Annotated in this window: 48 protein-coding genes, 1 tRNA gene and 1 pseudogene (2 of these 50 cut by a window edge); 28 read left to right on the forward strand and 22 right to left on the reverse strand. The window is 54.9% G+C overall.

Annotation, left to right across the window (positions count from 1 at the left end):
* The 3 genes from rpmA to proB all read left to right on the forward strand — a co-directional run.
* A protein-coding gene (rpmA, locus tag ACZ5DH_RS13545) for a 50S ribosomal protein L27 (RefSeq protein WP_179980209.1) crosses the window boundary here: on the forward strand, window positions 1–167 show its 3' portion. 103 nt of this gene lie to the left of the window's left edge; only the last 167 of its 270 coding nucleotides appear in the window; its start codon lies beyond the left edge, outside the window; it ends in the stop codon at window positions 165–167.
* 768 nt (window positions 168–935) lie between these two features.
* The gene (gene obgE / locus ACZ5DH_RS13550; protein ID WP_464254774.1) at window positions 936–2,039 is read left to right on the forward strand and encodes a GTPase ObgE; all 1,104 of its coding nucleotides are present in this window, start codon (window positions 936–938) and stop codon (window positions 2,037–2,039) included.
* 17 nt (window positions 2,040–2,056) lie between these two features.
* Complete coding sequence (gene proB, locus ACZ5DH_RS13555) at window positions 2,057–3,412, forward strand: glutamate 5-kinase (protein ID WP_464254775.1); 1,356 nt, start codon at window positions 2,057–2,059, stop codon at window positions 3,410–3,412.
* Window positions 3,413–3,866: 454 nt separating this feature from the next.
* On the opposite strand, the gene sfsA is transcribed toward proB, so the two are convergent.
* A complete protein-coding gene (sfsA, locus tag ACZ5DH_RS13560) occupies window positions 3,867–4,718 on the reverse strand; it encodes a DNA/RNA nuclease SfsA (protein ID WP_464256562.1) in 852 nt (283 codons plus the stop codon).
* 316 nt (window positions 4,719–5,034) lie between these two features.
* Between sfsA and ACZ5DH_RS13565 the strand changes: the two genes are divergently transcribed.
* Together ACZ5DH_RS13565 and ACZ5DH_RS13570 are read left to right on the forward strand one after the other, a co-directional pair.
* Complete coding sequence (locus ACZ5DH_RS13565; RefSeq protein WP_464254776.1) at window positions 5,035–6,228, forward strand: pyridoxal phosphate-dependent aminotransferase; 1,194 nt, start codon at window positions 5,035–5,037, stop codon at window positions 6,226–6,228.
* A 562-nt stretch (window positions 6,229–6,790) separates the two neighbouring features.
* Window positions 6,791–6,866, forward strand: a tRNA-Ala gene (locus ACZ5DH_RS13570).
* A 298-nt stretch (window positions 6,867–7,164) separates the two neighbouring features.
* Here the strand turns inward: ACZ5DH_RS13570 and ACZ5DH_RS13575 are convergent.
* The 6 genes from ACZ5DH_RS13575 to ACZ5DH_RS13600 all read right to left on the reverse strand — a co-directional run bounded on the left by ACZ5DH_RS13575 (window position 7,165) and on the right by ACZ5DH_RS13600 (window position 12,290).
* On the reverse strand, window positions 7,165–8,547 hold the full coding sequence (locus tag ACZ5DH_RS13575; protein ID WP_464254777.1) for a hypothetical protein: 1,383 nt from the start codon (window positions 8,545–8,547) through the stop codon (window positions 7,165–7,167).
* Window positions 8,544–9,311, reverse strand: coding sequence for a nuclease-related domain-containing protein (locus ACZ5DH_RS13580; RefSeq protein WP_464254778.1), 768 nt, complete (start codon window positions 9,309–9,311; stop codon window positions 8,544–8,546). The genes ACZ5DH_RS13575 and ACZ5DH_RS13580 overlap by 4 nt, the downstream gene beginning before the upstream one ends.
* Before the next feature lie 251 nt (window positions 9,312–9,562).
* A complete protein-coding gene (locus ACZ5DH_RS13585; protein WP_464254779.1) occupies window positions 9,563–10,213 on the reverse strand; it encodes an IS1595 family transposase in 651 nt (216 codons plus the stop codon).
* Between the two features lie 187 nt (window positions 10,214–10,400).
* Window positions 10,401–10,916, reverse strand: coding sequence for a hypothetical protein (locus ACZ5DH_RS13590; RefSeq protein ID WP_464254780.1), 516 nt, complete (start codon window positions 10,914–10,916; stop codon window positions 10,401–10,403).
* Window positions 10,916–11,701, reverse strand: a complete 786-nt coding sequence (locus ACZ5DH_RS13595; protein WP_464254781.1) for an ankyrin repeat domain-containing protein — start codon at window positions 11,699–11,701, stop codon at window positions 10,916–10,918. The genes ACZ5DH_RS13590 and ACZ5DH_RS13595 overlap by 1 nt, the downstream gene beginning before the upstream one ends.
* A 289-nt stretch (window positions 11,702–11,990) precedes the next feature.
* Entirely contained in the window at window positions 11,991–12,290 is a 300-nt protein-coding gene (locus ACZ5DH_RS13600) for a hypothetical protein (protein WP_464254782.1), read from the reverse strand.
* 385 nt (window positions 12,291–12,675) lie between these two features.
* On the opposite strand from ACZ5DH_RS13600, the gene ACZ5DH_RS13605 reads away from it, so the two are divergent.
* Together ACZ5DH_RS13605 and ACZ5DH_RS13610 are read left to right on the forward strand one after the other, a co-directional pair.
* Entirely contained in the window at window positions 12,676–13,194 is a 519-nt protein-coding gene (locus ACZ5DH_RS13605; RefSeq protein ID WP_464254783.1) for a hypothetical protein, read from the forward strand.
* Between the two features lie 41 nt (window positions 13,195–13,235).
* A complete protein-coding gene (locus ACZ5DH_RS13610; RefSeq protein WP_464254784.1) occupies window positions 13,236–13,724 on the forward strand; it encodes a hypothetical protein in 489 nt (162 codons plus the stop codon).
* A gap of 291 nt (window positions 13,725–14,015) precedes the next feature.
* Here the strand turns inward: ACZ5DH_RS13610 and ACZ5DH_RS13615 are convergent, their stop codons facing one another.
* The gene (locus tag ACZ5DH_RS13615) at window positions 14,016–14,483 is read right to left on the reverse strand and encodes a pyridoxamine 5'-phosphate oxidase family protein (RefSeq protein ID WP_464254785.1); all 468 of its coding nucleotides are present in this window, start codon (window positions 14,481–14,483) and stop codon (window positions 14,016–14,018) included.
* Between the two features lie 95 nt (window positions 14,484–14,578).
* On the opposite strand from ACZ5DH_RS13615, the pseudogene ACZ5DH_RS13620 reads away from it, so the two are divergent.
* A pseudogene (locus tag ACZ5DH_RS13620) lies at window positions 14,579–14,764 on the forward strand (site-specific integrase); the annotation flags it as partial.
* A 211-nt stretch (window positions 14,765–14,975) separates the two neighbouring features.
* Here ACZ5DH_RS13620 and ACZ5DH_RS13625 read toward each other — a convergent pair.
* Entirely contained in the window at window positions 14,976–17,075 is a 2,100-nt protein-coding gene (locus ACZ5DH_RS13625; protein WP_464254786.1) for a methyl-accepting chemotaxis protein, read from the reverse strand.
* A gap of 359 nt (window positions 17,076–17,434) precedes the next feature.
* On the opposite strand from ACZ5DH_RS13625, the gene ACZ5DH_RS13630 reads away from it, so the two are divergent.
* Window positions 17,435–17,644, forward strand: coding sequence for a hypothetical protein (locus ACZ5DH_RS13630; RefSeq protein ID WP_464254787.1), 210 nt, complete (start codon window positions 17,435–17,437; stop codon window positions 17,642–17,644).
* Between the two features lie 244 nt (window positions 17,645–17,888).
* On the opposite strand, the gene ACZ5DH_RS13635 is transcribed toward ACZ5DH_RS13630, so the two are convergent.
* Both ACZ5DH_RS13635 and ACZ5DH_RS13640 read right to left on the reverse strand, forming a co-directional pair.
* Window positions 17,889–18,404 carry a hypothetical protein gene (locus ACZ5DH_RS13635; RefSeq protein WP_464254788.1) on the reverse strand — a complete coding sequence of 172 codons (516 nt, stop codon included), beginning with the start codon at window positions 18,402–18,404 and terminating at the stop codon, window positions 17,889–17,891.
* Between the two features lie 896 nt (window positions 18,405–19,300).
* Complete coding sequence (locus ACZ5DH_RS13640) at window positions 19,301–19,465, reverse strand: hypothetical protein (protein WP_464254789.1); 165 nt, start codon at window positions 19,463–19,465, stop codon at window positions 19,301–19,303.
* On the opposite strand from ACZ5DH_RS13640, the gene ACZ5DH_RS13645 reads away from it, so the two are divergent.
* The 3 genes from ACZ5DH_RS13645 to ACZ5DH_RS13655 all read left to right on the forward strand — a co-directional run bounded on the left by ACZ5DH_RS13645 (window position 19,466) and on the right by ACZ5DH_RS13655 (window position 22,796).
* A complete protein-coding gene (locus ACZ5DH_RS13645) occupies window positions 19,466–20,962 on the forward strand; it encodes an amidohydrolase (protein WP_464254790.1) in 1,497 nt (498 codons plus the stop codon).
* Between the two features lie 158 nt (window positions 20,963–21,120).
* On the forward strand, window positions 21,121–21,357 hold the full coding sequence (locus tag ACZ5DH_RS13650) for a DUF3311 domain-containing protein (protein WP_464254791.1): 237 nt from the start codon (window positions 21,121–21,123) through the stop codon (window positions 21,355–21,357).
* Complete coding sequence (locus ACZ5DH_RS13655) at window positions 21,354–22,796, forward strand: sodium:solute symporter family protein (RefSeq protein WP_464254792.1); 1,443 nt, start codon at window positions 21,354–21,356, stop codon at window positions 22,794–22,796. The genes ACZ5DH_RS13650 and ACZ5DH_RS13655 overlap by 4 nt, the downstream gene beginning before the upstream one ends.
* Window positions 22,797–23,543: 747 nt before the next feature.
* Here the strand turns inward: ACZ5DH_RS13655 and ACZ5DH_RS13660 are convergent.
* Window positions 23,544–25,037, reverse strand: coding sequence for a sigma-54 interaction domain-containing protein (locus ACZ5DH_RS13660; RefSeq protein WP_464254793.1), 1,494 nt, complete (start codon window positions 25,035–25,037; stop codon window positions 23,544–23,546).
* Between the two features lie 460 nt (window positions 25,038–25,497).
* Window positions 25,498–27,234 (reverse strand): sulfoacetaldehyde acetyltransferase, encoded by a 1,737-nt coding sequence (gene xsc / locus ACZ5DH_RS13665; protein WP_464254794.1) that lies wholly within the window; start codon window positions 27,232–27,234, stop codon window positions 25,498–25,500.
* A 701-nt stretch (window positions 27,235–27,935) separates the two neighbouring features.
* Between xsc and ACZ5DH_RS13670 the strand changes: the two genes are divergently transcribed.
* The 4 genes from ACZ5DH_RS13670 to ACZ5DH_RS13685 all read left to right on the forward strand — a co-directional run bounded on the left by ACZ5DH_RS13670 (window position 27,936) and on the right by ACZ5DH_RS13685 (window position 33,703).
* A complete protein-coding gene (locus ACZ5DH_RS13670; RefSeq protein ID WP_464254795.1) occupies window positions 27,936–29,330 on the forward strand; it encodes an aldehyde dehydrogenase family protein in 1,395 nt (464 codons plus the stop codon).
* 90 nt (window positions 29,331–29,420) lie between these two features.
* Complete coding sequence (locus ACZ5DH_RS13675) at window positions 29,421–30,545, forward strand: ATP-grasp domain-containing protein (protein ID WP_464254796.1); 1,125 nt, start codon at window positions 29,421–29,423, stop codon at window positions 30,543–30,545.
* Complete coding sequence (locus ACZ5DH_RS13680; protein ID WP_464254797.1) at window positions 30,545–31,432, forward strand: succinate--CoA ligase subunit alpha; 888 nt, start codon at window positions 30,545–30,547, stop codon at window positions 31,430–31,432. The genes ACZ5DH_RS13675 and ACZ5DH_RS13680 overlap by 1 nt, the downstream gene beginning before the upstream one ends.
* A 972-nt stretch (window positions 31,433–32,404) precedes the next feature.
* Window positions 32,405–33,703, forward strand: coding sequence for an MFS transporter (locus tag ACZ5DH_RS13685; protein ID WP_464254798.1), 1,299 nt, complete (start codon window positions 32,405–32,407; stop codon window positions 33,701–33,703).
* A gap of 402 nt (window positions 33,704–34,105) precedes the next feature.
* Here ACZ5DH_RS13685 and grdA (ACZ5DH_RS13690) read toward each other — a convergent pair whose 3' ends face one another.
* The 9 genes from grdA (ACZ5DH_RS13690) to grdA (ACZ5DH_RS13730) all read right to left on the reverse strand — a co-directional run bounded on the left by grdA (ACZ5DH_RS13690) (window position 34,106) and on the right by grdA (ACZ5DH_RS13730) (window position 44,288).
* Window positions 34,106–34,582, reverse strand: coding sequence for a glycine/sarcosine/betaine reductase complex selenoprotein A (gene grdA, locus ACZ5DH_RS13690; protein ID WP_179980194.1), 477 nt, complete (start codon window positions 34,580–34,582; stop codon window positions 34,106–34,108).
* A 110-nt stretch (window positions 34,583–34,692) separates the two neighbouring features.
* On the reverse strand, window positions 34,693–35,010 hold the full coding sequence (locus tag ACZ5DH_RS13695) for a thioredoxin family protein (RefSeq protein WP_464254799.1): 318 nt from the start codon (window positions 35,008–35,010) through the stop codon (window positions 34,693–34,695).
* Window positions 35,011–35,112: 102 nt separating this feature from the next.
* A complete protein-coding gene (gene grdD, locus ACZ5DH_RS13700; RefSeq protein WP_464254800.1) occupies window positions 35,113–36,279 on the reverse strand; it encodes a glycine/sarcosine/betaine reductase complex component C subunit alpha in 1,167 nt (388 codons plus the stop codon).
* An 11-nt stretch (window positions 36,280–36,290) separates the two neighbouring features.
* Window positions 36,291–37,829: a glycine/sarcosine/betaine reductase complex component C subunit beta gene (gene grdC, locus ACZ5DH_RS13705; RefSeq protein WP_464254801.1), complete on the reverse strand. Its 1,539-nt coding sequence runs from the start codon at window positions 37,827–37,829 to the stop codon at window positions 36,291–36,293.
* 172 nt (window positions 37,830–38,001) lie between these two features.
* A complete protein-coding gene (trxB, locus tag ACZ5DH_RS13710; protein WP_464254802.1) occupies window positions 38,002–38,919 on the reverse strand; it encodes a thioredoxin-disulfide reductase in 918 nt (305 codons plus the stop codon).
* Window positions 38,920–39,217: 298 nt separating this feature from the next.
* Window positions 39,218–40,738: a BCCT family transporter gene (locus ACZ5DH_RS13715; RefSeq protein WP_464254803.1), complete on the reverse strand. Its 1,521-nt coding sequence runs from the start codon at window positions 40,736–40,738 to the stop codon at window positions 39,218–39,220.
* Window positions 40,739–40,839: 101 nt separating this feature from the next.
* Window positions 40,840–42,168 (reverse strand): glycine/betaine/sarcosine/D-proline family reductase selenoprotein B, encoded by a 1,329-nt coding sequence (locus ACZ5DH_RS13720; protein WP_464254804.1) that lies wholly within the window; start codon window positions 42,166–42,168, stop codon window positions 40,840–40,842.
* Window positions 42,169–42,226: 58 nt separating this feature from the next.
* Window positions 42,227–43,537: a glycine/sarcosine/betaine reductase component B subunit gene (locus tag ACZ5DH_RS13725; RefSeq protein ID WP_464254805.1), complete on the reverse strand. Its 1,311-nt coding sequence runs from the start codon at window positions 43,535–43,537 to the stop codon at window positions 42,227–42,229.
* Between the two features lie 274 nt (window positions 43,538–43,811).
* Window positions 43,812–44,288 carry a glycine/sarcosine/betaine reductase complex selenoprotein A gene (grdA, locus tag ACZ5DH_RS13730; protein WP_464254806.1) on the reverse strand — a complete coding sequence of 159 codons (477 nt, stop codon included), beginning with the start codon at window positions 44,286–44,288 and terminating at the stop codon, window positions 43,812–43,814.
* A 515-nt stretch (window positions 44,289–44,803) separates the two neighbouring features.
* On the opposite strand from grdA (ACZ5DH_RS13730), the gene ACZ5DH_RS13735 reads away from it, so the two are divergent.
* The 12 genes from ACZ5DH_RS13735 to ACZ5DH_RS13790 all read left to right on the forward strand — a co-directional run.
* On the forward strand, window positions 44,804–44,983 hold the full coding sequence (locus ACZ5DH_RS13735; RefSeq protein WP_464254807.1) for a hypothetical protein: 180 nt from the start codon (window positions 44,804–44,806) through the stop codon (window positions 44,981–44,983).
* Between the two features lie 9 nt (window positions 44,984–44,992).
* Window positions 44,993–46,351: a sigma-54 interaction domain-containing protein gene (locus ACZ5DH_RS13740; RefSeq protein WP_464254808.1), complete on the forward strand. Its 1,359-nt coding sequence runs from the start codon at window positions 44,993–44,995 to the stop codon at window positions 46,349–46,351.
* Window positions 46,352–47,027: 676 nt separating this feature from the next.
* Entirely contained in the window at window positions 47,028–47,870 is an 843-nt protein-coding gene (locus tag ACZ5DH_RS13745) for a sulfide/dihydroorotate dehydrogenase-like FAD/NAD-binding protein (protein ID WP_464254809.1), read from the forward strand.
* On the forward strand, window positions 47,860–49,278 hold the full coding sequence (gene gltA / locus ACZ5DH_RS13750; RefSeq protein ID WP_464254810.1) for an NADPH-dependent glutamate synthase: 1,419 nt from the start codon (window positions 47,860–47,862) through the stop codon (window positions 49,276–49,278). The genes ACZ5DH_RS13745 and gltA overlap by 11 nt, the downstream gene beginning before the upstream one ends.
* Before the next feature lie 750 nt (window positions 49,279–50,028).
* Window positions 50,029–50,412, forward strand: a complete 384-nt coding sequence (locus tag ACZ5DH_RS13755) for a hypothetical protein (protein WP_464254811.1) — start codon at window positions 50,029–50,031, stop codon at window positions 50,410–50,412.
* An 11-nt stretch (window positions 50,413–50,423) separates the two neighbouring features.
* Complete coding sequence (locus ACZ5DH_RS13760) at window positions 50,424–51,278, forward strand: substrate-binding domain-containing protein (protein ID WP_464254812.1); 855 nt, start codon at window positions 50,424–50,426, stop codon at window positions 51,276–51,278.
* Entirely contained in the window at window positions 51,268–52,044 is a 777-nt protein-coding gene (locus ACZ5DH_RS13765; RefSeq protein WP_464254813.1) for a 4Fe-4S binding protein, read from the forward strand. Before ACZ5DH_RS13760 ends, ACZ5DH_RS13765 begins: the two co-directional genes overlap by 11 nt.
* Window positions 52,041–52,931: a nitrogenase cofactor biosynthesis protein NifB gene (gene nifB / locus ACZ5DH_RS13770; RefSeq protein WP_464254814.1), complete on the forward strand. Its 891-nt coding sequence runs from the start codon at window positions 52,041–52,043 to the stop codon at window positions 52,929–52,931. The genes ACZ5DH_RS13765 and nifB overlap by 4 nt, the downstream gene beginning before the upstream one ends.
* A gap of 235 nt (window positions 52,932–53,166) precedes the next feature.
* Window positions 53,167–54,261: an ABC transporter substrate-binding protein gene (locus ACZ5DH_RS13775; RefSeq protein WP_464254815.1), complete on the forward strand. Its 1,095-nt coding sequence runs from the start codon at window positions 53,167–53,169 to the stop codon at window positions 54,259–54,261.
* A gap of 126 nt (window positions 54,262–54,387) precedes the next feature.
* Window positions 54,388–55,221 (forward strand): ABC transporter permease, encoded by an 834-nt coding sequence (locus ACZ5DH_RS13780; RefSeq protein WP_464254816.1) that lies wholly within the window; start codon window positions 54,388–54,390, stop codon window positions 55,219–55,221.
* Entirely contained in the window at window positions 55,200–56,003 is an 804-nt protein-coding gene (locus tag ACZ5DH_RS13785; protein WP_464254817.1) for an ABC transporter ATP-binding protein, read from the forward strand. The genes ACZ5DH_RS13780 and ACZ5DH_RS13785 overlap by 22 nt, the downstream gene beginning before the upstream one ends.
* Before the next feature lie 249 nt (window positions 56,004–56,252).
* On the forward strand, window positions 56,253–57,671 hold the start of the coding sequence (locus ACZ5DH_RS13790) for a hypothetical protein (RefSeq protein ID WP_464254818.1). The gene runs 1,524 nt beyond the window's last position; only the first 1,419 of its 2,943 coding nucleotides appear in the window; its start codon is at window positions 56,253–56,255; the stop codon falls past the right edge of the window.

Here is a 57,671-nt window from a genome sequence, read left to right on the forward strand (position 1 = left end):
ATATTCTGGTGCGCCAGTTGGGCACCACCGTGTTTCCCGGCGTCAACGTGGGCATGGGCAGGGACTTTACCCTGTTCGCCAAGATTGACGGCGTGGTGCGCTTTGAAAAGTATATCCGCAAACGCCGCGTGCTTACGCGTGTGCATGTGGAGGCGGCCGCCAGCTAACGCGGCCGCGTGGAATTTGCCGACAAGGGAAGGGGCCGCAAGGCTTCTTCCCTTTCGGTGTTTGTACTAATGAATATTTTGGCTGACGCGTAGTTTGCGGGTATAGTGCCTCAGGGCTGCTTGCCTCGCGGCGCTTCCCTGCCCTGTGGTCGTGCGTGCTCTGGCGTCGCGGGATCGCTGCGCAGGCTCGCTGGCCAGAGGGTTTGCACGCTGCGGTGAGCCGGCATGCGCATTCAGCATGATCCGAATTCCAGAGCAAGAGCTTTTGACGCGCTCTGGCGGTTCGTGAGCGGGTGCCCACTGTACAGGCCTGGCGGTCTATCAGCCCGGCGCGAAGCAGTGGCGCGCGGTAAGGGGACAACCTTTGCCCTTGCAGTGCCATTGCCTTTGGGCTGAAGCTGCCTTTGAAAATGAAAAATTGTAAAACCGTCTTTTCTGGGCGGTGTTACTGTTCATTGCTCAAGGCCGTGCGGGCGGTCGCCCGTCATGCGGGCCCGGACGCGCCCCATCGCTCGCGCGATCCGCACTTCGGTTGCCCGTTGCGGCCAAGGCCGAACCGCATCCCCGCGCTTGCGGGGTCTGTCGGAACCGCTGGCGGGATCGCACGGGCACAGGCGCGGGCCGCGGTACCGCGTTCGACGCGGCCCCGTACTGCGACACGTGCAGCGTCGCCGGATCACACAGAACAATGACCTTGCCGTCAGGCAGGCGTTTTACACGCACATATATAACGTTGGGCCTGAGCGTCATTGGGCCAGAGGATAGAGCATGCGATTCGTTGATGAAGCCAGGATTCAGGTACGTGCCGGCAAGGGCGGGCATGGGTGCCTGTCGTTCAGGCGCGAAAAATTCGTGCCGCGCGGCGGCCCGGACGGCGGCAACGGCGGCGATGGTGGTTCGGTATATCTCAAGGCCGACAGCCGGCTGCTTTCTTTGTACGACTTTCGGCTCAAGCGCCTGTATGAGGCGCAGAACGGCCGCCCCGGCGAAGGCAGCCAGTGCGATGGCCGCAAGGGTGAAAACCTGGTGCTGAACCTGCCTGTGGGAACGCTCGTCTACGGCGAGGGCCCCGAGGGTGAGGAAGTCCTGCTGGCCGACCTGAGCGACCCGGACGCCGAGGTGCTGGTGGCGCAGGGCGGGCGTGGCGGCAAAGGCAACGAGCATTTCAAGTCCGCCACAATGCGTGCGCCGCGCTTCTCGCAGCCCGGCGAGCCCGGCGAGGAACTGAACCTGCGGCTGGAACTGAAAATCCTTGCGGACGCGGGCCTTATCGGCCTGCCCAATGCGGGGAAATCCACATTCATCACGCGGGTTTCCGCGGCCCGGCCCAAGATCGCGGCCTATCCCTTCACTACCCTGACCCCCAACCTGGGCGTCATGATTGACGAAGTGGACCCGGACAGGCGTATGGTTGTGGCCGATATTCCCGGTCTGATCGAGGGCGCGCACGAAGGTCAGGGACTGGGCCTGCGTTTTCTCAAGCATGTGGAGCGCACGCGCTTTCTGGTGCACATTCTCAGCATCGAGGATGTGGGCGATGAAGACCCCTGGGCCGGATTTACGCTGGTTAACGAAGAACTGCGCAGTTTTGACGCCGAGCTTGGCGAGCGCAAACAGATCGAAGTCGTCAACAAGATCGACCTTGTGAGCCCGGAGCGCCTTGAAGCTCTCAAGGAGCGGGCAAAGGCCGACGGGCGTAAGGTGTTCTTCATATCGGCCCGCGACGACATCGGCATTGAGCCTCTGGTTGAAGAATTGTGGCAGGTGTGCGCCTCCACCGCGCGCAATGAGCCCCTGATCCGGCTTGAAGCCGTGAATAGGTCTGAAGAAGAGGAATTTCCTGAAATCGAAGTCATCTATACCAAAGAATAGCAGGGTACGGAGCGCATATGAGCAGGCAGCGCGGTCAGGGCGCGGATTCTGAAGCAGGGCTGCGCACGCAGTCCGGGGGCGGGCGATCTGAGGGAGAACGGTCTGAAAGCTGGCAGCAGGAGCGTGCCCGCGTTCTGGCCCAGGCCCGTGTGGTTGTCGTCAAGGTCGGCAGTGCCGTACTGGCTGATGCCAGTGGGCTCAACAGCGAGGTTCTCGAGGGCCTTGCCGCCCAGCTTGCTTTTCTGCGCGATTTGCCGCTCGCAGGTGAGGATGCGGCGTCTTCGGGGCAGCCAGAGCCAACGGCCAATGCTACGGGCGCCCCTTCCCCTGCTCAGGGCGCGCGTCGGCTTGTGCTGGTTTCGTCAGGCGCTGTGGCCGCTGGCCGCGCGGCGCTGGCAAGCCGGGGCCGCGCCGTGGAACCCACAGGTCTGGCGGCGCGTCAGGCTGCCGCAGCCGTGGGGCAGGGCCAGCTCATGCAGTCGTGGGACAAGGTCTTTCTGGCGCACGGCATGCCAACGGCCCAGGTGCTGCTGACGCGGGACGATTTGCGCGCCCGGCAGCGGTTTTTGAACGCCCGCAACACCTTTGCCGAGCTTTTGCAGTGGGGCGTACTGCCCATTGTCAACGAAAACGACACGGTATCCATCAGCGAACTGAAGTTCGGCGACAACGACTGCCTTGCCAGTTTGCTGGTCAATCTGGTGGAGGCCGACCTTTTCATAAATCTCACCTCCTCGTCGGGAGTGCTGGCGGCGGATCCGCAAAAGTACCCGGACGCGCCGGTTATGGAGTATATTGACGATGTGGCGGCTCTGGATCTGGGCCAGCTGTGCGGCGGCAAGACCTCCGTCGGCACGGGGGGCATGTATTCGAAGCTGCTGGCTGCGCGGCGCGCTGCCCAGTTGGGCGTGCCCACCCTGATTTTGCCGGGGCGGGAGCCGTGGGTCATCGGCCGGGCTTTTGCCGCAGCCGGGGCATGCTCCGCGCCTGCCGGCCATGATCCCTTTGAGCGTGGCACCTGGGTGCGGCCCGCGCACCACGCCATCGCGCGGCGCAAATTCTGGCTGGCCTATCAGTCCGATCCGGCGGGCAGCGTGCATGTGGATGACGGTGCGGCCCGCGCGTTGCTGCACAAGGGCGGCAGTCTGCTGCCCGGCGGCGTGCGCGCCGTGGAGGGCGGCTTTCAGTGCGGCGGCCTTGTGCGCGTATTGCACAACGGCGAAAGCATTGGCGTGGGCCTTTCCAACTACAGCGCCCCTGATCTCAAAAAAATCATGGGCCTCAAGCGCCATGAGGTGGCCGCCATACTCGGCGACGCCCATTACCCCGAAGTCATCCACAGGGACAATCTGCTGCTGGACGCGGCGGTCTGATTTGTGGCGCAGGGACGTGCGCATTGAGTCCATTTGCCATTGCAAATACCTGGTTGAACTGCTTTGTGGGGGAGGGACCCTTTTGCAAAAGGGTCTCCTCCCCCACGCCCCCACCCCCTAAAACTTTTATTGTATTTTGGGGTAGTACAATGTGTTTTCTGACGTAACGGGGGGCAGAAAACAGCGCCTTTCAGGCAGCACATCATCGCAAAATGTATCTGCGTTATATTGCGGGCAGGGATTCAGCGCCTGTGGGGCGCAACAACTTTTGTGGCCGGGATTTTGTAAATCCCGACCGCAGTGTTTTGTCAGGCCCGCGTGACGGGCTTTAAAGCCGGGTTAAGGGGCGGTTCAGGCAGCGTGCGCCGGGGGCATGCTTTGACCGGAGGGGACGTGCCGTGCGACTGCCGTGAGGTGGGCTTTGTTGCGGGCGACTCTGCTGCGGGCTGCGATGCTACACGGCGGGCCGCAAGGGGATGAGGCCGCCAAGATCAATGCCGTCCACGCCCACAAGGGCGCGGTAGGGATAGACCTCAACCCCGCAGGCCAGGGCTTCGTAAAACAGGCGCGCGTAGTCCGGATCAATGAAATCCGCAGGGGCGAAGCAGTGGCCATCCGGGCGCTGCACCAGGTAGAACATGGCCGCGCGCTCGCCCTGCGCCGCAATATCCATAAGTTCACGCAAATGTTTTTGCCCGCGTTCGCTGGCGGCGTCGGGAAAACAGGCGGCGTCGTCCTCGACCATTGTGACATTCTTGCACTCCACCCACAGGGGCGGCAATCCCGGGCCGGTCATGAGGCCATCCAGGCGGCTTTGGCCGCGTTTGGCCTCGCGGACAAGGCTGGTATAGCCCTTGGCAAAGTGGAGCCGCCCCGCGTGAAATGCCGCTTCAAGCATGCGGTTGGGCACGCTGGTGTTGACGCCCACCCAAAACCCGCTTGCTGACTGGCGGGGGAGGGGCTGTATGGCCGGATTTGCTGGCGTGGCGGTCTGGGCCAGCCACACGCATTCCTGCGTGTATTTGAGCTTGCGGTTGGGATTGGCTGCCGGGGACGCCAGAACCGGGCTGCCTGGCAGGGTGAGGCCCAGCATGCTGCCGGAATTGTTGCTGTGTACCCACACGGGTTCGCCGTGCAGGGCAAGCTCGACGCTGAAGCGTTTGCGCCGCTGCACAAAACTGCCCACAATGCAGTCCTGCGGCAGCGGCAGCAGCGGTCCTTTTGCCTGTGTATCCGGCGTGCGTTTGGCGCGGTATGTCAGTGGCGTTGTGGCGGCGGCAGGCGAGGGCGCGGCACAATCCGGCATGGTCGGACTTGAATGCGGCAAGGGCGTTGCGGCGTCCGGCGAAGTCTCCCTGGCGTTCGAGGCAACGGGGGCTGTATCCGGCAGGGCCGCAGGATGCTGATCCGCGTGCCCGACTACGCTCGAAGCGGGGTTGAGGCGCGCCTGCGCCGTCGTGTTCGCGTGAGTCGCGCTGGTCTGCTGACAGCCCTCAGGCTGCGGCGTTGACACGGGCTGCTGTTTTGTACGCATTTACACCCTTTGATGAAGCTGATAAAATTAAAAGCTGTAATTTTGCCGAAAACGCCGCATTGCGTCCCCCTTCCTGAAGGAGCTTTCCATGCAGATTTCAGAACGTCTGAGCAGCATCAAACCCTCTCTGACTCTCAGTGTCAACAGCCGCGCCCTTGAACTCAAGGCGCAGGGCGTAGCCGTCACCAGCCTTGCTGTGGGCGAACCCGATTTTCCCACTCCGGCGCACGTCTGTGAGGCTGCCAAGGCCGCCATTGACGAAAACTTCTGCCGCTATACCGCCGTGCCCGGCATTCCGGAACTGCGTAAGGCCGCAGGCGCGTATTTTGGCCGTGCCTACGGCGTGCCCGTGGCGCAGGAATCCATTGTCATTGGGGCTGGCGGCAAGCATTGTCTGTACAACTTTTTACAGGCTACCATCAATCCCGGCGATGAGGTGCTTATTCCCGCGCCGTACTGGCTCAGCTATCCGGACATGGTCATGCTGGCGGCCGGCGTGCCCGTGGCCGTGCATGCCGGCCCGGAGCAGAACTTCAAGGTGACGCCGGACATGCTGGACGCCGCCGTGACGGACAAGACACGCCTGCTTATCCTCAATTCGCCGAGCAATCCCACAGGCGCGGTGTATACCGAGGCCGAGTTCTCCGCCATTATGGATTGGGCCATACAGCGCGGTATTTTTGTGCTGTCTGACGAAATTTACGACCAGCTCGTGTTCGCTCCCGCAAAGATGACCAGCGCCATCGGCTGGTTTGCGCGTTATCCCGAGCAGGTGGCCGTGTTGAATGGCATGTCCAAAAGCTATGCCATGACAGGTTGGCGCTTGGGCTTTCTGGCCGCGCACCCGCTTCTGATCAAGAAAATATCCGCCATGCAGGGGCACAGCACGTCGAGCATCTGTTCCATTGCGCAAAAAGCGGCGCTTGCGGCCCTGACCGGCCCCTCGGAATGTATTGACCACATGCGCGAAGCCTTCATGCGGCGGCGCGACCTGGCCATGAAGGCGATTGAAACCTGGCCCTGGGCCGTGTGCCCCAAGCCCGACGGCGCGTTTTACCTCTTTGTGGACGTGCGCAAGTGCTATGGCGGCGCGGTGAACAATTCTACCGAGATGTGCACCTGGTTGCTGGACAAGGTCCATGTGGCCCTGGTGCCCGGCGCGGCCTTTGGCGATGATAACTGCATCCGTTTCTCTTACGCTGTGGCTGACGATGTGCTGGCCAGGGCCCTTGAAGTGACGGGGGCGGAAATGGCGCGCCTGGCTCAGGGCGCTACGCGCTAAATAGTAAGTTTTGACAGGTTGTTTCCCCCTCTTATCGATTTGGCTGCCTGGGCAAGTCCAGGGGGATCGTTTTGAGGGCGGGGGAATAATCCTGTGGGAGAGGAGAGCCAGCACGTTTATTAAGGCGCCTTCAGGTTGCCGCGATGCAGCCGCTGGACAGGCTCCTTGCGGAGCAGCTGTAGGCGACCTTGAGGGCTAAACCTCTCAAAGCGCCGGAAGTCTCGTTACGGCGCGTACCAGCGTGCCAAAGCGGCTCGCATGTCTCCCGCGCGGAGAGTCCTGTTCACACAGGCGACAGAGGAGCCTCAGGGCAAGCGCAAGGTAAGATGCCCCATTGATTTTATGGACGGCCCTTCTTTCATCCCGGTGGTACGCCAGCGTGCCTCGCGGTCGAAAAGGACGGGGTTTTATGGTTGGGTGAGGCGTGCCCGCTTTGGGGCTACTCAGGCTGAAAAAAGCTGCGCCGCAAAAGCTTGGGACAAGCGGAGTTTCGGAACCTACAATTTTTTTTCAAGAAATTGTTGACAAAGCGGCCAGTTTTAGTCATTGTGCATTTCGCCGTGGGGCTGTAGCTCAGTTGGGAGAGCGCTTGAATGGCATTCAAGAGGCCGTCAGTTCAATTCTGTCCAGCTCCACCAGATTTCTTAAAAACCCCCGATCATCCAAGTGATGATCGGGGGTTTTGCGTGGTAAGGCCGTGGATGTTCAATTATTAATGGTAGCCATTTTTTATCCTGGGAGTACATCTGGAAGCTTCGATGACTTCGTAATTTCTCTTTTATATGGGCATCATAGATTTTTTGGAGAAAACATTTTATTTATATTTTATGTAGAACGTGTCAAAAATAAATTTCAATGATTATATACCCAGGCTGAACAATTGTAATTCCTCTTTCAGACTTGCATAATAGTGCTCATGTCTAAAAATAAATGTTACTATGTGGTAAAATAATCTTGATCTTGTTTTGTTTTTTCATTTACATCTCCGCCTCTTTTTGTATTCATTGTCTCTTGGTTTAATTTCTCCAGTCGGTCAATATCATTTGCGTACTCATTTGCGACAGTGAGATTGTCGATGAGGGTTTTTGTTAACGAATCTGAATTTTTGGATTTAAAACTATACGCAAGGAAAATTTTTAAGTTTGAAATCATTTTTTTGTATTGCACAAAGTATTCATTTGATTTTAATTGAAGCTCTTTAAGATCAAAATCATTATCATCCCTGTAATGATTCAGAGTGATGATGTTACTTTGGCATATTTTTATATGTGAGATGTAGCTTGTAAAAAGAATTTGCCTGACAGCCTCGTTCATTTTAACATTTTCAATTGTCTGTATGGGAAGAGATATACTTTCCAGCAAGTCAGCGTCTAGGAGATTGGCTGATCCAACGCGAGAAATATACATGGAATACAGTAATGGTATGAGCTTATTATCGGGCTCTGCGGTTATGGAATCAGTAAAATACTGAACAGAAATTTTCTTATCAATTTCACCTATTATATATCCTGCACTTGATGCTATATTTTTTGCAACGGTGAACGATCCCTCATAATTTGTTTTGAGCGCGTTATTAGCTGCATCATATGCTAGTTTGAAGTCACTAAGCATAAACCCGACTATTGCCTGTGCTGAATACAGCCTTGCTAACTCTTCATCAATTTTTTGATCATAGTTGAAAGTGTAAAAGTGCTTTTCTGGGCGTTGGTATTGTTCTAATTCGGCACTTACATCTCGACAAACGATTTGATTGAACTCAGATCCTGGCTGAGCCTCATAGTTGTATTTATTTTTGAAGATTTTTACTGCATTACCAACAACTGCTGGCCCTTCAGAATTAACAAAAGGTGGTAAGTTTGGCAGTTCTTTGGTTTGTTCTTGGAGCTCGTGGTATGAGTATTCTGCCATCACCTTGCCGATCCCATAATCGACAAAGGCTCCAGTGCCAAAGGTATAGGCTGCTGTGAGCAGAGCCGTTCCCCCAGCCATCCCTAGCCCCCCAGCCGTAACTGCACCTCCTCCAAGCAGGGCAAGCCCTGCGCTGGTTGCAGCAGCACCAGAAAGCCCCATTATTCCCCCAATAAGCCCACCGATCCATGTGATTGGTCCTGCAATTAATGGGCTTGCAAGGCCACCCGAAAAATAGACTGCAGCGCCGCAAGCTATTGCTAGCGCGCACCCAATCGCCCAGTCTATTGAGCTAGACCCCTTATAAAAAGACTCGAATGTTGTTAAGTCACCAGCGTAGCATGAAATTGTAGAAGTTAATATTAATACAGCAATACCCAATAAAAAAAGTGATTTGCAAAAAAGTTTCACTTTAAGACCTCAAGCAGAGTTGGTATTGTTTCACTGTCGCCATAAATAACCTTAACGTTTTGCGATTTTGCAGTTGCTTCTAAGAGCTTTTCAACGGTAGGATCCCTAGGCCTTGATGATATTGCAAAAAAACTCCTTACATTTGTGTTTGCTTTTGCATAGGCATTAAGGCTTTGCATATCGCCTCTGAAATTAATCAATGCATTGTAATCTATACTTGAGGGATGATAATTTTTTAACTCGAAAGCGAATATTTTCTGGCCCTTGGACACAATCAAATCAATATCTGTTGCTGCAGACTTTATTCCGTCATCAAATCTTTCACCAACCGCTAGTACTTGGTAGCCTTTTTTTTTCAAAGCGTTAGCGGTCATTACTTCAAAGCCGTGCCCGACGGCCTTTGCCTCGCTCATGCCGCACATTTTACTCAGCGCGTTTTTAAAACCCGGAACTCCAGACAAGTTTTTTAAAATTTCCTCCGACTGCTCCGGGGTTATCCTCTTTTGTTCAACTAAAATTTTGGCATATGTGGATTCAAAAAAAACAACCCTTGCCGGTGCGCCTAGCTCCCCAGCATGCTTTGCTAATTCGATCTCAACAGTTTTAGAGCCGTTAGTTTTGCCTAATTCTGCCAGTTTTTTTATCACGCTAAGCGAAAGCTTAGTTACAGTGGTTGTAAAGCATTGTGCCTCAAAGAAAGCTCCACATAAAAAAATGGAAAAAAAACTTACAACTAAAGGGATTGTTATAAATTTTACTCTCATGTGAGGCTTCTCTCTGCGGCTTCAGATAATATTGCTTAAAAAGATATATCTAGTACACATTCACCGTGCAACCTAGAAGTTACATATAAAATTCGGCCTCGTGGTAGCCGCTGAGCCCAACGGGGCTTGCCTTTGAATCCTCAGTTAGGGGCAAGCCCAAAAAACCGTCCATCTCCCGATGGTCGGGGGTTGGTACCGCGGACATTTTTCTGATTACCAAGATAAATTTTTTAAGGGGATGTCCTAGATAACTAGCTTAAATTATCTTTAACCATTTGTTTTAACATTCGTAATTGTTCTCTTGGATCACTGTTGTTAAAACGCCATTCGCACTCTTTTATGAAAAGATGGAAGTGCTCTTTGGGAACACCATTAAACTTGCGCAAATGGCGTTTGGCTTGATTCCAAAAGTTTTCGATACCGTTGATATGGTTGGCTCCGCTAGCAAACAACTCACTGTGATTTATACGAAGGTGCTTGAATTCACTCACATCAAGAGCATTGTAACTGTTAAATGAGTCCGTATAAACGATACTGTCCGGCGTTACCTGTTCCCGAATTATGGGCAGTATTGTGCCGCCCTTGGCATCGGGGATAACCACCGTGTAAACTTTGCCATTACGCTTTAACAGGCCAAAAACAGGGACTTTTCCACCTGCTCCACGTCCTCGCTTGCCCTTGCGCTTACCGCCGAAGTAGGACTCATCGACTTCTATCTCACCGGTAAGTATTTCAAGCTGCTCGCTATTGGCGTAGATCAATTGACGCAAACGATGGAAATAATAGCTAGCAGTAGTTTTGTTAACTCCAACCAGGGAGCCCGCCGTGCGAGCGGTTGCACCAGCTACAAATAACTCTAACAGCTTATCTTGCTTGTATTTGCTGAGACGGCTTTTTCTCATGGATGAATCCTAGACTATTTACATTATCTAGGACAGCCCCTTTTTTAATATTTAGACTGCTGTTATTATTGTTTTCTTCCCACCTGATTCCCGTTGCAGGGCAGAATCAGCCTCGCCATAGAGTGGATATTTTCTACATTATCAGCATGTCAGTTGGCAGGAATCAAGCAAGCGACCCCCATTGATATTATTTGTCCGCAGAAAGAATTGTGCACCCTATTAATTTAGGAACATACTTTTCCTCTGTCGAATAAACACCAATTACAACGACAGTCTGTCCCATAGTCAATTGGCTCAGTCGCTCACGCTGACGCTTTCCAAAAAAAATGCAGGCGACTTTTTTTGATCCCCCTCCCAACCCCAAGTAATACGAATTAACACCAGGGACACCCATATCAACAGGACCATAAGCCACCCGCCCACGTAATTTTATCCATTTGTCACCATAGAGCGCATCAGCCATTCTACGATCTTTCTCAAAAGCATCACACAGCGTTTGCGGAATGAACTCCGGCATATTTTCAATGTCTTTGGGCAACGTATTGAATTGCGGTGAATCCATAAGTGCATTTATAGCTTCTGCTTGCTTGTCCGTTACAGACGGAGCCTTGTTGGCACATCCCCACTGAAGACCTACTACGCACATCAACAAAAGGAGTAATATTTTTATCTTGCACCCATTTTGTACCGCGCTCATCTGCATTATTTTGCTCCTTTTCCCAGCAGATATTCAACTACCTGCGGATTGTTGTTCTTTTTTTTAGCCAATGAAAGGGCCGTTTCGCCAAATACATTGGTCGCATTTATATTGGCGCCGGATTCAACAAGAATCGTAAAAATTTCAATATTACTTGTTTTTTGTCCTGCAAGAATTAAAGCTGTGTTGCCATATTTTTCCACCGCATGAATGTTGGCTCCTTTATCCAACAACATTTTAATTTTTTTGGCCGGCTGAGAATTGGCGGCAGAATACATCAACGCAGTATATCCATCGTCTGCTTGCAAATTTGTATCTGCCCCATGCTCAAGCAATATTCTGGTTATCTCAATGTTTGGATTATATGTCGCAGCTAAAATTAGCGGCGAATAGCCTTCTACATCTTGAGCATTTACCTCAGCACCGGCCCGCAACAAAGTTATCAGCACTTCAGCGCTCGGATTAAACCGGGCGGCAAAGGTTAGCGCCGTTTTTTGGCTGATTGTGCGAGCGTTTACATTTGCCCCTGCATTAATCATTGCTTGTATGGCATCAGAGTGAGTGTTGTTCTTCGCAGCAACCATCAAGGCGGAAACACCTTGTGGGGTTGCAACATTAACATTTGCCCCGTCATCCAAAATGGCTTGAATTTGTTGGGCTGTCCCCCCTTCCCATGTTGTTGTATAATTTTTACCTGCGCAGCCCGTAAAACAGCAGGCCAGCACCATAAGAAACGCTCCCATACACTTGGGCAAATGGGGGTAACTCACGACTCCATGATACATGTTCATAGGCAACATCCTGAGACTCCTCTGATTTAACAAGGATTACGTACATTCTATAATTAATGCGCGTTGAAAATAATTCTTTAGCCTACGCGCTTTTGTATGAATTGCGCGCGGAGCCTAATATAGAGTTTCCAGCTGATACCCGGGATGAGGGTTTTCCACTGCTGTGTGCTGATCTTGATCGATTAAAAACTACGCCATCTTATATGTGTGCGGGTTCAAAAAATACCCCTGAGCATTCATAAGTGAACAGGTATGTTATTCATTAGTATTTTATCCATCCCAGAAATACTTAGAGCACGCCCCCCCCGATCATCGAAGGATGGTCGGGGGTTTTTGGTGTAACGTCGTTAGCCAGGTTGTTCAGTGAAGTGACCGCCATCAAGGCAGGCAAGAAAAGCAAAGCCACGGCCCACGCGTAAAAAGCTACCAAAAATCCGATGAAAGCCTCGGTTCCGCCAAGATCCTTGGCGGATTTCCGGCAGCATCCCGATGAGCAGAACCTCAGTGGTGACGAATATGAAGGCGGCCAGCGCCAGAGAAAAACCAGGAACCCAGAGGCCCCTGCCTTCCGGGTTTTAATTGAAGTCATAATCTGATCCTTATCACACACAAAAGTAGGACCAGTGTACTTTATACGCCCGCTTTTGGCCAAGCACAAGCTGGGCGGCCAGTAGGTGCCGGGCTGGATGGCCGGGCGAGAAGAACGAAAGCTGCCGGGTATCGCAGCCGTGTAATGCCCATCAGTAATATATAAACCCGCCACGGCTCTTTACCAATTGTCTTGATCGCATGGGTCACTGCAATTGTAGATGAAATTCACTTTTCTTCACTATTGCCAAACTTCATATATAAGATATTTATCGGCAAGTATTCGTATAATGTTTGATTACGTATTTTTATTATTGACAATTTATTGTATTTATACGATCTGCCTATCTGGAATATGAGCACTACAAAACTATTGGGAGCAGTTTATGAAGCATACTATTCTGCTAGTATTTGTTTTTGTGTTGCTTGCTGGCTGTAGTGGGTATTACCCGAAAAAAATAGGCGACCCAGTGCCACAATTGGCCAGAGAAAAAATGATTGATCCAGACAGCGGGAAGCCTCAAAAATACTGGATTCCTGTGTTCGACAAGGAAGAAACGGTATCCCCCCTGCAGGCACGGGAAGAAGAACGGCGTTGCATGTACAGGCTGTATGAAGGAAAAAACATCAGCGAGTTGCATCACCCTAACATGACACACAAGACCTTGCCGAAGAAAAAGCATCAACTATGGGCATATTCGATTTCGTATGTCGAGCAAACCACAAAATCTGGCGGTTTTTTTAAACCTGATGAGGTTATAAGAAAAAACTACAGCACTGTTTTTAATATTTTCACTGACTTGAATGGGGATGTCATTTCGTGTTCTTGGGTCAGGGGCACCCCGGACTATTTAGCTGAACGGCGCGCCAAGGAATCTCAAGGCGAAGCCCGTCCTGCTCAATAGCGCGGTTGTATCGCTAGTCCCTTTGATGTTCGGAGAATCAGATGTTCAAGAATATAGCGCTGTTTGGTTTGTTTGTGATGCTGATAGGGTGCGGCGGCAGGTATGGCAAAGGCTATGATGGGTGGGATGAAAATTATGTTGATGCCGGAACCGGGTTTACCATGTGGTTACCCAAAAAAATGAAAGAGCGTCACTATGGGTCGTCTATTGTGGGGAAATATGCAGAAACCTGTGGCAGAAGCCCGGTTCTGGATGTGAACCTGCTGCCAGACGCTCAGGATGTATACAAAGAGGATGCTGACGGCTTACGCACCTATGCCTTTGCGGGCAAGTATTATGCCGATGGTGGAAGCGACATGACTTGTGACGGAAAGAGATTTAACCGCACCATTAGACACGACTATTTTTTTAACATCATGATAAACCAGAAGGGCCAAGTGCTGGACTGCAAATACTTCCACTCGCGGGAGTCGATTTACTCGCCAATTTCCGAAGAGCCTTTCAGGTTACCTATTATCATTATTCAGTAATCAGGCGCAGCATTCACTGCTCTGAAGAAGGGGATGCTACCTCTCATTGTAGAGTTCTGACCAGCACACCACCAAAAAAATTTAAAGCCCCCGATCATCCAAAGGCGGTCGGGGGCTTTGCTGGATGCAATGTCATTAACGCTGCTTAGGGCTCTATGGCTTTCACAGACGATTACCGCCCCCAAAGTGCACAAACAAGAGATTCACTGATCAAGAACGCTGAACTGCTCATAACCATGCACACTTTCTTGCCTGTAACACAACGACCTTACAGCAAAGGCGCGTCTGCCATTACGCAAACCCGGAGCAGCAGATAGCGTTTGTGCGGGCTATGGTTTTGTGGCTAGAAGGAACCATTGCGTGTGGGGCATTCCCGGAAAAGTCCGCAATCACATACGCGCCGTGCTCAACGCAGAAAGTCGTGGATTCCGGGTTATCCGCCGATCCATGAATGCCCTTGATCAGGGGTTGCTCCGCCAGAATACGTTCCTTAATTGCCAGGTTATCATCAAGAGAAACGTTTGCGGTAACGCGAACCCACGCCATGTCTTTATTGACGGAGCAGATCTCTACAGCGGGATTGGTCTGAATCTGCTTGAAAACGTCCTTGCTTTTTCCCGTGCAGAACCACAGCGTGCCATCCTGCTCAAACTGGTACTGGAAGGCACGCGCATGTGGTTGGCTGCCGCTGACGGTGGCTAGAAAGCACATGGGAGCTTCGGCAAGAAAACCAGAAATTTCTTTTACTGTATTGCTCATAGCAACCTCTCATTTTAACTATTGTTTGAGTCATTTTGCTGCAAGTGACTCAAAATCTTTTGCGGCGTTTGCGTGCAGGCGGCCTTTTCAGCCTCACCTTACCCGGAAATTACGGCGCTCACTCCCTGCGGAAAACCTTCGGGTACATTCAAAGGACTAAATCCGGTGTCGGATTCGAAATTCTCTGCAAACGGTTTAACCACTCATCACCAGCCGTGACCATGCGATATCTCGGCATTGAGGATGCCGAGGTGCTCGAAATCCTCAGGCACGAAATCTAGTCGAGATATACAAAATGTATATGAATGTATTTGACTGGATAGAGTGTATGTTTGTAATGGCCTGATTGTATTGGCTGGCTTGGTTTAGGGATTCCGGCCCTTTTATGGCATTCAAGAGGCCGTCAGTTCAATTCTGTCCAGCTCAACCAGATAAACAATGAAGGGGACTTACGATTTTTATCGTAAGCCCCCTTTCAGTTGCATAGGATATCTATCCCTGATTTTTCATTTCTCCGATAAGTTGCTGGAGAGACTGAGCCTGCTGCGCCAAGTCCGCGACCGCATGAGCAGCTTGTTCCATAGCATGCGCTGTTTCAGAAGAAATAGTGGCGACCTGTTCAACCGAATGGTTGATTTCCTCGCTAGCAGCGGACTGCTGTTCACTTGCAGCAGCAATGGATTGAACCTGCTCGTTAACCATTTGGACAAATTCAAGAATTTTCTTAAGAGATTCGCCGGAGCGCGCTGAAAGTTGCGTAGCGTCTTCAATAGCTACTGCAACGTGCTCAACGTTACGAATATTTTTTTGAGTACCTTCCTGAATACCAGTAATGGCGCGTCCTACTTCCTGAGTGGCCGTCATAGTCTTTTCAGCTAGTTTTCGCACCTCGTCGGCAACAACGGCAAACCCTCTACCAGCATCGCCCGCACGTGCTGCTTCTATTGCGGCATTCAGCGCCAACAAGTTAGTCTGATCGGCTATGTCTGCAATAACGCCCATGACTTGTCCAATACTTTCAGCCTGCTTACCTAATGCGTCCATATCTTCTTTGATAGCTGCAGATTGAGAGTTGACAACCTCAATCCCCTTAACAGCATTACCCACTATTTGCGCACCTTCAAGGGCCTGCTGGCTGGCTTGATGCGAAAGATCTGCTGCTTGTTGAGCATTGCGTGCGACTTCAAGTACTGTCGCAGTCATTTCTTCCATTGCTGTGGCAGCTTCCCGCACTCGTCCTGACTGTTCATCAGCACCACGGCTTGATTGCTCTATCTGAGCTGAAAGCTCTTCAGATGCTGAAGATACGATTTGTACAACGCCTTCAAGTTGGCGAGCGGCTTGGAGCATTCCCTCTGCCTTGGCACGCTCAGCTTTGGCTGTAGCAGCCTCAGCTTCTCGCTTTGCCTGTTCGGCAACTTGTGTCTTCGCCTCAGCATCCATACTTTTTTGTTTGATATCATTGATATTGCGCCCCAAAATTTCGGCGGTACTGTTAAGAGCGTCCAATATCGTGCCAATCTCATCTGTATGCGTGTGGCGAACCCTGTATTCGTAGTCTCCGCGTGAGATGTGCGCTAAAGATTCGCTAATTTTACTAAGGGGATTGATGATAACTCTGGACGAAAAAGCCCAAATCGCTCCACCCAGCACGATCATACTCCCGAGCGCCATAAGAATTAACTCATAGACAGTGCGTTTTACAGGGGCCATGATCTCGTCTCGTTCAACAATACCCACGAGCTTCCACCCGGTTTGGGGCGATGTGACGACAAGCCCTAGGTACTCCTTGCCATCAATTTTAATGAATTCGCTTCCCTGGCTAAGTTTGAACAGCTCATTCAAATGCTGAGACTGTATTTCTGACACTTTTTTAAAGTTATACTGCTCATGTCGAGAGTCTGCGAGAATGACGCCGTCGTCCTGAATGAGGACAAGATAACCGCCCTGACCGATTTTGATGGATTTAACAAGATCTGTGAGCTTTTTTAGAGAGATATCGATACCAACAACACCGAGTATTTCGGAGCCCCGGGTTACAGTGCGCAATGCGCTGGTGACAGCTTCCTTGGTCGTAGAGGTCATATACGCCTTGGACAGAAACGCTTTATCAGTTTTTGAAAGCGCTTCTGTATACCATAGTTTTTTGCGTGGATCGAAGCCGGCAGGCATATCAGCATCCTGTATGTCACTGACATAGGCTCCGCTCTTAGCCCCAACGTAAACTTCTAAATAAGCAGGGTGGGATCTGCGCATAGCTGTAAAAAGCTCAGCTAGTGATCGTCCCACATGATCTTCGGAAGCTACCTTGCTTTTTGTTGGTTGTGCAGTACTAATATGATTAGTAGTAACTTCGTCGAGCTTCTGTACTGCTGGGAATTCGGCTAGCAATTCCGCATTCGCCATGCTTTCATCCAGAAAAAGGGTAATAGCGTCTGAGATTTGTGAAAGTTCGCTTATCTCAGATCGAACAAATTCCTGTTGAGAGTGCTTGCTGAAATTAAATGCTATAAGCGAAAAAATGCCTGTCATTATCACTGCAACGACGAAAAGCAACCCTAAAATCAACTTTGTTTTTATGGAAGCCTTCATGTGATTTCTCCTTATATGCATTTCTGCCTAATGATTTTTAATATTAGAGGACTACGCCTCTTAGTCTAATGTATCATAATTTGATAAAATTTAGTATTTTTATACTATTTTGATATGCGGAATGCTTTCAATATATGTTGAATATTATAAAAATACCGGCCAGGCTTAATAGTTACGGGCCATGTCGATGGAGGTATTTGAACCTCAATTGATATTTCACTTTACCATTTCGGATTTTTTTTACTTATCATTAGGCTTTCCTTAAATATTCTGAAATTATATGTCAAAGTATTTTGATCAAAAAATTGAATATCCATCTGATGGCCTCTTCGGGATTGGAATAGGTAATCATCATCAGCATGGGCAGAGGCCTCCAAATGCCCCCCGAGGGCCTTGCAGACCTCCCTGTTAATGAAGAGGGTATTGGACTTTCCGGTCTTGGATTTTTTGATTTGTATGGCCTGATCTGGTTTGACGGATTTGATGTCGGATATTTTGAGTTTGAGCAGGCCTCCGGTTTTGATTCCGTTGTGCCCCTTGCTGAAGAGGAGGAGGTCACGGGGTTTTGAGGTGGCTTTATCTTGATGCGTGCAGGGATGATTGAGGTAAGAATGGAAAAGTTGCATTTATGGTGAAGTTATTAAACCAGACAGAAACCCCCGATCCATCTCTCGAGGATCGGGGGTTTTGCTGTATGCATTTGAATCGCCTAGAGATTTCACTCAAAAACTGCTGTTCGGCGTTTCAGCAGGTGCTGCCCGCAAAGCACCACGCGAGCGTTTGGGCGCTGAAAGTCAGTCTCCTGCCGCCGAATCACGCCAACTTTTGGTAAAGAGAAGGATTGTATGTCTTCATGAGCTGCATAGCGTTAGAGTCTTGTTGCAGCAGGGCGCATACGCCATCTTTAACTTTCATGCTCATTTCCCGGTTCATAATAAAATCATCATAATAGTTGTCAGAGTCAATGCCATTGCTATCAAGGGCACTTCTAAGGGCCGCCATTACAGCGTTGTCGTACTCGCTGGCCCCTGCAGGAGGGAGCGTATAGCCTTGGAAGTTCCGGGCATCATAAAGCAAAAGAGGGGTGCTGACTTCCATTATCCATTCTGGCAGCTGATAATGCTCAAGAGGCTTTGATTTTGCTTGTCCTGCGTCCGAAGGGGAGGCGCTGCTGTGCTCCTGGCTCAGGCGTATTGCTTCTTCTGAAAGCGAAACAGTGTCCTGACCAGTGTTCCGGTTGAGTGACTCAGGCCCGCGCGTGGACGTGGTTGTACTTTGCGTGCTGACAGCAGGCTGTACATTGCATGCCTGGATAAGCGAAATCGACATGATAACCTCCGCGGCAAAAATTTCCTGTTTCATTTTGCAATATAATATTAAGCAATAAAGGTGCCGCAGAGTGGTGTTGAAAGGTGCCAGAATATTATAAAGCATATTATAGATAGGAAATTGTAAATGTGCATTGCTTATATGTTTGTGGAGTTATTAATATATTAAAAATAAGATCATGTATAAACATATCAGGTAAGAATTTTTATTTTGATGCTACTTTGGCAATAGTTACAAATTTTTCCTGGCATTAAACGGGGTATGCTGCACAGCGCGAACAGTTTCTTGCTCTGGCTCCACATTTTTTGCGGGTGGAGTGGATAAGTCATGCACGTCAGGCAATCCAAACCCCGCCCGTCCGGGGATCAACGCCTCGCCATCCCATTCAGAAATAAGATCATAAAATGGCATCCAACCATGCTCAGCAACCGGGTCTGCAATGAAGGCCCGCCCCTGTCTTGCCCCTTTAGCACAACAAAATGGCTAACCTCGATGTGGCGTATCCCCTAAAGGTTTTTTGCCCGAGCTCCTGCGGGGGTGCCACAAAGAAGTGGCAGCCAGGCAAATCCCTTGGAGGCGGGTTTATGAAAATGGCCGTTAAATAAAACTTGCTGTCAGGCTGAGATGCATGCCGCACAATCGGGCAAGCAAAAGCGGCCCCAATGAGGCCTCGCCTTTGGCCCTTCCACTTTTCTGTGGCACAAATTGGAAAACCTTTTGGTGGATTACGAAAAAGTATCGAATCTTTTTTGAATCGGCTGGCATCTTTTTTTGAGATATAATTCACAAATAACTTGTCAGTGAGAAGCTCCGGCAAAAATGAACTGTGTAACCAGCCAATATAAATAGAAAATTATTTCTTGCAAAAGTGCTGTGGTGGCACGGGTATTGCTTTGTCACAAAGAAATCAACTTCCTGCCGTGATAAATCGCAATCAAAACTGGAGCCGCCATGTTCGATTTATCGTGCTCAATTTTTACCAATGCTGAAATAATCCCTCTTGCGGATATCGACACGCCCAAGGTCGAAGCCTTTTCCACCAGGGGGGGCGCATCTTTCAAATGGGCTCCCTGGCGGATGTCCGCAGAACGGCGGGCGCTGGAGCCAGGGAGGTGGACCTGTGCGGCGGCGTTGTGTATCCCGGCCTCATCGACACGCACAGTCATCTTTCCTCCTATGCGGATTGTCTGGATCGCGTTGATTGTGGGCTGAGCCGACGCTCCATTGCTGGCGTGCTGGAAGCGCTCAGGGCCAAATCCGCCACCGTTGGGGATGAGGAATGGATACTTGGCTACGGGTATGATGATACCGGTCTTGAAGACAAACGCCACCTCACGCGTTGGGATCTCGATACCGTCAGCCGTGACAAGCCGATATTTGTCATCCACATCTCTGTCCATTTCGCCTATGCCAACACAAAGGCTCTGGAGCTTCTTGGCATAACAGAAGACACAAGGTTCGCTGGCGGCGAAGTGGGCTTGGGCGAAGACGGCCAACCATCGGGATATCTGGCTGAAATGGCGGCCATGGCGGCCATGAGCCGTCTGCCCGCCCCTTCGGCAGAAGCGATCCGTTCCAACCTGACGCGGGCCATTGCGCACTACAACAGTCAGGGCTTTACGACCATTATGGATGGCGGCATCGGCTTGAGCGGCGATGCCGAACAAATTACGCGGAGCTATCTGGAACTCGCACGGGCAGACGCATTGAACGCCAGGGTGTATTTGCAGTTTCTGCCCGCGATCATGTCAAAGCTAGCCCCATTCGGGCTGTATCACTTCGGCTCCACCCATCTCACCTTTGGGGGGCTGAAGTTTTTTATTGATGGTTCCATCCAGGGATTCACCGCAGCGCTTCTTGAAGATTATCATAGCCGGCCCAACCACAGGGGCGCGCTGTTAATGCCTGAGGAAGACATTGACGCTATGGTTGCCGCGCATCATCAGGCAGGCATCCAGGTGGCGATACACGCCAACGGCGATCTGGCGGTGGAGACAGCCTTGCGAGCTTTCGAAAAAGCTGTTTCAGCCTACGGCCACAAGGCGTTGCACCACATGATCGTGCATGCGCAGACCGCTTCTGACAATCAACTTGAGCGCATGAAGGCGTGCGGCGTCATTCCCAGCTTTTTTTCCCGCCATATTGAAGTTTGGGGCGACAGGCACGTGGAGATATTCCTTGGCCCGGAGCGCACGGCGCGCCTCAACCCGGCCGGGAGCAGCGTTCGCCTGGGTATGCCCTTTACCCTGCATGTTGATACGCCCGTACTGCCGGTTACAGCCCTGGCCTCCATGCATGCGGCTGTCAACAGGGTGAGCAGCGGGGGTGTTCTTCTTGGGCCAGATCAGCGCATATGCCCTCTTGAAGCTCTGCGGGCGTATACCACCTATGCTGCGCTGTGCTGCGGTGGCGAACACGACAGGGGCAGAATTGCCCCCGGTTGCTTCGCGGACTTTGTAGTTCTTTCCGACAATCTGGAACGCATTCCGCCTGAAAATTTGCGCGATGTGCGAGTCAACATGACGTTTACCGGTGGGCGCCTCGTCTACCATGCCTGACCTGAACTGGATGAATATTGAAAGTGCCTGGCTGAAGTGGATTTGAGCGCTCCTGTGCGGCCTTTTGTACAGAAAGACCCAGGGAAGAATCCAAGTTCGTACAAAGATCGTAACGGTGGGGCGGCCATAGATTTATTACTCTATTGCCGGAGGAAAAGATGAAAAAGCGGTTTTGGGTTTTCGTTTTGAACCTTGGAATACCGTACCTTGCCGTTGTTGGCGCATTTCCTTTCTATAATCGCGCAGAGCCTTTCATTTTTGGATTTCCGTTTATATATTTCTGGCTGTTTTCATGCATCCCCCTTACTTCATTTTGTATGTATATGGGTTATAGGATTGATCCTGAAAATAAAACTTCAGACGTCAATGATGGCGAAAAGGGCGAACGGCCATGACAATTGTTGTATTTGCCTTCTTTATTTCGCTGTCGCTCTTTTTGGCGTTTCTTGCAAAAAGAGGTGTTGTCACCAATAACATTCAGGATATCCTTGTCGCCAGTCGCAGCCTGGGCGGATTTTTACTGTTCTTTATTACGCTGGGCGAAATTTATGGCATAGGAACAATGATCGGCGTGCCGGGGGCAGTGTATTCAAAGGGCTCCAGCTATGTGATCTGGTTCATAGCCTATATTCTGCTTGCCTATCCTGTGGGCTATTTTATCAACCCGCGCATCTGGAGAATCGGTAAAATAAGCAACTCCAGTACGATGGGAGATTTTTTTGCGTGGCGATTCGAATCCAGGTGGCTCGGCTTCATCATCGCTATCCTGAGTCTGGTCGTTCTTCTGCCGTGGGCCCAGATGCAGTTTGTGGGACTCAGCGTGATACTGCGCTATTTGGGCATAGAAATTAACAATAACATGGCCATATGTCTTTCGGCTGTCATCGCCTTTCTGTACGTTGGCCTGTGCGGCGTAAAGGGATCGGCCTATGTGGCCATCCTGAAAGATGTTCTCATGGTTTCGGCCATTATTATCGGCGGTGTACTGGCTGCATCGCATATGCAGGGGGGCGTTGAAGGCATTTTTAGAGAAGCTCTGGCCAGGTTTCCTGAATATCTTACAGTTCCCATGGATCCTATCGACAAGCACGTGACCTTTGTCATCTCCACCATTGTGGTCCAATCCCTCGGCCTGTACATGGTCCCCTTCATATTCCAGTATATTTTTTCGGGGGGTTCTGAAAAAATTGTCCGCTTCAACCAGCTTATCATGCCCCTGTACATGCTCATGTACGCCTTTCTTGTCACCGCTGCGTTTTACTGCCTGGTTACGGTGCCTGGCCTGAAGAATCCGGACGATGCCTTTATGGGCATGATCGTGGCCAATGCTCCCCCCTGGATTGTAGGACTTTGCGCTGCCGCTGGCGCGCTCACCTGCATGCTGGTTCTGGCGGACGTTGCCCTGGGCGTCAGCGGCATACTGACCCGGAATATCCTGAGCATGCTGGCTCCTAACGCGCCGCAGTCCAGAGTCGTTACCTGGGCAAGATTGTGCATCGCGTTGTTTCTGGGAACAAGCGTTGCTCTGACCATTTTTTTCCCGACCTTGCTTTTGGGTCTGTTGAACTTCGCCTACTACGGGTTTGTTCAGTTTTTGCCCGGCGTGCTGGCGATCATCTATTGGAAGCGCGTTTCCAAATGGGGGATTGTGGCGGGTCTGGTCATTGGCTACAGTTGCATAATCCTGTTCAACATGTTTCCCCTTGTTCCCTTTAATATTAACAAGGGCCTGGTATCGCTTCTCGCCAACGGACTGACAATGATTTTTGTCAGTATGGCCTCGCCAGCTGATGAAAAATCCATCGCCAAGCTTATGCTCACGCGGCGGAGCTAGAGCATTTTAACTTTGAAAAAGTGTAAATGCTCTGACGCTGCACGAAAGTGCAGCGCGTCACAACGGCTGAAGCAACGGCTGCCGCAAAGACGGCATTGATTATCCGTAAGTGGTAAAGCCCCGCGAAGCACGTGGAATTCGTGTGGCACATGTAGCCGGAAATCCCCTCCCCAGGAACTCACTACCGCGTCTTGGGAATTAGACAGAGAGTGCCGCCTCAGTGGGCGGCACTCTCTTTTGTCAAAAACGCGGCATACGCGCAGAAGCGGGCGTCTTGGAAGCATTGAGAATGGATATTCTCGATGCGAAAATGCTATAGTGAATAGCCTATCCGGGGTGGCATTTGGCAAGGCAGAAGAAAAGATTGTATGCGGGTTGCGGTATTGCTGGTTGAAAATTGCCAGAATTGGCAGGGCCATGACCATAAACCGTGACCATGAGCCACGGCCTGTGGGGCGCTTCCCGCATGCGGGAGGCTGTACCCCGAGAGATAAAGAGAAATCAAGGCTTGCAAAAGCACAGCCGCCGCACGGTGCGAGGGCCGGCTTGCCATGGGAGGGTGCGGGCAGTCCCAGCAAACGTATCCCCATAAAGAGGTTGCGCACAGATGCCGGGTGAAGTTGCGTACCAGAGGCGAATTTCTGGCGGAAAAGATGCCTCGTTCTGGAAGCGCCACAACGTCGGCAAGAGGTGCATTTCTTCGCGCTGGCCGTTATGCCTTCCATCAATGGCGCGACTGAGCGGCGTCTACGGTTTGTCCTTGTCCAGCTGATTGTAATTACTCCGCGAAATTCCATATTTTTTAAATTTTTCATAAAGAGTGGCCCGGGAAATGCCAAGGCTTCTCGCAGCTTTGGCCACATTCCAATCGTATTCGTTGAGGGCCAGGACGATCAGGCGCAGTTCGTTGCCAGCCAGCGTGGAGGCGAGATCTTTATTTTTTTTGAGTTTTGGATCTCTTGGCGAAGAATCGGGGCCTTGCGCTGCCAAAGAACGCGTACTGAACGTGGAGGCCGTCGCTTCCGCAGCCAGCTTGCCGCAGTCTGAAAGAATCTCGGGTGGCAAATCCTCAAGATCAATGATGTCGCCACGGCAAAGGCTCAAGGCGGATGTCAGCACATTGCGGAGTTCACGGATATTGCCGGGCCAGTAATACATCAAAAGCGCCTGCATTGCGCTTTTTGAAATTTTGGCGTCTTGCCTGTCCATACGCTCCAGAATATGCCGGGCCAACAGGGGGATATCTTCCTTCCGCTGGTGCAAGGACGGCACAATGAGCCGTAACGGGCTCAGGCGATAGTACAGATCCTCGCGAAAGCTGCCTTCGGCTATCATGGCTTTGAGGTCGCGGTTGGTGGCTGCAAGCAAGCGAAAATTCACTGAGCGCTGTTGTGTTGAGCCCACTCTGCAAAGAGTGCTGTTTTCCAGCACGCGCAGCAGCTTGGCCTGTACGGGCAGTGGGGTGTCGCCGATTTCATCCAGAAAAAGCGTGCCTTGATGGGCCAGCTCAAGCTGCCCCACCTTGCCGTCTTTGTGAGCGCCTGAAAATGCGCCTGGCGCGTACCCGAACAGTTCCGATTCAAAAAGTTCTTTGGGGATGGCGGCGCAATTGATGCTCACAAAGGGGCCTTCGTGGCGCTCGCTTTCACAATGCAACGCGCTGGCCGCCAGCTCCTTTCCAGATCCCGTTGCCCCGAGAATCAGCACCGGCGCATTGGTCCGTGCGAAGCGCACCAGACATTCCTTGAAACGTCGGATGGTTTCGCTTTCGCCAATGATGGATTGCAGCGTGTAGTTGGGAGACAGGGCACTGCGTATGCGCCGCTCGTAGGACGCGACCTTTTTATCAAGGTATTCAATTCTTTTCATCACGGCGTCGAACTCTCCCCGTGAGCTGAAAAGCGTATGGGAGAGCATGCCTATGGCGCCGGGAGAGTATTCAAAGGGCTGGCGGTTGACCACGATCATCCTTTCGCCGTCTTTGCCTTTAAATTTTCGGATGTTGCCCATTTCTGGCTGCCCGGTGCTGGTTACAAAGGGGGCGCGGCTGTCGGGGATGAATTCGGTGATGGGCCGTCCCAGAATCTGTTCGCGCGGCAGGCCTAAATAGTCGGCATAGGCCTGATTGATGAATTTCACCACAAGGTTGTTGTCGCAAACATATATGCCGGTTGTCAGACTGTTGAGAATCAGTTCATAGAACTGTTCTCTGTGGTCAAAAAGGGACAAGTTGGAAGACATTATGGATCCTTCGTGGGTTGCCAGGGCTGACCGTGCCATACAGAGGACGCTTCCAGCGCACAAAGAAGTCCAAATATACAGAAATAAAAATCAGTCAGCAATCCTTGAATAAAAAAGGCCCAAATTTCAGACAACATGAAAATTGTAAATAAAACATCTCATTAAGACGAAGAAGGGTATCGATGTTGCTTGGCGTCGTGTCTCGTAAATAAATCCGTATAGTTGGCTCCAATTATGACGGCGGCATGGCCGGCCGGGTAAGGGGCGGAATGCTGGAAACACCGACGGTGACGTTGCGCATGGCAGGATCAGGCTCGACCGGGCAGCGCCGGACGTGTGCCCTGGCGAGGAGGGCGGGCGGCACGTGTTCGTCGCCGGCCCATGCCGCCATCCCGACGGCAAACCGGGATGGCGGCATGGTGGAGGAGGCGTGATCGCAATACTCTAGCTGTGAAGCATCCTAAAAATTCTTTTTGTCGAGATGTTCGTACTTCGGCAGATATCTGGTCGGCAGGGCCAGCGCGTCTCTGCGGAAGGGAGGCGCAAGCCGCGTACCGTCAGTCATTACTTCAATAACCGCGGGGCGTCGGTTCTTCTTGGCCGCTTCAAGGGCTTCGGCCAGATCCTTCTGCGTGTTGACCGTGTAGCCGTCGGCGCCCATGGCCTCGGCTATCTTGGCATAGGACTTGGACCAGATGTCCGCACCCACAAAACGGTTGTTATAGAAGTCCACCTGGTTTTTCTTTTCGGCGCACCAGGCCCCGTTGTTATACACGGTGGCGATGACGGGCAGATTGTACTGGCAGGCGGTGGGCACTTCAAAAAGGCTCATGCCCCACGCGCCGTCGCCCACGATGGCTACCGTCAGGTCTTCGGGGCAGGCAAGCTGCGCGCCCAGAGCGGCCTGATAGGCAAAGCCCGTGTTGCCGAAGGTCAGCGTGGCCACATGGCGCTTGGGATTCTTGAAGCGCAGGTAGCTGTTGGCAGTGGAGGACGTGTTGCCGATGTCCGTGGTGGCGATGGCGTCGTTGTCGGTGACGAACTTGCCCACCACTTCAAGAGCCTTGCGCGGATGCATGCGTCCGGCTTCCACGGGTTCGTCGGCGATAAGGGCGATTTCCTGATACCAGCCGTTCAGCTCGTCCGTCACCATATTATGCACATAGGTCAGGTCGGTCTTGGCGGGCACAGCCTGACGCAGTCGCGCGAACAGTTCCTCGGAGGCGTCCTTGGCGTCGGCGCACAGGCCCACTGCCACGGGATGCGTCTTGGCGATGTGGCGCGGATTGATGTCGATCTGCACGATCTTGGCGGTCTTGGGGAAGTAGTTGATGTCGTACTGCGGCAGGGTGCCGAAGTAGGACAGCCTGGTGCCCACGGCCAGGATGACGTCGGCCTTCTGCAGGATGCGCATGGCGGCCTTGGAGCCCATGTAGCCTATGGGGCCGGTCCACAGCGGATGGTCGCAGGGGAAGGCGTCGTTGTGCAGGTAGGTGGTCGCCACAGGCGCGCCAAGGTATTCGGCCATGGCCTTGATGGTGGCAACGCAGCCGGAATCCACCACGCCGCGCCCGGAGATGATCACCGGATTTTTGGCGTTCTTCAGCACTTCCACGGCGGCCGCGAAATGCTCGGGGTTGCCGATGCCGCCGGGAGCCACGCGGTACTGCGAAGGATGCAGAATGTCTTCATCCAGCTCGCCGTAAAAATAGTCGCGCGGGATGTCCACAAGCACCGGGCCGCGTTCGGCATAGGCAATGCGGAAAGCCGTGCGTACGATGTCGGCCGCGCGCTTGGGGTGGGGTACGCGCAGCGAGGCCTTGGTAATGGGTTTAAACAGATTCCACGTGTCGCATTCTTGAAAACCGTCCCAACCGACGGAAATGCTGCCCGCACTGGGAGAAAGAACCACCATGGGCGAATGCGCCATGTTGGCCGTGGCCACAGCCGTCACATAGTTGGTGATGCCGGGGCCGTTCTGGCCGATAACCACGCCGGCCCTGCCGGTAAGACGGCTGTAGGCGTCTTCCATATGTCCGGCAGTCTGTTCGTGGCGCACTGAAATAAAGTCGATCCCCGCTGCGGGAAACAGGTCCAGCATGTCCATAAACGCGGAACCGAGAATGCCGCTGACATGGTTTACTCCTTCCTGAACCAGAACTTCCGTCATGGCCTCACTGGGCGTCATCTTGGGCATTGGTATGTTCTCCTTGAGAAAAGTGTGCGCGACCTGCACCGGTTCGGATCGCCGCAGGCAAACTGGCGCGGCGTCGATAGCGCAATACGGCAATTGTACTATGTGGACCTGAATGGTGCTGGTCTGAATGTCCAAAACCTATGCACAAAATGATCCAAGTCATTTTATGGAATAAAATTCAGCTATATTATGCTGTTGTAAGATAAATCATGTAATGTGAAAAAAATAACTTAAAGACAGTTCTTTATGAACAAATTATGAAAGAAAATAAATATATATACATCATAATTTATAAGATTTCAATTGTTTTAAGAACAATTGATAGCAATATATTTGTATAATTAAAATGTATTCATGCATTAATTTGGTTCATATAATATAAATTTATTTTTTTAGTACGTTATAAAAATATATATTGAAATAGTATTGCAGTGAAATATCCACAATTATCGAGAATAGCAGTCTTCTAAACTTTGAATGTGTCTTGATTCCCAGAAAACATCCATACAGTTATGTCTGGATTTTCAGACACTATCCGGCCGCCCATACACTTTACGCTGCTGGTTTCTTAAGAATTTACTGTAATATTAGTTTGTTAACAGCTTTGGACCGCTTATTGCTTATGTGAAAATTATAACAGCACAATACGGCATGTGATGTAACGATTTCTTATCTGAGAATATCTACCGGAGAATTTTGCTATGAAAAGCGTTGATGAGCTGTTGGATGCCGCAAGGCAAGCGCAAAAGATTTTTTCTGGCTACACGCAGCAACAGATCGACGATGTTTGTCTTTCTGTGGGCTGGGAGGTGTATAATGACGCCAATGCCGCGACACTTGCAAAGCTGGCCGTTGAAGAAACCGGTTATGGCAACTTTGAGAGCAAGTTTGTCAAGCATAAGAGAAAAATTGGCGGTGTGCTCCACGATATTCAGGGTGTAAAAACAGTGGGTTGCATCGAGCGCAATGAAGAAACGGGAATTTCAAAGTATGCCAAGCCGGTAGGCGTGGTTTGCGCCATTCTTCCCGCCACCAATCCCACAGCCACGGCCGGCGGCAAGGCCATCTCCATCCTCAAGGGCGGCAACGCGGTCATCTTTAAACCAAGCAGCCGGGCCAAGGAATGCACCACCAAGGCCATTGAACTCATGCGCGACGGCCTGAAGCGCGTGGGCGCCCCTGTGGACCTCATTCAGGTTCTTGAGCGGTCCGAACGTGAAGATACGGCGGACTTGATGCTCAAAGCCGACCTGATAGTTGCCACAGGCAGCGGCCCTCTGGTCAAAGCCGCCTATTCCAGCGGTACCCCGGCATATGGCGTAGGAGCAGGCAATGCTGTGGCCATTGTGGCGGAAGACGCTGATATCCCTGACGCCGTGCAGAAAATCCACAGCAGCAAAACCTTTGACTACGCCACCTCCTGCTCCTCGGAAAACGCCATTATTGTGGTGGACGCCGTGTACGATCAGACCATCGCCGCCTTTAAAGAAATGAATGTTCATGTCTGCTCTGCCCCGGAAGCGGACGCTCTCAAACAGCACATGTGGAAGCTGAACAAAAAGGGCAAGATGGCTCTTAACCCCGATGTCATCGCCCAATCGTCGCTGGTTATCGCCAAGGGCGCCGGCATATCCGTGCCGGAAGACGTCACCATGCTGCTGGTGGAAAGCGATGAAGATCCCCGGACCGATCAGTTCGCTGACGAGAAGATTTCTCCCGTGCTGGTGGCATACCGCGCCAAGGATTTCGACACCGCTGTGGATATCCTCAAGATCTTGACCAGTCGCGTCGGCCCCGGCCACTCCTGCGGCATCCATACATTCAAGCGGGACTATATCGAGCGCCTTGGCAATGAGATGCAGACCAGCCGCGTGACCGTGCGTCAGCCCATGGCTGCTGCCAACGGCGGGCATCCCTCCAACCGTATGCCCTCCACGGCTACTCTGGGCTGCGGCACGTGGGGTGGCAATATCACCACGGAAAATGTCCATTTCAAACATTTTCTGAATATCACCTGGGTCAACGAGCCCGTAGAACCCTGGACCTTTACGGATGAAGAAATGTGGGGTGCGTTCTGGAATAAGTACGAAAAGTAGAGCCGTTTCATTTGAAACCGGCAGCCGGTGCGTTCCTTTTTAAGGCGCATCCCGGCCGCGTACCAAACAAAACCCCAGGGGGAACCACCCATGAAATTATTCGAATTCCAGGCAAAAGAGGCTTTTGCGGAAAGCGGCGTTCCTATTCCGCAAGGAATATTGTGCTCCTCGGTTTCCGAAGTGCAGGTCGCCATACAAACCGTGGGACTGCCCTGCGTTCTTAAGTCGCAGGTGCTGCGCGGCGGGCGCGGCAAGGCGGGCCTTATCCAGGTTGTCAAAACAGAGGGCGAGGCCGCGAGCAAGGCGGCGGAGCTTTTTGCCTCCACGCACGGCGTGCGCCGCATCCTTGTGGAGCAGGCGATTGACATCGCGCGGGAGCTGTATCTGGCCATAACCCTTGATCCCGTCAGCGCGAAAATCACTGTCATATCCAGCGCCGAGGGCGGCGTGGAGATTGAAAAGCTGGCAGAGGAGGCACCGGAAAAGCTGGTGAAGATTGAGGTGGACATAGACGGAGGGCTCATGCCGCACCACGTGCGGGAAGTGACCTTTGGCCTTGGCCTTGATGGCGATCTGGCCAAAAAAGTCGGCGGCGTTCTGCAAAGCCTCTATAAGGTTTTTCGTAAGTACGGCGCTGAGCTGGCGGAAATCAATCCTCTGTTCGTAAGCGGAAATGGCGACGTTATCGCTGGCGACGGCAAGCTCATTACTGACGACAACATGGGCAACTTTGACGGCAAATATCCGCTGACACGCGCGCATTTCGACAGCGATACCGAATATGAAGCCGCGCTTGAGGGCATCCCCTACCTGCAGTTTGACGGTGATATTTCGCTCATGTGCGCAGGGGCGGGCCTTACCACCACGGTGTTTGACCTCATCAATTATGCTGGCGGCAACGTAGCCAACTATCTTGAGTTCGGCGGCCCCAACTACAAAAAAGCGCGTGAAGCCATGCGGCTTTGCCTGCGTAACAAATGCAAGGTTATCCTGGTGGTGACCTTTGGCACCATCGCCAGGGCTGACGTTATGGCCAACGGCCTGGTGGAAGCCATAAATGAACTCAAGCCCGACGTGCCCATTGTAACCTGCATTCGCGGCACCAATGAAGAAGAGGCCTTTGACACCTTGCGCGTGGCTGGCCTGGAACCCCTTAGTGAAACTGAGGAAGCCGTACAGCGCGCAGTGGATATCGCTGCGGGGAGAGTGAGGTAATGAGCATTTTTATCGACGAAACCACCACCGTTGAAGTTCAGGGCGCTACCGGCAAAGAAGGCAGCTACTGGCTCAAGCATATGAAAGAAATGGGCACCAAGGTTGTCTTTGGCGTCACGCCCGGCAAGGAAGGGCAGGATGTGGACGGCGTGCCCGTATTCCATTCCGTCAAGCGTGGGGTGCAGGAGCATCCTGCCGAAATGGCCATGCTGTTCGTTCCGCCGCGCTTTACCAAGGATGCTGTCTTTGAGGCTTTGGACGCGGGCATTAAAAAAATCGTCACCATCGCCGACGGCATCCCCATTCACGAATGCCTGCAAATCCGCAGTGCCGCGCACTCCTGCGGGGCCATGGTCATCGGAGGCAATACCTCGGGCGTCATTTCTCCAGGCAAGGGCATGGCCGGATGCATACCCTACTGGATCGAGCGGGTGTACAGGCGCGGTTCCATAGGCGTCATGACCCGCAGCGGTTCGCTTACCAACGAAGTGACAGCGGAAGTGGTGAAGGGCGGTTTTGGCGTCAGCACCCTCATCGGCGTGGGGGGGGACATCGTGCCCGGAACCCGCTTTGCGGAATTGCTGCCCATGTTCGAAGCTGATCCGGAAACAGAAGCTGTCGTCATCATTGGCGAGCTTGGCGGCAGTATGGAAGAAGAGGTGGCTGAGGCGATGGAGGCAAAGATATTTACAAAACCCCTGGTGGCCTTCATCGGCGGGCGTACCGCGCCGGAAGGCAAGCGTATGGGCCATGCGGGCGCCATCGTCACCGGGGGCAAAGGCACTGTGAAAGGCAAGGTCAGAGCCTTGGAAATGGCGGGCGCGCTTACGGCGGCCAAGCCGAGCCAGGTGGGGCCGCTGCTTCGGCAGGCTTGCAAAATTTCTTAACGCGCAAGGCCGGGATTCATTTTGTTGAGAAAAGCCAAAGCACCGGGGCATTGAACGGCAGACGATAGCTACGCGACGTTCCTGAGGGCCTGACGACTGAACTGGACCCCCGTGTTCGGCCGTCGACCTCCAGCAGACCAGGAGATGCCCCGAAGGCATGATGCTCCAAACAAAACCCCTTTGCCCCTCCTGACTCAGGCATGCCGCTCGCGGTCAGGAGGAGGCAAGGGTGAAAGCCGGCGGCGGCTGGATGGCACAACGTATTCCGGCCTGGCGTGCGAGAGCGGGACGCGAAGATGTGCGCGGGGTGGGAGTATCACTCCAGGGCTCGAAAGCGATACGCTATGGAATATATACTAACCCAGTATATTATTGCCTGTTTTGGGATGGCGCGTCGATATTTTTTTAAATCCAATTGATCAAAAAATCACATGCATAACATTATAAAATATAAATATATAATAATGGCATGTGATGAATTATCGTGGGAGAGAACGAGGATTGATATAAGTAACTAGCTTATATATTATATTAAATTTTTTCATACGGGCGGAGCCTCTGCTTTTAATTGTGAAAAATAACCCATAAGGGTGGTTGTGGCTGGATGCGTCGAAGCCCTCAACAAACTGTTCCTCACGCGGCCTCGGCGTCAGGCGCCAGGTTTGTAAAGACCCGCGCGGAAGGGGGGCTTGAGCGCATATCACTGTTGCATCGAGATATATTGAGCAAGATTTTATGTTTTAGCGAGCGGCAATTCCTCAATCGGCAAAGGAAGTTATCGGCCAGTGCTGCGCCAGGGGCGCAGGCTTTGCCCGAACCAGATGCAGTGGAGCGCGGAACATCCGGGGGGCGTCCGCTGTGCCCGAGGTGACGAAGAATACCCTTGTGGCGCAGGACAATACGGAAATGTTTGCTGCGGAAAGCAAGTATCTGGAACTGCTGTAACGTTAATACAGTATAAGGTGGCGCAATATGCAAGACATACAACAAGGCACACAGGTACAGAAAAAAAGTTTAATTAATCCAAAGTTAGTTGTTACGATTCTTTTATGCAGTCTTTATTTTATCATGTATCTTGACAGGGTGAATATATCCCTCTCTGCCAAGGACATGATGAAGGAATTCGGCTTTCACGCGACAGAAATCGGCATAGCTTTTTCCGCGTTTTCCTACCCCTATCTCGTTGGCCAGCTTACAGGTGGATGGATGGTCAAGCAGTGGGGCGCGCGCCTGTCGCTCTTCATCTGCGGTTGCGTAGTGGCGCTGTCCACCATTTACACCGGTTTTATCACCGGCCTCATAACCCTGTTCATCGCGCGCCTTCTTCTGGGGTGCGGTGAGGGGCCAACTTTTTCAGCCGCAACCGCCGCCATGCGCAACTGGTATCCAACGCATCGGTTTGGCTTTATTCAGGGTATAACGCACAGCGCTTCACGGTTTGGCGGCGCCGTCGCTCCGCCGCTGGTGGCGTGGTTTATTATTCTGGACGGCTGGCGGGCAGCCTTTTATGTCTGCGGCGGCCTTTCATTGCTGTGGGCAATCTTGTGGTATGTCTTTTATCGTAATGACCCGCATCAGCACCCTGCCATGAGCGCGGAAGATCTCAAGGACCTGCCCCCGCCGTCCATCGTGACCAGACAGTCCAAGATTCCGTTCAAGGCACTGGGCAAGCGTATGCTTCCGGTGACCATGGTGGACTTCTGTTATGGTTGGATGCTGTGGGTGTTCATTTCCTGGCTGCCTTTGTTCTTCCAGAATGTTCATGGTTTGAATTTGAAAAATTCCGCGCTGCTGGCTGGCCTGACCATGGCGGCTGGTGTTGTCGGCGACACGCTGGGCGGCATGATTTCTGACCATATCCTGGTAAAAACCGGCAGAAAGCGACTGGCACGCAATCTGTTCATCGCCATATCATTTTGCATGGGTGGCACGTTTTTGCTCGGCACCCTCTTCACCTCGGACCTTACAACCATCTCCATCCTTCTCTGTTTGTCTTTCTTCTCAATGGAGCTCATTTGCGGCACCATTTGGGCGGTGCCCATGGATATTTCCAGAAACTACGCGGGGGTTGCCGGCGGCATGATGAACTTCGGGTTCGGGCTGGCGGGCATTATTTCGCCCATCGTTTTTGGTATGGTTGTGGATATCACCGGCAGCTGGGTTGTGCCATTCTCCATCTCCGTGTCCATCTGCGGCGTGGGGGCCATTTTGACATGGTTCATGCATCCCGAGCGCCCCTTTGACGGTGAGGCGGATGCGAAGGCGGCCTGAGGCCAGGATAGCCGGGATGGTCGTGCCGCAGGTTTGAAAACGACAATACAGATACCCGCGCGCAAGGCCCTGGGAGGTTCCGGCTCAGTTGCCAGGCGTACAACAAACTGTTCCCCGTGGCGCGAATGCCCCATGGGGAACAGTTTGTTGTTTTGCTGATACTGTGGCTGTTACTGTATCCGGTTAACAGCAATCATCGTTTGAAATGGCCCAGAGCAATTTCATTATGAAATTGCTCTGGCGGATGCGGGAGCAGACGCCCGCCACGGAGGCGTAAGCGCAGCTTCAGCCCTGCGGGCAACGGCTGCCGCGAAGACAGCACCGCTATTTATTTGCGCTGTTAAACGCCGAAGTGAGCGTGCCTCAAACTTTGAAAATATACATTTTCAAAGTTAATCTGCTCTAAAGAGCGTACTTGCTGTTGGCCTCGCGCATTTTGCGCACAGATTCAACCAACGCATCCACGTTGAGAACCATTTCCATCATGCTGATCTGCTCTTCCCACTTGGCGGGATCGGCTTCCTGCTTCAGTTCGGGCTCCAGAACATGGTACACGCAGAGTCCCAACGGGACTCCAGCCAAGGGTCCGGCGTAGGTGGGGTCGCCCAGGGTGACGGTTTCGGCGTAGATTTCCGCCCCTTCAGGGTCGGAAGAACCGAGAATCACCACTACGTTCTCACCACCAAACTTCTCAGCGGCGTCTTTGACGCGCTGCTGATTTTCCAGATCCATGGCTCCAGCGGCTGTTCAGACAAAACATTCGGTGGCGGAGAAAAGAATCTCCGCGCCCGAATTGGCGAACACATCCGCCATGGCTGGGCCGGGTACGCCGTCCCTTTCGCCAAGCAGCAGAAGCTTCTTGCCTTCGAGTTTACCCATTGCCAACTCCTTGAGATTGCGGGCAGTTTATAGTAGCGGGCCACTGCGGCCCGTTATCCGCATCGTATTCGCCCTGGCCCCGCCTTGTGGCCGGGCCAAAGCAAAAATCGCTACGCCAGCTTTTCGGTTTCCGCCTTGATGGCTTCAATGGAAACCGCGTCGCCGGAAATGCGCGACACGCATTCCCCACCCTTGTAGAACAGGATGGTGGGCACGGCCATGACGCGCAGGCTGATGACCAGGCGGCGGTTTTCCGCCACGTTGAGCTTGCAGAACTTGACCTTGCCTTCATAGCTTTCAGCCAGCTTTTCCACTTCGGGCATGAGGGCCAGGCAGGGCCCGCACTGCGGGCCCCAGAGATCCACAACGCAGGGCATGGCGCTCTGCAGCACTTCAGCTTCAAAGTTTTCTTTATCGACGATGATCATTAACTACCTCGCTTGGTTGCGTACGATTACAATGTGCCGATAAAGGCGGGCCTGTGCCTGTGCCGGACACTCTGACACGGTCGGCCCGCCTGTCGGAGGATTCTATATATATCCTGCAGTGTTAAGGATTTTCCGGGCCTTCTCAAGGTTGGCCACAGCCAGCTTGACAACCGGGCCTGTGCATCCCATGGCGGCTTCGGCGTATATTTTTTCTTTCCACAGGCAACGCACGGCCTGTTCCAGGTCCAGCACGTCAATGCCGTGGATTTCTTCATCAGTGGGTTCGGCTGGCGGAGCCTGCACGGTTTCGACCGGGGCCGCGTCCGTCTTGGCAAATGCCGCCAGCTCGTCGTCAAGGCCGGCGGCCCTGGCCAGATGCAGTTCTTCCGCCACCATCCGGGGCAGATTGCCGCGCACGGCCGCAGCCGTGTATGCCAGGGCATTGGCCATGACCGGCGCGCCCGAAGCGCGGGAGACAATGCTGACGACCTTGTTCCAGCCCTCGCCCACGGAGGGGCCATAGCCCCACCCTGTGGTCTCGTACAGACCGCCGGAGGTGAACGCGCTGAAAAGCTTCATGAGCACATTGCCCGTCAGCGTGTCCGTGACGCACACGTCCACGGTGCCGGCCAGCAGGTCGTTGCCGCGCAGCAGGGAACCGCCGTCGCTTCTGGCGCTCTGCCCGAGGTTCAGGGCATAGCCCTTTTCCACCATGCGGGTGAGGGCACGCAGCACCTGGGGGGCGGCGTCAAGATTCAGCACGCCAAGGCTGGGGCGGCATATGCCCAGGGCCTTGGCCACGGCCACGCCCAGCACGGCGTTGCGCAGCATGGCCTCCTGCCTGTGAGCCGCGCTTATGCCCGTGCTGGAAGCAACGAACATGGGCGCGCCCGTGCCCGGCGTCATCACCCGTCCCACAGTGGTGACCCCAAGGGGGAAGGGATAGTGCAGGGCCACAGCACCCTGGATGCGACCTTCGTCCAGCGCTTTTTCCATAGCCGCAGCCAGTTCGCCGCTTTCGCAGCCAGTTTCGATCCACTCCATGCCTGCTGGCAGGGGATCAACGGGCCTGGGCCCCACCCCCGTCACGATAAGCGCGGCGTCTTCCCGCATGGCGGCGGCCGCAGCGCAAAGAAACTCCTTTTGCGGGTGTTCGCCGCCAGCGGCCATGAGGCCTATGCGGCACAACGGCTTGCCGTTGCGCGCGCGCGTCACCAGGTCCTCAAGGGCTTTGCCCAGGAGGGCGCGCTGGTTTTCTTGCCTGACCATAGCTGCTCCCCCTAACTTTTTTGCAGGTTGGCGGCCACATCGCCAAGAGCCGTGAGCAGCATGTCTGTCACGTCGTTCCGGCTGATGCTCCCGGTGGCGGCGTCAGCGCCCGTGCCCGGGCCTTCCATGATGAAGGAAGCGCCGTCGGCCAGGTTTGTCAGGCGGCCCAAAAAGAGGCTGCCCTTGCCAATGATCATGGCGCGCTTGATAGCGCCGCTTTTGAGGGCTTCCATGGCGTGGCCCATATAGGGAACGCCGGAGGGAATGTGCCCCTGGGTCTGCACAAAGCCGGGCATGCCTTTTTGCTCGACAAAGGCGGGGATGTCGCCGCGTTCAATCTGTCCTTTCATGACGGAAAGGGCCGCGATCATCTTGTAGTTGGCTTCGGGCACGTTGCCGGCGCCTGCGGGCAGGGTGATTTCGGCGTTGTGCAGTTCCGGAGCGTACTTGTCCACATCCGTCAGCTTGAGGCCCACGCGGGACAGGGGCTCAAAGGTCAGGGCAGAGGTAATGGCCTGCGGTGACGCGCCCGCGCCCACGCTGTGCTTGCCGATGCAGTCAAGGCGTATGACCGGGGTCTGGCCGTCGTCGGGGGTAAGCAGCAGGGCAAAGCTGCCGATGCAGTTTTCCAGCGGCACGACGCCCTTTTTGATATGGTCGCGCGCGTTCATGTACAGCTTGGGCACGGAACCGCCGCTGATGACAGCCACATTGGGGCGCACGCCGCTGGCGACCATACTGGCCGCGCCGATGATGGCCGCCACGGGGGCCGCGCAGAAGCCGCGCACGTCAAAGCCGCTGGCATTGGTGCACTCGGCTATTTCGGCCACGGCCTTGGCCATGTTGCCGCCGCCGCGCTGCATGGCGTCGCCCACGGCTTCTTCGGAGCATTCCACCACAAAATCAATATCCGTGGGCTCCATGCCGGCATTCTTGATGAGGTGCATCAGGCACAGCACGCCGCTGGCCTTGCAGGCCAGGTTTTCCAGCATGATGCCCGCTTCGAGGTTTTCATCCGTGTCGTGGGCGCGACGGCAGCAGGCCACGAGCTTGTTCTCAAAGTAGATGGGCAGGGCATGCTGCTTTTCAATGGCTTCAAGCAGTTCAGCTTCGGGCCGGCCTTTTTCAAGCCGGGCAAGCTGCTTTTCGCCCATGACGGGATTTTTGGCCAGCCTGGAGCCCACAGCGGCGGCAAAGCTTTGTTCCAGCCAGATGAGATCAAAGACGTCGCAGATGTCCATAAGGCCGATAAATTCGTCCTCAGGCATGATCTCGCCGAATTTTCCAAAGCGTTCGGGCGCGCTCAGGTTGTCAATCCAGGGCGTGGGGGCGCCTGCAAGCGCGTCCACACTCATGGCGCCCACGTAAGTCTTGTTGGGGGCGTAGGCAATGGCCTGTTCATAGGTTTGCGCGTGCCTGGGCAGTTCGCGCAGGAATTCGGAATCGGGCTTGGCCTTGCGTTCCTGGGAGGGGGTGCCGCCATAGTGCAGGGCCAGTTCCGGTGCAAAATTCAGACAGTAGGCGGCAGCCTTGACGCCGACAGTTTTCATAGTGGTATCTCCTGAAAGCCGGTTTAGAGCATTTTGACTTTGAAAAAGTGTAAATGCTCTGACGCTGTACGAAAGTGCAGCGCGCCATAACATGGCGTGGATTCAGCCGAAAATCGCATTTTTCGGCTGAATGAAAACTTTGAAATGTGAAGCATTTCAAAGTTAATCTGCTCTAGTGCTGCAGATAGGCATAGGCCGACATGGCGGCCCTGGCCCCGTCGCCTGCGGCCGTAACCACCTGGCGCAACGAAGTGTCACGCACGTCGCCCGCGGCGAAAATGCCCGGCACCGAGGTTTGCAGTTTGTCGTCGGTGACGATCCAGCCGCTGGAATCCGTTTCCAGCAAGCCGCGCACATATTCGTCATTGGGCAGGGTGCCGATAAAGATGAACACGCCGCTCAAGGGAATTTCGCGTTTTTCATCGGTCTTCACGTTGCGCACCACGATTTTTTCCACCATGTCGCTGCCTTCAATGGATTCCAGCACGCTGTCCAGAACGGGCACGATCTTGGGATTGGCCATGGCGTGTTCCACCACCAGCTTGTCGGCGCGGAACTGGTCGCGGCGGTGCACAAGGTAGACCTTGGAGGCAAAGCCCGTAAGATAGCAGGCTTCTTCAACGGCGGTGTTGCCGCCGCCGATGACGGCCACTTCGAGGTCTTCAAAAAAAGCGGCGTCACACACGGCGCAGTAGGAAACGCCCATGCCCGTGTATTTCTTTTCGCCAGGGCAACCCTGCTTGCGGAAATAGGCTCCGCTGGCCACGATGACGGCACCGGCGGCTATTTCACTGCCGTCCTTGAGGGTGATGATTTTTTTTCCGTCACGCGCCTCAAGCTTCTGCACAGAAGCTGACCTGAATTCCGCCTTGAAAAACTCCGCATGGGCGCGAAACGCGTCGGCCAGCCCCGTGCCGGTGCCGTCAAGGATGCCGGGGTAGTTCTCCACCCGGCTGGTGGTCAGTATCTGGCCGCCGGGACGGCCCTTTTCCAGCACCAGGGTATCAAGACCGGCCCGCTTGCCGTAGATGGCGGCGGAAAGCCCGGCAGGGCCCGCTCCAATGATGACGAGTTCACGAGTTTCCATCATAAGTTCCTTGTTGCAGTGTCGCGGGATAAAAAATCAAAACCATTCCCAGCCCAAATGTATGGACGGCCCCGCTACGCGCTTTCCCCTGGCCGGATGGCTGCCGGGCGGCCTGCGGCAAACTCGACAACATTTGCCGCAGGCCTTTTGTGGAGGAGGGACTGTCATGCCTGGCCTCATGTGATCCGCTGGCGGCTTTCATGCATCAGATTTATGTGCCTGTATGCAATCACCGGGCCAGTTGCAGATGCGGTACAAGGAAGACTGGAATCCTGTGTGCCGCCGGGGCCAAGGCATTAATTTAGCGAACTTCCACTCCTTTGGGGAAATCCTTGTTCAGTGCTGTCCACAGGCACCAGCAGGCGACGACCGTAATAATGGAGAATGGCGCCGCCGCTGTTATGGACGATGTTTGCAGCGCCTTGATGCCGCCTGTGAGCAGCAGCACGAAGGCGAGCCCGGCCTGAAGCGTTCCCCATACAGCCATGCGGCCCTTGGGCGGGTTAAGCATGCCGTCGGAGGTATACATGGCCAGCACATAGGTGGACGAACTGGCGGAAGTCACCACGAAAATGATCAGCAGGGCCATCATCAGCACAGACATGATGCTGCCCAGCGGCACATAGTCGTACATCAGGTAGATGCCCACGGCGATATTGTCCTTGACGGTCTGCGCGATGTCGGCAATGCCCGTCACCTGAATGTGCAGGGCCGTTCCGCCGAAGATGGAGAACCACACCACGCCGCCCAGGGTGGGCACTATAAGCACGCCGGCGACAAATTCCCTGATTGTGCGGCCACGCGAAATTCTGGCCACAAAAGAGCCCACAAAGGGTCCCCAGGCGATCCACCAGGCCCAGTAGTAGAGGGTCCAGTCGTCCAGCCAGTTGCGGTACGAGCCGCCGTACGGGGCCACCCTGAAGCTGTCGGTGATGAAGTGGCTGAGATAGTTGCCGATGACAGCCATGCTGGTTTCAATAATGGGCAGTGTGGGCCCGAGGATCAGAAGTCCCACAGACAGAACGATACACAGCGTGAGGTTGGAGTTGGCGAGGAGCTTGATGCCCTTGTCCAGACCTGTTGCCGTGCAAAATGTGTAGAAAAATCCAAGTATTACAATCAGCGAAAGCTGAACGGTAATGTTTTCGGGCAGCTTGAAGAGGAAGTGCAGGCCGCTGTTGACCTGCATGACGGCGAGCCCTACCGATGTGGCCACGCCGGCAATGGTGGCGAACACGGCCGCCACGTCAATGATGCGGCCAATGGGTGTGCGGGCGGCGTCTTTGCCAAGGATGGGCAGAAAGAGGCTGCTGAACAGGCCCGGAGCGCCCTTTCTGAACTGAAAGTACGCAAGGCACATGGCGATGACAGCGTACACGGCCCAGGGGTGCAGGCCCCAGTGGATGATGGAGGCGCGCAGGGCGTCTTCTGCGGCCTGACCTGAATCAGCGGCGCCAAAGGGACGCACTATGTAGTTGATGAGCGGTTCCGCAACGCCGTAGAAGACCATGCCAACGCCGTGGCCGGCCCCAAAAAGCATTGCGAACCAGCTCATCGTGGAAAACTCGGGTTTTTCATCGGGCTTGCCCATTCTGAGACTGCCGAACCGGCTGAAGGCAAGAACAATGCAAAAAATGACAAAAAAGTTCACGGACAGCATGTACCACCAGCCCATGTACTTCGTCAGAAACGTGAAAACACTTCCTGTGAAACTGCCGAATTGTACAGGGATCATAAGCCCAATGCCGACCACGCTAAGAACGAAAATCAAAGATACATAATAAACAAATCGGCTTTTGTGAACTTCTGAATCATTGCTCATGGCTTCCTCCTCACATTGCAGTTCTGGATTGATCCGGGGAAAAGCCCTGGTACAAGGCGGCCCGCCATTGCGGGGCAATGGCGGGCCGTATGTATTGTCTGCTATTTTTCCACCGGGAAGACGGTCTGGTCCTGCACATCGGTTTGCAGGGCTTCAACAGCCCTTTCGACTCTGTGCAGGCGCATCTTCCACTGTTCTTCAAGGGATGCCTGAGGATTGCCAAGAGGATAGGGAACCGCGAACGTGGGCACTATGCGGTTACTGCCGACTGTTTTCGCGATATTGACAAGGTTGCACATGACCACAACAGGGATGCCGCTACGTTCAATCTCTTTTCCGATCGTTGCACCGCAACGAGTGCAGGTTCCTCAGGTGGCGGTGAGGATGACGCCCTCAACTCCCCTCTGGTGCAGCACTTCGGCAATCTCGCGGCCCATGCGCGCCGCTTCGCCCTGGGTCGTTCCCGTACCCACGGTGGTGTAGAAGTAGTCGTCCACTTCGCCGAGCAGGCCTTCGTTCTGCAAGGCCCTGATGGCGTCCAGGGGCACGACCACGTTGGGGTTCTTGTCCGCCTGTTCAGGGTCGTAGCCAGCGTGGATGGTCTTGAACACGCCAGACTCCAGCGCGGCCATCTTGGCGATGTCGTACTTGCCCCAGCGTGTGGCCGAGCAGGATTCTATCCTGTCCGGGTTGGCCACGGGCACGATGCCGCCGGAAGTGACCAGGGCGATCTTGATCTTGGTGATGTCCTTGATGGCCGGGGCAATGGGGATCAGGTCAGGGGCGGGGATGGGCAGTTCTGTCTGGAATTCCTTTCCGGCAAGCTTGGCAAGCAGCATGTCCACCGCGCGGTCGCAGGCGGGCACAGGCTCCATGCCGAGGTCTTCAAGGTAGACCTGGTGGCGGATGCCGCGGCCGAAGTAGCCTTCCATCTCGGCGGGCAACAGGCGTTCGCCCGCGGCGATCTTGTCGGCAAAGTTGACCATGGCGGTCATGTCGGCCTTCATGGTCGTGGCGCGAGCGCCGCCCTTGAAGATATACAGGTCTTTTTTGAAAAGCTCGACGCCGGGGTTTTCAACGTTCATCGAGCTGATGACCGGCACGTTGAACTTTTCGCTGACAGCCTTGCACACAAGGCCGCAGGCATTGCCGTAGCGACCGGCGTTAAAGGCCGGACCGGCGATGAAGATGTCGAACTCCTTGCCTTCAAGCAGCTTGAGGCAGCGTTCCACGGCCTCTTCGGCATGCGAGGCCATAAAGTTGTCGCCGCAGATCAGGGTGTTCGTGATTTCAACATTCTTGGAAACGGCATTGAAGATATTCGAGCATCCAAGAGCGCCATCGTGCATGGCCGGCTCATAGTCCGCCATGTCTTCACCGCCAACCTGCCCGAAGAACTGGTTGAGGTAGTGGATAGCTTTTTTCTTCATGGTCTTCTCCCGATAGAGTAAAAATTATCGACGTACCAATGGGTATTTTCGTGGGCGATTAAAACTCGAAGCAGCGCTTGACCGAGTACCCGCTGGGATGGTCGGCGCAGAAGACGGCGTTGTCCTCAAGCAGGCACGATCCGTCAGGATTGACGCAACCGGCCCAGCCGCCGGAAAGACCGTCGCGCTGCAGGGCGTCCAGTTCGCCAAGAACGGTTTTCATGGGGGGCAGATGCACCAGTTCGGAAACGTTGCCCGTGGAAACCAGGGCGTCGGCCTTGGGGTCAAGAGCCACCAGGGGCTGGGACTTGCCGTCGCGGCCCGTGCATTCGTTGGAAATACCGACGGTTTTGACCCCGGCCTTTTCCAGCTCCACAATTACCTGGATGTAGTCCACATCGGGGTTGCCGTAACCTTCTTCGGCGACGATGGCCCCGTCGGCGCCAAGGTTGTTGGCAATCTGGGCGACCATGATGGCGGACCTGACCTTCTGTTCCATGATCACATTCAGGTTGGACATGATCACGCCAAGGAAGTTGAGGGTCTTGCCATGCTCTTTCATGAGGCGCTTGATGGTGGGATTATTCTGAAACTCGTAGGTGGAGATCTTGGAAGAGCAGGGCATGAAACTGCCGGAAACCACAGCGCCGCCCAGGATTTCATTGGGGTGCATGTAGGTCGGGAGCATGTGGTTGCCATCCCATCCGTAAACCAGGGTGTTGTAGCCCATAGCTTCCATCTGCGTCTGGGGCTGCATCACGTAGACAACCGAAGGCAGGTCTGAGACGGATGCGTCGCGGCGGTTGACGGCGTCAAGCTCGTAAACGTCGATGCTGTCGGGGGTAAGATCGGCCAGCGTTTTGCCAAGGTACTCGGCAAGGCGCATGCCAGCCCAGCGAAGGGCATGGTTTTTCTTCTGCTGCTCGTGCCTTTCGAATTCTTCATCCGTATCGGCCACAAGCACGATATTTTTCAGAAAGCCGTAGATGGTGCCGCGCTGGAAGGGGCCGCCCATGTCGATGAGGCCGTCCTGGAAGCTGCCCCAGTGCTTGCCCACAACCAGCAGAGAAGCGCCGGAAAGGGTGTGCACGCGGCCGGTGGCCGCCGAGCGGAGGTCGGATGTCACGCCGGGGTGGTTGCCGGGAGCGCCGCTGACGCGGCAGCGGATTTCCAGCGCGTCTTTGACGGGAACAAGGCGCACTTCATCGCCGGGCTTGACGATATGAAGCTCGGCCGAGGTGATGTGCTCGTCCTTCATGACTTCGGCGAGCGCTTCTTCTTTGTTTACGGTAAAAATACCGTTGGCAAAGCCGGTTTTTGCGCCGAAGGCCACATCCTTCACTACAAAGTTACCAATCTCAAGTTTCATGGGCTGCACTCCTTTTAGTGCTGAGAAACGGTTTGTGCCGGAAAAGCCCTTTCAGGGGCCCCACAACCGGAACGCCGTAGACAATGGCGGTTCCAGTTTTCAACCGTATGTCGGAAAGACGGACCGGGCACGCAGCTGGTCCAGCCATTTGAGGCGCAGCGCCTGCGCTGTGAACACCTCAAGCCGAGTCGCTCATAGTATCGAGAGCGGCGGGCAAAGCCTTGCTCCGGACGGGCAGGTGATGCGCGCTCTTCCGTCGCCTTTCACCCGCAGGTCACAATGTGCTTTTGCCGTGTTGCTCCCGCATGTCTGCTGCGGCTTTTGTCAACGCCTCTCCATCCAGCACCATTTCCATCATGCTGATGTGCTCTTCCCACGCCTGGGGATCGGCCTCCTTTTTAATGGCAGGGTCAAGGATGTGATACACGGGAAGTCCCAACGGGACTCCGGCCAATGGGCCTGCGTACGTGGGGTCGCCCAGGGTCACGGTCTCGGCGTAAATGCCGGTTCCGTCAACATCGGCTGTACCCAGGATGACGAGGATGTCTTCCTTGTTGTACTTTTCAGCGGCTTCTTTCGAGCGTTGCTGATTTTGCAGATCCATTGCGCCTGCCGCGGTTCAAACAAAACATTCGGTTGCGGCAAAGACGACTTCGGCATCGCTGCCTTCGAAGGCTTTGGCCATGGCCAGACCGGGGATGCCGTCCCGTTCGCCGATTAAAATAAGTTTTTTTCCTGCAATACCACTCATACATTCTCCTTTTTGTTACAATAGAGGGAGATTATTTTTCTAATTATGCATATAAAGTTATTTTTCAAACCTGTATTCAATAAAATTATAATAATATATAAAATATTTATAAAAAAATAATTTACAAATTTTAAAACTTTTCTTTATTGATACGTTGTTATCGAAGTATATTTTTGTTAAATTTTATTTAACAAATAAGAAAATACGTTTATGCCCTTTCAGCCGTAAGCTGAGGTCGGAGTCGACAGGCCCTCTACAGCAACATGTGTTCCAAAATTTTTTCAGGATGAAAGAACGCCGGTATCGTGCCCAAATAGTGAAATAAATCACATAAAAATGATAAAGGTTACGACGAGGCGCGGTTGTGTGCAGAGAGTATATATTTTAATAATTGAAAATAATTTTTATGTTTTTAAAAATTATTTTTAAATTGGTCAGCATTCCATAGACGCCCAACACCTGCCGAACGGCAAAGGAGTTTCGCGAACATGAGAACAAAAAAGCCGAGCGCTATTATGAAATATACAGAGATGTTTGAGATGCTCTTTGACAGTGTGGACATCGGGCTGATCATTGCGGATGTGGACGGTACCCTTGTGTATTACAACAAGGCGCAATCGGCCATTGACAGGATCGAGATTGACGACGCCCTGGGGCGCAAAATGTATGAGGTGTATAAATTCACCAAGGATTGAAGTCCGGCCATGCAGGTACTCAGGACCGGAGTGCCAATAGAAAACAAGGTTTATTACTACTTTACGCGCGGCGGCAACCTTGTGTACTCAACGTGCACAATATACCCCCTGTATACAAAGGAAAAAGAACTCCTTGGCGTTGTGTGCTACAGCATCGGCTACACGGACCTTGCCCGCCACATGGAAAATGTGCAGCACGTGATCGAGGCCCAGGGCAGCAAGGCCCCCGGTCGAAAAAGAGCTTTGACTACTGACAGGCATTATTCCTTTGCGTCCATTGTCGGCATGAACCAGGAATTGCGAAAGGCTGTGGGCATGGCGGAAGTGGCGGCCACCTCATCGGCTTCCGTGATGCTTATTGGTGAAACGGGCGTGGGCAAGGAGGTGTTTGCCCAGGCCATACATTATGGGAGCGTCCGGCGCGCAAGACCGTACACAGCCATAAACTGCTCGGCCGTGCCCGAGCCGCTCCTTGAGGGCATCCTTTTTGGCACATCCAGGGGCGCGTTTACCGGGGCGCTTGACAAGCCCGGGCTTTTTGAAACCACAAACGGGGGCACGTTCTTTCTGGATGAAGTCGACTCCATGCCGATTTTTTTGCAAAGCAAACTGTTGCGGGCCCTGCAGGAAAAGAAGATCAGGCGTGTGGGGGATGCCGCCGAAAAAGATATAGACGTTCGCATCTTGTGCGCGGTGGGCCAGCAGCCAAAAGAATTGCTGAGCACAGGAGCCCTGCGCCCGGATATCTACTATCGTCTGGGGGCCATAAAAATATTCCTGCCGCCGCTGAGAAGTAGAATGGACGATATTGTTCCGCTGTCCAGTCATTTTCTCGCCAAGCATAATCCGAATCCGCTGAACCCGCCGCCGCAACTCTCTGAAGCCGCACTGGGCCTGCTGTCGACGCACAACTGGCCGGGCAACGTGCGCGAACTGGAACATGTGCTTGAGGCGGCCATAAGCGTTGGCCAGGGCGTCTCCGTATTGGATGTCGAGCAGCTTACCAAGGCCTGCCCCGATATTTTTCCTCCTGACACGGCCCCGGTCACGACAAACCAGGCCCCCGCCGGAAGTTACGCTGCCGCGGCGTTCAGCGTAAAAGCGGTGCCGTCGGTTGCTGCCGACGTGCAGGCGGTTCCTGATGCAAAGGACAAAAAAAGCGTATTTGAGGTGCCAATCCCGGCCTCTGAAAATTTGCTGGCAAGTCGTAAGGATATGGAGCAGGTCGCCATTCTGGACGCGCTGGGCAAGGCGGCCGGCAATAAAAGCCTGGCTTCCCGGCTGCTTGGAATTTCGCCCCAGCTTTTATCCTATAAGATCAAAAAGTTCGGCATCAACGCGAAAAGCTTTGTGCCCAAGAAGCTTTAGCGTACGTTACCCTTGAAAAAGGGTACATGCTCTCATGCTGCATGCGAGTGCGGCTCGCCGCACCGTGGCGTGGATTCTGCCGGACATCGCAATTCTCGGCAGAATGACAAATTGAACTATGCAGTCTTTCAAAATCAATCTGATCTGGCGCAAAGCAACCCTGAGAAGGCGCTCTCTCAAGGCAATGGACATACCCGTTCCGGCTCTGACAGCGCAGAGACTCTGCGCTCGGGCCTTCCCGCCAAGCGCCAGATCCCGCAGCCGCAGGGCAATTTCCCTATGAATTTACCCAGCCGCAGATGCAGGCGCCCCACACGTTGCGATTGCTTCTGAACGGGCGTCCCTGGGCGCGCGTCCTCGGGCAGAAAGCTTTTGGAGAGTATGGCGCATCCGCTGCGGCGCGCAATTACGGGGCTGCCTCGGGTGAACGCCAGTGCGGCTGTGGGCGTTCATGAAGTCTTAAGGTATTTCACGGTGAACGGATGATGGAAGCGGGCAGTAACGGAGCTTTGTGCCTGTTACGCCGTCAATGCCGCAGCAAGGGACGTTGGAAAGCTTCAGACAATCAGGCACGCTTTATGCAAAATTGTGTCCGGCCAGTTTGATCGTAAGCAGGCAGCACTTATACCGGGCACGTTCGTTCGCGCTGGCGTGCCCCTTGAGGGAAGGAGAGCCTATGCCAACACGCATATTGCACAAGGAAAGCCTGATCCCAGGCAAAACCAGCAAGCTGGTGCTTGATGCACCGGAAATCGCCCGCAAGGGCAAACCCGGCCACTTTGTCATGCTGCGCATGACCCCCACCGGGGAGCGCATCCCCCTTACCATTGCTGATACTGACGCCGAAAACGGCACCATCACCATTGTGTATCTGGTCATGGGCAAAAGCACGGCCCTGCTTGAAGCTCTCAATGTAGGCGACGACATCCTTGATGTCTGCGGCCCTCTGGGCCACCCCACCCATATTGAAAAGAAAGGCACCGTCATCTGCGTGGGCGGCGGTACGGGCATTGCCGCCATGCACCACATTGCCAAGGGCCATGCCCGCATGGGCAACAAGGTCGTGGGCGTCATCGGCGCGCGCAGCAAGGATCTGCTGCTTTTTGAAAACGAGCTGAAATCCTTTGTCAACGAGCTGCTCATCTCCACCGATGACGGCAGTTACGGGCACAAGGGGCTTGTGACGGACCTTCTGCGCGACAGGCTCGAAAAAGACAAGAGCGTCTTTGAAGTCGTGGCCGTGGGCCCCGTGCCCATGATGGCGGCCGTGGCCGAAACCACGCGCCCCTTTGGCGTCAGGACCACGGTCAGCCTCAACCCCATCATGGTTGACGGCATCGGCATGTGCGGCGCGTGCCGCGTCAGCGTGGGCGGCAAAACCAAGTTCGCCTGTGTGGACGGCCCCGAATTTGACGGGCACGAAGTGGACTTTCCCGAACTGCGCCGCCGCCTGGCCGCCTATCGCGAACAGGAAAAGGTCTCCATCGACGACTATCAGAGGACTGCTCATGGAAACTAAGACCCCCAAAAAGCCCGTAGCCCCCAGGGTGGATATGCCCTGTCAGCCCGCCGAGGTGCGGCGCACGAATTTTGACGAAGTGGCCCTGGGGTACACCAGGGAAATGGCCATCGAAGAGGCCAAGCGCTGCCTCCAGTGCAAAAAGCCCCTCTGCGTCAGTGGTTGCCCGGTTGAAGTGCCCATCCGCGACTTTATCCGCGAAACGGCGGTTGGCAACATGGACGCCGCCTACCGCATCATCAAAAGCACCAACAGCCTGCCCGCCGTATGCGGCCGCGTCTGCCCGCAGGAACACCAGTGCGAGGGCAAGTGCGTTCTGAGGGCCAAGGGCCAGCCAGTGGCCATCGGCCGCCTTGAGCGCTTTGTGGCCGACACCTATATCGCCACCTCGGCCTGCGAGCAGGTCACCGGCATCAATTCCTGCGCCCTGCCGCGCGGCGACCTCAAGGTTGCCTGCATCGGCTCCGGCCCGTCTTCCCTCACCTGTGCGGGCGTCTGCGCCGCGGCGGGCATCAAGGTCGACGTGTACGAAGCCCTGCACGAGCCCGGCGGCGTGCTGATTTACGGCATCCCCGCCTTCCGTCTGCCCAAGAACGTGGTCGCCACAGAAATTGACGGTCTGCGCCTGGCTGGCGTGGACTTTCACCTCAACTCCGTTGGCGGCCGCACCGTCGAGGTGGACGAACTGCTTGAAACCCACCATGCCGTCTTTATCGGCGTGGGCGCGGGCCTGCCAATGTTTTTGGGCGTTCCCGGCGAAAACCTGGTGGGCGTGTTTTCGGCCAACGAGTACCTTACCCGCGTGAACCTTGGCCGGGCCTACGACTTTCCGCAGCAGGACACCCCGGCTTTTCCCGGCAGGAACGTCACTGTCTTCGGCGCCGGCAACGTGGCCATGGACGCGGCCCGCACCGCCCTGCGCATGGGGGCTGAAAGCGTACACATCGTCTACCGCCGCACCAGGGCTGAAATGCCCGCCCGTCTTGAAGAACTGGAACACGCCGAGGAAGAGGGCGTGCAGTTCGCCATGCTTTCGGCCCCGGTACGCTTCAACGGCGACGCCGAAATGCGCCTCACTTCCGTTACCCTGCAAAAAATGGAGCTTGGCGAGCCCGACGCTTCGGGCCGTCGTCGCCCTGTGGCCATTGAGGGCGAAGTGTTCGACCTGCCCACGGACCTTGCCATCGTGGCGCTGGGCACACGTTCCAACCCCATTCTTCTGGACGCCACCCCCAGGCTCAGACAGAACAAGTGGGGCTACATCGAGGTGAATGAAGAAACGGGCGAAACGTCCATTCCCAACGTCTTTGCCGGGGGCGACATCGTCACCGGAGCGGCCACCGTCATCCTCGCCATGGGCGCGGGCCGCAAGGCCGGGCAGGAGATTGTGAAGCGGCTTCTGGGCTAGTACGCTGTAACACTTAAAAATTCGTATAGAGCGGCGTGCTAGCCGCCGGGCGATCAAGCCCGGCTCGCCGCCACAGGCGGCGTGAGCCAAGCAAAAATCGCATTTTTTGCTTGGCGATCTTCACACTTAAAACGCATCGAATGAGTAGTTTTAAGTGTGACATGGTACTAGATACAGCTTGAAATAGCGGCGCGGCAGGGGCCTGTCAGAGCAGGCTCCTGCCGCCGCGCCTAGCGGCACATGCGGTAATGAGAGCATTCTATCTTTGAAAAGGGGTAAATGCCCTGACGTTGCACGCGAGTGCGGCACCCCGCAAGGTGGCGCAGGTTCCCCGAAAATGGCATTTTTCGGCAGAATGACGCCCTTTGCAATGTGCAGCATGTCAAAGCTGATCTGATTTAGTTGACTGCGGCGCTCAGGATGCTTGCCGCCACGGAAGTTTCATCGTAATTTGAATCAACTGATGCAAACAACTTCATACCGCAACCGCATAGTGCAACTGTTCCGGCGGCTGCGCGGGCAATCGCCCGGTGTGAAGGAGCTGACGCGGTCTGCCCGCGCTGTTGCGCGCCGTGGCGGGCGCACGCCGTCAACGTTGATAATGTGTATCCGCAATGATAACCTGTTTTTATTGAGTACGGCGGCATCGTCGGGCGTCTGGCAGGGGAGTTTTCTGCACAGCGTTCACTGTTGGCTAAAAACTGCAACACAGCATGGACAGCATGACGCGCATTTGTTCCCATATCCCGCATGTTCCTGATACCCGCAGGACAGGAGCGCTTGCGCCATCCGCGCGGCGATCCGGCCTTATGGTATCCGGTGGAACCTGACTTTGCGGCGCTGTGGGACAGGCTGTCTCGCGTCATCCTTCAAGCAGGGCCACTCTCTAATTATTTTCCAGCCCTGCAAGGCAGGGTTGCGACAGATCTTTTTCACAGCGCAGGTTTCGCATGTAAATGCGAAACCTTTTTTATTTTGGGGCGGAAAAAATGCTTCATGCCCTATGGCGGGGTACGGCGTTTTATGGTGTCGGCAGCAGCGGCGTTGTGGACTCATATTGTTTCAGGTGCGCGCCGGCATGGCCGCACACCAGGCAAAAGGACGGATCAGGGCGCGTTGTCCAACATTTTTTGACGGAGGCTGTTATGGATGCAGGAAAAAACGGTCGTCGCGGTTTTTTGAAATCGCTTTCTCTGGGAGCAGCGGGCGCCGCGATCATCACGCCACAGGCCGCACAAGCCGCAAGCGGGGGCACCCTTCAGGTCTGGTCGTGCGGCGGCCTTGCCGAGGCCATGTGCCCGGCGCATGACGAATACACACGGCAATCCGGCGTCAAGATTGTCTACACCGGGGCCTTTGCCGGGGCTCTCGGAAAATCCCTGCTCAGCGGCAGCGGGCATACCGAGGTTTTTGCCGGGCGTGTGCTCGCGCTGGCGCAACGCCTGCGCAAGGCGGGAAAAATGCTCGCGTTCAAACCTCTGTGCTTTACAAGCTACGTGATCGCGGTTCCCAAGGGCAACCCCGCTGGCATCGCCGACCTTGAGGATCTCGCCCGCAAAGGCGTGCGCGTGGCCATGGCCAAGGAGGCGTCGCCGCCAGGAGGGCAGGCCGTCATGGGCCTGCTCAAGGCCGCTGACCTGACCCAGAAGGTGCTGGCCAATGTGCCGGAACAGGGAACCTGTGTGCAGCGGTCGGTGGAAAACGTCACCAGCGGTCAGGCCGACGCAATGATTGTGGAGCGGCGCATCTGTCGCATGCCGCGTTTTGCCAGCCATCTTGATGTGGTGGAGATTCCGGAAAAGTTTTTTCCCGCCGGGCCGCTGACCTTTACCGTGGGCCTTATGGCCGACGCGGCGGACAAGGATCTGGCCAACGCCTACATCACCTGGCTGACCAGCCCGCAGGGCCAGGCGTTTTTTGATCAGGCCGGGTTTATCCCCGCCATTTCTCCCAAGGGTCAGGAACTCATCGAAAAGCTGGGGGTCAAAGATGTTGCATGAACTGGTCGCCCGACCCAGCCTCAGGCTGCGGACCCTTCGCTGGTGCAACAGGGCCGTACTGATGGCCTCCACGCTGTTTATCGGCGAATGGGGGTTGTACGGCGCGTTTCGCTGTCCTTTTGTGGTGCCCTTTGTCAGTTGTCAGAACTGCCCGGTCATAACCTGTCCCGGCCAGGCGTCCCGCATGTTCTGGGGATTCTGGGGAGTCTGGCTGGCTGTGGCCGTGTTCTTCGGCAGGGCTTTTTGCGGCTGGCTGTGCCCGGGAAACTTCGTCAACCGGGTTCTGGCGCTCAACCCCTTCAAGTTCGGGCCAAACCCCACAGGCGTGAAGAACTACAGATGGGCCAAATACCTCATGCTGGCGGCGGGGCTGCTGGCATGGTTCGCCATGGGGCAGCCCAGAGTGAACGTGCCCCTGCGTGTGGGCGAGTTCTGGCCTTCGGTCATGCTGACGTGGGAACACGCATTCCCCATGTGGCAGCTGCGCCTTGTCATCACGGTGGGCGTGCTGGCTCTGGGGCTGGGCGTCATCATGTGCTGGTGCCGCTTTGCCTGTCCCTTTGGCGCGGCTCTGGAACTTGTGCGGCGGTTTTCCCTTTTCCGCTTTTACAAGACGCCGGAATGCAATGACTGCGACAAATGCAGAAAGGCCTGCAACATGCGCACGCGGCCCGATGAGGAAAACTGCGTCAACTGCGGCGACTGCGTGGGTTCATGCCCCAAGGACTGCATACGCTTCGGCGTCAAGCCAAGGGGCAAGGCATGACCATACTGCAGCCGGACAGTTCGCGGCATCCCTGCTTCAGCCCGGAGGCGCACCGGTCTTTCGGCCGGGTTCATCTGCCCGTGGCGGCAGGCTGCAACGTGCAATGCGGTTTTTGCGACCGCAGATATTCCTGCGTCAACGAGTCCCGCCCCGGAGTCACGGCCCGGCTGCTTTCGCCGGAGGAGGCCGTTGACGCGGCCCTGCGCGCCGTGGCCCACATGCCGCATCTGAGCGTTGTCGGCATAGCTGGCCCAGGCGATCCCCTGGCCGACGCCACGCGCACGCTGGACACCCTTGCCACGCTGCGCGAGGCGCTGCCCGGCATGCTCCTGTGCCTGTCCACCAATGGTCTGGCCTTGCCGCTGCATGCGGACGCCCTGGCCGCACTGGGCGTGGGGCACGTGACTGTGACGGTCAATGCCGTGGACCCCGCCATTGGCGCTGACGTGTACAACTGGGTGGACGACGGTGGCGGCCGCGTAACCGGGCGGGAGGGCGCGGCCCTGTTGCTGGAGCGGCAGGAAAAAGGCGTGCGACGTCTGAAAACCCTGGGCGTGACGGTCAAGATAAACACGGTGGTCATCCCCGGCGTCAACAGCGACCACGTGCGGGACATCGCCACGGCCGTGGCGTCCTGGGGGGCCGACCTCATGAACTGCATACCGCTGCTGCCCGTGGCGGGCACACGCTTTGCCGGCACGGCGTCTCCCGGCCCGGACATGATGCACCGCCTGCGGGCCGAAGCCGGGGCCATCATTCCCCAGATGCGCCACTGCACGCGCTGCCGCGCTGACGCCCTGGGCTTTCTTGGTGAAGACGGGCGGCTTGAAGACATCTGCTGCGCGCCGCCCGCGACGCGGGCCGATGCTCAGGAATTCGGCCTGTAAGCCTGGCGGTTCCCGGTGCGCACAGAGCGGCGATGCCTGCGAGCGCCAGGCGGCTCCGAGAGGCGGGTTTGGTTTTTTACGGACAGTTGGATTGTTACATGACTCTGGTGGCCGCGCCTACAGCCGCCAGAGCAATTTCAAAGTGAACGTGCTCTAAAAAATTTCGAAGGTCTGGTTCCCATGTGCTGTAAAGGCTTTTGGCATTGTGCAACTCTGGCAAACTGATGGAGGTTATATGCGCATCCTGTTCAGCAAGATTCTGGCAATCGCGTTCGTGCTTGCCCTGACAGTCGCGGCCCAGGCGGCGGAGCTGCCACGGCTGAAAGTCGGCTACATTTTCACCACCAACCACACCCCGCTCATGGCGGCCATGAGCATGGGGGAAAAGTTCACTGTGGACGGCATGTGGATGCAGCCCCTGGTGCCCAAGGAAAAGTACCAGTTGATGAAGAACGGCAAGGCCGTGGCTGTGCTTGACATTGTTGTCATTAAAAGCGGTTCGGAAACCGCCACGCTCTTCGCCCAGAAGCAGCTTGACATAGGCCTGGCTTCCATCACCGCCATCATGGCCGGCATTGACAAAAATATCCCCATCAAGATCGTTTCGCCCCTGGTGCTGGCCAGCGGCGGCGTTGTCGTGTCCAATGACGTGCCCGCCAAAACATGGCCGGAATTTATCGCCTACATCAAAGCTTCTTCCAAGCCTGTCAACATTGGCTACCACTCGCCCAGCAGCGCGCCCATCATTATTCTTGAAAGCGCGCTCAAGTCCGAGGGCATCAGCTATACCAGCAATCCTCTGGACCAGAAGGCGCAGGTGGTGCTGGTAGACCTGAAAGGCATGTCCAACCTCATCCCCGCGCTGAGCAGCAAGCAGGTTGACGCCGTGGTGGGGCCCGAGCCTTTTCCGCAGACGGCGGTGGGCAAGGGCGCTGGTTGCGACATCAGCATGCTGCGTAACCTGCCCCCGGAAAAAAAATGGACGGACTATCCCTGCTGCGTCATAGCCGCCAGGGAAGAGACCATTGCCGAGCACCCCGACCTTGTGCGTGACTTTGTCCGCCTGATGGCCGGAGCGGGGCAGTGGTGCAATGAAGACACGCGCCGCGCCGGGATTCTCGGAGCAGGCTGGATAGGCCTGCCCGAAGAGATCGGCAAGAATTCCAACCTGCGTTTTCTGCAAAGCTTTACTGAGGGCTGGAAGGACGGCGCTGACGGCTATTTGAGCGAACTGAACAAGGCCGGGTATTTCAAGGGCGCGCTGAAGGGCAAGACCTTCAAGGAAGCGGAAGGCATCCTTGTGGATCCACGGTTTCTGAACGGCAAATAGCATCCCTGCGTGTCGCGCCCGCCCTCCGTGTTCCCTGTGGGGCGGGCGCTGCGGTTGACCGGGCCGGGCGCAGTGTGCGCCCTGGCCCGGTTCGCTACGTGAGCCATCAACGTGTGGTCGGTTTTGATGAAAAGTGCAAAAGCTTTTGTTCTGCCCCTGATTGTTCCCCTGCTCTTTCTGCTGCTGTGGCACGTGATGGCGCAGGTGGTGCGAAATGACATCATTCTGCCCGATATTCCGATGGTATGGGATATCATGGTCAGCCCGCATGAAGACCTTATCTCCATGGGAACCCTGCCTGCCAATACCCTCATCAGCCTGGCGCGGGTGTTTGCGGGATATTTGGTGGCCGTGGTTCTGGCCGTTCCTCTTGGAATTGTCATGGGCTACAGGCCGGACGTCAACACGGCCCTGAGCACGTTTCTCGGGCTGTTCCGCTCCATCCCGCCGCTGGCATGGGTGCCGCTTGTGCTGGCCTGGTTCGGCATGCTGAGTCTGGCCGACGTTTTTTCCGTCCCCATTGGTCCTGCCTATCCGTATTTTCACAACATCAAGATATCAATGATTTTTATCATTTTTATCGGCGGCTTTTATCCTGTGCTGACCAGCGCCATACACGGGGTGGGCCTTGTGCCGCAAACACTGACCGACGCGGCACGGGTGCTGGGCGCAAACCAGATGGACATCTTTCGCAAGGTGCTGCTGCCCTATGCCGCGCCTTCCATTATCAACGGCCTGCGTATCGGTCTCGGGGTTTCGTGGATGTGTCTTGTTTCCGCCGAGATGCTGCCGGGCAGTCTTTCCGGCGTGGGCTATCTGATCACGCATGCCTATACCGTGGGCAGAACCGACGTGGTCATAGCGGGCATGATAAGCATCGGCCTTGTGGGCGCGGTGATGGACAGGATCTTCAGGCTGTATGAAGACAGGAAGTTTGTATGGAAGCGACTGACAAAATAGCGCAGAGCGCCGCCGCGCAGGCGGAAATCACCGTCAGGGGCGTCTCCAAGGTGTTCAGCACCAGAAGCGGGCCGGTGGAGGCCCTGAGCCATGTGGACATGACGGTGGAAAGTTCCCGTTTTGTCTGCATCGTCGGCCCTTCGGGCTGCGGCAAGTCAACCCTGCTGCGTATGGTGGCCGGGCTGGCCTCGTGCGAGCAGGGGGAAATACTGTTTCGCGGCGCGCCGCAGCATGGCCCCTGCCGCCAGATCGGCATGGTATTTCAGGAGTATTCTCTTTTTCCCTGGCTGAACGTGGTTGACAATACGGGTATAGGGCTGGAATTCGGCGGCATGCCCAAGGACAAAAGGGAACAGGAGGCACGCCGCTATCTGGCGATGGTGGGGCTTGAAAAATTCGCTTTGGCCATGCCGCATGAGCTTTCGGGCGGCATGCGGCAGCGGGTGGCCATTGCCCGCGCCCTGACCAACAATCCCGACGTGCTGCTTATGGACGAACCCTTTGGCGCCATTGACGCGTTCACTCGCATCATTCTGCAAAAGCGGCTGCTCGACGTGTGGGAAAAAAGCCGGAAGACCATCCTCTTTGTGACGCACAGCGTGGACGAGGCCGTGTACCTCGCCGACGAGATCATCGTCATGGGCACCAATCCCGGACGTATTGTGGATCGCTTTTCCGTGGATATGGCACGTCCGCGCCAAAGGGACGCCCCTGTCTACGCCAGCCTTGTGACCCGCATTCTGGCGCTTCTGGAACAGCAGGACACGGCGGAGGATGCCTAGCGCAACTGACCGTTGCGAATACACATTCTCACGGATTGAGTACGCCGTACCGGCTCTGCGCAGCGCGGGCAAACCGCGCTTGCGTCGTTTTGCGACACGTCTGTTCCTACAGCGGCCGGGCAGTTCAGGTGAAAGCGCTCAAAATGAATTATGACAAACATTAAAAGATATTATTATAAAATTTTTCCAAAAGGGGGTACATGGCAGGAATGACCTCGGCAGACGCCGTTCCTTTATTGGAGAAGCCGCATGTCCCCGCTAAGACTGTTCTTCGACGCCAGGGATTATGAACTGCTGCAACTGATTGAGCAGATAGAGTCCAGCCGCCGGACCGGCAGCGCGATGCACGACGCTCTTGACGCGAATCTGCACCCGCACGGCGTAAAGGAACTGGTCTACTCCCCGGGATTCCGTATCGCCCATGCCGTTATCAACCTGCTGACCAGTCCTGTGGAAGATCAGGCGGAAATCCGCCTGGCTGCCCTGCGGACGCTGCACGATGAAACCCTGGCCAGCGCGCATTCCACCTTGCGCATAAATACGGCCAGAGCGCTGGTGCAGATCATGAAAGATCTGGTGGCTCGCAGCGACATTGAGGAGCGGCTTGAGCTGGCCCACGAATTTCATCGCACGGCCACGGGAACGCCGCGTGTGGTGCGCCGCACATTGGAACGTTACCATCTGCTTGAAATGCCAGAGGAATGGAACCAGCTTGTACTTGACGATCATGTACACGATGCCCACAGCACCGGGCGAAAAACTCCCACACATCTGATCATGGATGCCTGGGTCAAGGGCATCCGCAGTTTGACCATAGTGTATTGCGACCATGTTCCGCGGCAGGCAGCGGAAGAAGTGCTGGAGGCCGCGGATATTGTGGGGATCACCGCGCGGGTGGCGCTGGAATACAGCACGGTATTCCGGGGGCGCGGGGTGCGCCTGGTATGGATGCCGCGCGGTTTTGCCGATGCGCGCGCCTTTCTCAATTTTCTGGGGCAGCCGCTGGTGGCGGAACTTATGGAGCAGGGCAAGGCTGTGGCGGCATGGAAGTCAGAACAGGTGCTGCGCATGCTGGACGCCTGGAACGACGGCTCACGCCTGACTTTTGCCGCTTCGCTGGGTATGGACGTTCCGCCGCTGTCGCGCGTGGCCCTGCTGCAGCATGTTGGCGGAAGGCAGGTTTCTGTGACGCATCTGGCTGAATGTCTGTTCAACCACGTGCTTCCCTCTGTGCGGGCGCAAGCCGGGCGGCTGCGTGCCGATGGCGGCCATGCGGCCCTTGCCGAACTGGGCCGGCTTGATTCTTTGAGTTGCAGCGACCTGCGCCAGCGCTGGCTGCCTGACGCCGATCACATATTGCAGGACGCCGATGCCTTGCCGGATGAGCCTGCTGCGTCGTCCGACCTGTGTCTGCGCTCCATATCTCCGGCAAGGCTGACGCGCCGCCTGACCAGTCTGCATTCCGACTGCCGCCTGGTCCTCTGCCTGGCCGACCTTACCCAGGAAGATGTTCTGGAAATTTTGTGGGACTGCCAGGGGCGCATCACGCATCTGGAGCTGTTCAATGCGCGCCAATGGCATGCAGGACGCCTTCATAACCTGCCCGCCATCAGTACGCTACGCAACGCTCTGAACAGCGGCGACGGCACGCTCCTCAAACAACTGGCG

The organism is Desulfovibrio simplex (genome assembly GCF_055387835.1).

Bases quoted from the DNA above. Each gene is read 5' to 3' on its own strand.
- ACZ5DH_RS13735 (WP_464254807.1), top strand. From the start codon at position 44,804: ATGAAATATACAGAGATGTTTGAGATGCTCTTTGACAGTGTGGACATC.
- ACZ5DH_RS13775 (WP_464254815.1), top strand. From the start codon at position 53,167: ATGCGCATCCTGTTCAGCAAGATTCTGGCAATCGCGTTCGTGCTTGCC.
- ACZ5DH_RS13660 (WP_464254793.1), bottom strand. From the start codon at position 25,037: ATGTCTTCCAACTTGTCCCTTTTTGACCACAGAGAACAGTTCTATGAA.
- ACZ5DH_RS13650 (WP_464254791.1), top strand. From the start codon at position 21,121: ATGAAAAAGCGGTTTTGGGTTTTCGTTTTGAACCTTGGAATACCGTAC.
- ACZ5DH_RS13605 (WP_464254783.1), top strand. From the start codon at position 12,676: ATGAAGCATACTATTCTGCTAGTATTTGTTTTTGTGTTGCTTGCTGGC.
- obgE (WP_464254774.1), top strand. From the start codon at position 936: ATGCGATTCGTTGATGAAGCCAGGATTCAGGTACGTGCCGGCAAGGGC.
- ACZ5DH_RS13610 (WP_464254784.1), top strand. From the start codon at position 13,236: ATGTTCAAGAATATAGCGCTGTTTGGTTTGTTTGTGATGCTGATAGGG.
- ACZ5DH_RS13595 (WP_464254781.1), bottom strand. From the start codon at position 11,701: ATGAACATGTATCATGGAGTCGTGAGTTACCCCCATTTGCCCAAGTGT.
- gltA (WP_464254810.1), top strand. From the start codon at position 47,860: ATGGAAACTAAGACCCCCAAAAAGCCCGTAGCCCCCAGGGTGGATATG.
- ACZ5DH_RS13645 (WP_464254790.1), top strand. From the start codon at position 19,466: ATGGGCTCCCTGGCGGATGTCCGCAGAACGGCGGGCGCTGGAGCCAGG.
- ACZ5DH_RS13670 (WP_464254795.1), top strand. From the start codon at position 27,936: ATGAAAAGCGTTGATGAGCTGTTGGATGCCGCAAGGCAAGCGCAAAAG.
- ACZ5DH_RS13615 (WP_464254785.1), bottom strand. From the start codon at position 14,483: ATGAGCAATACAGTAAAAGAAATTTCTGGTTTTCTTGCCGAAGCTCCC.
- ACZ5DH_RS13755 (WP_464254811.1), top strand. From the start codon at position 50,029: ATGTTCCTGATACCCGCAGGACAGGAGCGCTTGCGCCATCCGCGCGGC.
- ACZ5DH_RS13625 (WP_464254786.1), bottom strand. From the start codon at position 17,075: ATGAAGGCTTCCATAAAAACAAAGTTGATTTTAGGGTTGCTTTTCGTC.
- ACZ5DH_RS13635 (WP_464254788.1), bottom strand. From the start codon at position 18,404: ATGTCGATTTCGCTTATCCAGGCATGCAATGTACAGCCTGCTGTCAGC.
- ACZ5DH_RS13740 (WP_464254808.1), top strand. From the start codon at position 44,993: ATGCAGGTACTCAGGACCGGAGTGCCAATAGAAAACAAGGTTTATTAC.
- ACZ5DH_RS13655 (WP_464254792.1), top strand. From the start codon at position 21,354: ATGACAATTGTTGTATTTGCCTTCTTTATTTCGCTGTCGCTCTTTTTG.
- ACZ5DH_RS13765 (WP_464254813.1), top strand. From the start codon at position 51,268: ATGTTGCATGAACTGGTCGCCCGACCCAGCCTCAGGCTGCGGACCCTT.
- ACZ5DH_RS13600 (WP_464254782.1), bottom strand. From the start codon at position 12,290: ATGACTTCAATTAAAACCCGGAAGGCAGGGGCCTCTGGGTTCCTGGTT.
- ACZ5DH_RS13725 (WP_464254805.1), bottom strand. From the start codon at position 43,537: ATGAAACTTGAGATTGGTAACTTTGTAGTGAAGGATGTGGCCTTCGGC.
- ACZ5DH_RS13685 (WP_464254798.1), top strand. From the start codon at position 32,405: ATGCAAGACATACAACAAGGCACACAGGTACAGAAAAAAAGTTTAATT.
- grdC (WP_464254801.1), bottom strand. From the start codon at position 37,829: ATGAAAACTGTCGGCGTCAAGGCTGCCGCCTACTGTCTGAATTTTGCA.
- ACZ5DH_RS13675 (WP_464254796.1), top strand. From the start codon at position 29,421: ATGAAATTATTCGAATTCCAGGCAAAAGAGGCTTTTGCGGAAAGCGGC.
- ACZ5DH_RS13630 (WP_464254787.1), top strand. From the start codon at position 17,435: ATGGGCAGAGGCCTCCAAATGCCCCCCGAGGGCCTTGCAGACCTCCCT.
- ACZ5DH_RS13695 (WP_464254799.1), bottom strand. From the start codon at position 35,010: ATGATCATCGTCGATAAAGAAAACTTTGAAGCTGAAGTGCTGCAGAGC.
- sfsA (WP_464256562.1), bottom strand. From the start codon at position 4,718: ATGCCGGATTGTGCCGCGCCCTCGCCTGCCGCCGCCACAACGCCACTG.
- proB (WP_464254775.1), top strand. From the start codon at position 2,057: ATGAGCAGGCAGCGCGGTCAGGGCGCGGATTCTGAAGCAGGGCTGCGC.
- grdD (WP_464254800.1), bottom strand. From the start codon at position 36,279: ATGGTCAGGCAAGAAAACCAGCGCGCCCTCCTGGGCAAAGCCCTTGAG.
- ACZ5DH_RS13580 (WP_464254778.1), bottom strand. From the start codon at position 9,311: ATGAGAGTAAAATTTATAACAATCCCTTTAGTTGTAAGTTTTTTTTCC.
- ACZ5DH_RS13565 (WP_464254776.1), top strand. From the start codon at position 5,035: ATGCAGATTTCAGAACGTCTGAGCAGCATCAAACCCTCTCTGACTCTC.
- ACZ5DH_RS13760 (WP_464254812.1), top strand. From the start codon at position 50,424: ATGGATGCAGGAAAAAACGGTCGTCGCGGTTTTTTGAAATCGCTTTCT.
- ACZ5DH_RS13785 (WP_464254817.1), top strand. From the start codon at position 55,200: ATGGAAGCGACTGACAAAATAGCGCAGAGCGCCGCCGCGCAGGCGGAA.
- xsc (WP_464254794.1), bottom strand. From the start codon at position 27,234: ATGCCCAAGATGACGCCCAGTGAGGCCATGACGGAAGTTCTGGTTCAG.
- ACZ5DH_RS13680 (WP_464254797.1), top strand. From the start codon at position 30,545: ATGAGCATTTTTATCGACGAAACCACCACCGTTGAAGTTCAGGGCGCT.
- ACZ5DH_RS13715 (WP_464254803.1), bottom strand. From the start codon at position 40,738: ATGAGCAATGATTCAGAAGTTCACAAAAGCCGATTTGTTTATTATGTA.
- nifB (WP_464254814.1), top strand. From the start codon at position 52,041: ATGACCATACTGCAGCCGGACAGTTCGCGGCATCCCTGCTTCAGCCCG.
- trxB (WP_464254802.1), bottom strand. From the start codon at position 38,919: ATGATGGAAACTCGTGAACTCGTCATCATTGGAGCGGGCCCTGCCGGG.
- ACZ5DH_RS13780 (WP_464254816.1), top strand. From the start codon at position 54,388: ATGAAAAGTGCAAAAGCTTTTGTTCTGCCCCTGATTGTTCCCCTGCTC.
- ACZ5DH_RS13590 (WP_464254780.1), bottom strand. From the start codon at position 10,916: ATGCAGATGAGCGCGGTACAAAATGGGTGCAAGATAAAAATATTACTC.
- ACZ5DH_RS13585 (WP_464254779.1), bottom strand. From the start codon at position 10,213: ATGAGAAAAAGCCGTCTCAGCAAATACAAGCAAGATAAGCTGTTAGAG.
- ACZ5DH_RS13745 (WP_464254809.1), top strand. From the start codon at position 47,028: ATGCCAACACGCATATTGCACAAGGAAAGCCTGATCCCAGGCAAAACC.